The organism is Streptomyces sp. NPDC001292, from assembly GCF_042896465.1.
GTDB lineage: Bacteria > Actinomycetota > Actinomycetes > Streptomycetales > Streptomycetaceae > Streptomyces.
The window spans coordinates 1-55,583 of the sequence record NZ_JBIAXG010000050.1 but is presented as its reverse complement, the minus strand read 5'-3'; the positions used below and the strand labels follow the sequence as shown (position 1 = coordinate 55,583).

Sequence of the window (55,583 nt, the reverse complement as noted above, 5' to 3'; positions counted from 1 at the left end):
TCCGCCGGGTTCATGAAGATCGTGGGGAAGGAGTTCCTCGCGCGGTTCGGCGGGCGGTTCGTCAACACGCACCCCGCCCTGCTGCCCAGTTTCCCGGGGGCCCACGGCGTGCGGGACGCCCTCGCGTACGGCGCCAAGGTCACCGGCTGCACCGTCCACTTCGTCGACGACGGCGTCGACACCGGCCCGATCATCGCCCAGGGCGTGGTCCAGGTCCGCGACGAGGACGACGAGAGCGCGCTGCACGAGCGCATCAAGGAAGTCGAGCGAAGGTTGCTCGTCGAGGTCGTGGGGCGGCTCGCCCGCAACGGCTATCGCATTGAGGGACGAAAGGTAGTTATCCAGTGACCGCCGAGAGCAACAAGCGGCCCATCCGGCGCGCGCTCGTCAGCGTCTACGACAAGACCGGCCTGGAGGAGCTCGCGCGCGGGCTGCACGAAGCGGGCGTCGAACTCGTCTCCACCGGCTCCACCGCCGCCCGGATCGCCGCGGCCGGCGTGCCCGTCACCAAGGTCGAGGAGCTCACCGGCTTCCCCGAGTGCCTGGACGGCCGGGTCAAGACCCTGCACCCCAAGGTGCACGCCGGCATCCTCGCCGACCTGCGCCTGGAGGACCACCGGCGGCAGCTGGGCGAGCTGGGTGTCGAGCCCTTCGACCTCGTCGTGGTCAACCTCTACCCGTTCCGCGAGACCGTCGCCTCCGGCGCCTCGCCCGACGAGTGCGTCGAGCAGATCGACATCGGCGGCCCCTCGATGGTCCGCGCCGCCGCCAAGAACCACCCGTCCGTGGCCGTCGTCACCAGCCCGGAGCGCTACGCCGACGTCCTCGCCGCGACGCAGGACGGCGGCTTCGACCTCGCCACCCGCAAGCGCCTGGCCGCCGAGGCCTTCCAGCACACGGCCGCCTACGACGTGGCCGTCGCCTCCTGGTTCGCCTCCTCCTACGCGCCCGTCGACGACTCCGCCTTCCCCGACTTCCTCGGCGCCACCTACGCGCGCAAGAACACCCTGCGCTACGGCGAGAACCCGCACCAGCCCGCCGCCCTCTACACCGGCGGCCCGGTCGGCGGACTCGCCGAGGCCGAGCAGCTGCACGGCAAGGAGATGTCGTACAACAACTACACGGACACGGACGCCGCCCGCCGTGCCGCGTACGACCACGACGAGCCGTGCGTGGCGATCATCAAGCACGCCAACCCGTGCGGCATCGCGGTCGGCGCGGACGTCGCCGAGGCGCACCGCAAGGCGCACGCCTGCGACCCGCTGTCCGCGTTCGGCGGGGTGATCGCGGTCAACCGCCCGGTCAGCAAGGAGATGGCCGAGCAGGTCGCGGAGATCTTCACCGAGGTCATCGTCGCGCCGGGCTACGAGGACGGCGCGCTGGAGGCCCTCACCAAGAAGAAGAACATCCGGGTGCTGAAGGCCCCGAACGGTCCGTGCAGCCGGGTGGAGGCCAAGCACATCGACGGCGGCGTGCTGCTCCAGGCCACCGACCGGCTCCAGGCCGACGGCGACGACCCGGCCCACTGGACCCTCGCCAGCGGCGAGGCGCTGCCGGCCGACGAGCTGGCCGAGCTCGCCTTCGCGTGGCGGGCCTGCCGGGCGGTGAAGTCCAACGCGATCCTGCTGGCCAAGGACGGCGCCTCGGTCGGCGTCGGCATGGGCCAGGTCAACCGCGTCGACTCCTGCAAGCTGGCGGTCGAGCGGGCCGGCGCGGAGCGGGCCCGCGGCTCCTACGCGGCCTCGGACGCGTTCTTCCCGTTCCCCGACGGCCCCGAGATCCTCATCGCCGCCGGCGTCCGCGCGATCGTCCAGCCGGGCGGCTCGATCCGCGACGAGCAGGTCGTCGAGGCCGCGCAGAAGGCGGGCGTGACGATGTACTTCACCGGGACCCGCCACTTCTTCCACTGACCGGCGAACACCCCTGACGGCCGCGGCCTCCGGCCCTCTCGACGAGAGGGCCGGAGGCCGCGCTCACACGGACCTCAGCACGAGGGCAGCGGGTTGGTCTCCGAGGTGATGTCGTTGTCGCTCATCCAGCCCCAGACCCCGTTGTCCGCCTGGGTGTAGACCCAGCGGGTGGGGTGCGGGCCGCCGTGGTTCTGTCCGCCGTCGAACTTGCAGACGAACCAGGACGGGTTGGAGTGCATACGGCCCACGACGGTCCCCGTGTTGGTGCTCTTGTAGACCTTGGCGCCGGTGGCGTTGTTGCAGTACCAGGCGGAGCCGCTCTTCCAGCACGGCGACGCGGCCTGGGCGCTGCCTGCCATACCGAGGGCGAGGGCGGCGCCTGCGGTGACGGTCGCGGCGCCCGCGGCGAGCGCCTTGCGGATGATGGTCATGACTGGGTTCCCCCTTGTTCTTGCCAGAGTTGAGGTCCTGCCACCCCGTCGGGTGGACGGCTCCACCGTGCCCCGCGCACGGCGGCCGCGGTACCTCGGACGTCCCAGGGTCACTTCCCGCCCGGCGGCGTGTACTCCTTGAGGTAGTGCGCGACACGGGCGCCGTAGTCGCGGTACTTCGGGGGAACTCCGCCCGCCGCGTTCACCTTCCGGTACGACGTCCGGTAGGCGGCGGCGATCAGCACCCGCCGGTCGCCGGACAGCCCGGCCTCCAGCCGCGGTTCGATGAAGCACAGATAGCGGCCCATGGCCGGGACGGACACGGCGGGGGAGAAGGGAGGCCGGGGGACCGAGGGCGCCGGCCGTCCGTCGGGCCGTATCCACCAGCGCAGCACCTCGGGGGTCCAACGGGCGATGCCGTACTCGTCCTTGGCCGGGTCCGACAGGCCCGGGTCGAAGTCGCTCTCCACCTTCAGCATGGCTGCGATCAGCGCGGGCGTGACATCCGGCCGCGCGCAGCCGCGGGCGGAGTCGACGATCAGCCGCCGGTAGACGGCGGGGACGCCCCGGTCGGTACGGAGTTCGGCGGCGCCGTAACGGGACGCGGCGGCCGTCGCCGCCGGTGCGGCTGCCTTGGCGTCGGGCGGGCGGTCCGCGCGGGTGCCGACGCCGTGGGCGAGTGCGGCGACGGTGGCCGCGGCGAGCGCCGCGCCCAGGACGACCGTGCGGCGCCGGCGGCGGGCCCCGGGAATCCGGGGGGCCCTCCGGAACCGGGGTGGGGCCGTCCCGGCCGCGGCCGCGACCCGGCGCAGCAGGGCCTGGGTGCCGATGCGGTCCTCGTGCGTACGGGCCAGGCAGCCGCCGACGATCTCCCGCCAGACGTCCGGGAGTTCGGGGGACAGGCGCAGTTCCTGCGAACCGCCGGCGTAGGCGGCGGCCGCGTCCCGGCGGAGTGTCGGGATGGCGCCGGGCAGCGGGAAGGCGCCGGTGAGGACCAGATGGGCGAGGACCCCGAAGGCCCATACGTCGGCGGATGGCCGGATGCGGCGCCCGCGTTCGCCGATCTCGGACCACAGCAGTTCGGGCGGGGTGTAGTCGGGGGTGCAGAAGGCCGGGGTGTAGGCGTGGGTGCCCTCCAGCTCGGCGGCCATGTTGAAGTCGGCCAGGCGCACCGAACCGTCCGGCATCAGCAGTACGTTGGCCGGTTTCAGGTCCCCGTGCACCCAGCCCGCCCCGTGCAACTGGGCGAGCCCCTCGCAGATCTGCGCGAGCAGTACGGGCCCCTCGGCGGGCCGGGGCCCGGCGTCGAGCAGGGCGGCCAGTGAGCCCTGGGCCTTCTCCAGGACGAGCACGGTGGCGCCGTCCAGGTCGGGGCGGGCGGGGTCGTCGACGGTGAGGGTCTCGTACATCCGGATCAGCCGCGGGCGGCGCAGCCTGCGGTGCAACGCGACCTCGCGCTCGACGAGTTCGCGCAGATGGGTCAGCTGGCGCGGGGTGCCGGTGCCGGTGGGCAGGAACTTCAGGGCGGCCGTGCGCGGCAGCGTCCCGTCGCCGCCGGTGCGGTGCCCCTCGTACACGCTGCCGAAGGCGCCCGTGGCGATGGGCCTGCGCACCTCCCAGACGCCGACCCGGTAACCGCGGGGCACCTCCACGGCGTACGGCTCGTTCACCGGGACGCCCGGCTCGGCCGGCCCGCGAGGACGGACAGGTCGTCCTCCCGCACCAGGTCGAAGCGCAGGGCCAGGGAGACCAGCGACTCCTTCTTCCCGTTGAGGCGGGGGCCGGTCTCGGCGGTGTCCGGGCCGGGCTTCAGCCGCAGCTTCACGGCCAGGTAGTCGATGTTCCACTGCACCGAGGTGCGCGACGCGGCCGGCCAGGCCGGGCGCAACCGCTCGACCACCTGGTCGACGGTCGGCGGCGCGGCGTGCGGATCACCGCGCAGCCGGGGCTCGCACAGGGCGGCGAGCACCGCGAAGTAGCGCTTGCTGCGGTCCACGGAGAAGGCGGGCGCGGTGGGTTCGCCGTCGGTTCCGCCCGTGCCGCTCAGATAGTCGTGCCGTGGCGCCCACACCTCGATGGGCAGCAGGTCCCCGGCCGCGGGCAGCACGATCCGGGAGAACTCGAAGGGAACCGGCGCGTCCAGCCGCCCCGGTGCGACCTTGATGTGCTCGCCCGCGCCCTCCGGGTTCTCCACGACGTACGTGTGGCGGCCGGAGAGGTTGCTCAGTATCCAGAACGCCCCGTGCGCGATGATCTCACCGGCGCGGCGGGACACCCCGTCGTGCGCGATCACCAGGTCGTTGTCCGGGGCGGAGCGCCCGAAGGCGAGGCGCTCGCAGGGCGCGAGCCGGAACTGGGTGCTGCGTCGCTCGTCCCCCGTGGTCGGCGGAGGTACCACGATGATGCTGTACAAGGTGCGTCTCCCCGTGCCTGACGGCTACGGAACCCAGACTAGGGCGACGCACCAGGGCCGTGTCCCACTTTGTGTGGTTCCGACACGACCCTCGGAGCAAATGGCGCGAACTGTTCAGTAGCTGGGGCGGTTGAACCAGGCGCCGCCGGCCTTGTTGGCGCAGAAGACGATGATCAGAATGCCCATGGCGAGGCTGAGCAGCGCCAGGACGTTGGCGCCCACCAGGCTCAGCAGGCTGAACAGGATGACGAACGAGCTGTACACGATCGCGGAGACGCGCACGCCGCCGCGCCCGGTGGGGACCTTCACGGCGGTGAAGATCGCCCAGAACGCGAACGCCAGCACGAGGACGCCCAGGACGATCATGACGCCCGCCCCGACGCTCGCCGCCTTGTCCGCGTCCGCCGCGGAGATGCTGCTGTCGGCCGAGACCGCTTCCTCGATCTTGTCGGCGAACCACTTGCTCGCCACCATCATCAGCACGCCGCCCAGCGCCTGGAGACCACCGAGCACGAACAGCATCACGCGGGCCGCCTTCACCGTGCCCGGCATCGTCTGCGGCACCGGCGCGCCGTACGGCTGCTGCACGGGCGGGGCCTGCGGATAGCCGTAGCCGGGAGCCTGGCCCTGCGGGTAGCCGAAGCCGGGCTGCTGGGGCGGCTGCTGCGGCGCGCCGTAGGGGTTGTTCGAGTCGCCGTAACTCATGGCGGTTGCTTCCTCCGTCGATCAGGTGCGGGGACGCGCGGCACCGTACGGAGGAGAGTTCACAGAAGTGCGGTCCGTCCCCCCCGAAGAGCTGCCCGCGGCACTGTGCTCATCATGGTTCTTTACCGGCGACTTACTTGTCCAGCCGCATTCCGCATGTGTTGTGCAAGTGCAACATCACCGGTCAAGACGGTCATGGGCGCCGGGCGCGGGGGAAGCGGGCGGGACCTCCCGGATTGGAACCGTGAGGCGGTCATCCGCGAGGATAAGGACATGACCGCCCAGATTCTCGATGGCAAGGCCACCGCAGCCGAGATCAAATCCGATCTGACCGCCCGCGTGGCGGCGCTGAAGGAGAGGGGCGTCACGCCCGGCCTCGGCACGATCCTGGTCGGGGACGACCCCGGCAGCCGCAAGTACGTCGCCGGCAAGCACCGCGACTGTGCCCAGGTCGGCATCGCCTCCATCCAGCGGGAACTGCCGGCCACGGCGACCCAGGACGAGATCGAGGCGGTCGTCCGGGAGCTGAACGAGGACCCCTCCTGCACCGGCTACATCGTCCAGCTGCCCCTGCCCGAGGGCATCGACGAGAACCGGGTCCTGGAGCTGATGGACCCCGACAAGGACGCGGACGGCCTGCACCCGATGAACCTCGGCCGGCTCGTCCTCAACGAGCCCGCCCCGCTGCCCTGCACCCCCAACGGCGTGCTGACGCTGCTGCGCCGCCACGGCGTGGAGATCAAGGGCTCGGAGGTCGTGGTCGTCGGCCGCGGTGTGACCATCGGCCGGCCGATGCCGCTGCTGCTGACCCGGCGCAGCGAGAACGCCACGGTGACCCAGTGCCACACCGGCACCCGCGACCTGTCCGCGCACCTGCGCCGCGCGGACATCATCGTCGCCGCGGCCGGCTCCCCGCACCTGATCCGCGCCGAGGACGTCAAGCCCGGTGCGGCCGTCCTCGACGTGGGTGTCTCCCGCAACGCGGAGGGCAAGATCGTCGGCGACGTCCACCCCGACGTGGCCCAGGTGGCCGGCTGGCTGTCCCCGAACCCCGGCGGAGTCGGCCCGATGACCCGGGCCCAGCTGCTGGTGAACGTGGTCGAGGCGGCGGAGCGCAGTGTCGGCTGAGGCGGAGGGCACCGGGCGGGAGCCGTCTCCCGAGGAGCCCGGGACAGAGGTACGGGACCCGATCGGCGTGCTGGACGCCGAGGGCGGGCCGCGCCGGGGCACACGCCGCTTTCCGATGTTCACGCGGGACACCGCGCGGCCCGAGGGCGGCGGCCGGGCCGCGCCCGGCGACGCCCCGGCGCCCGCCCGGCAGTGGCCGCTGCTGGCCGTGCTGGGCACGGTGGGGCTCGGGCTGCTGGTGACCGCCTTCGACGCCTTCCGGGTCGGTCTGCTGCTGATCGGCCTCGCGCTGCTCGGCGGAGCCGGGCTGCGCTGGTTCCTGCCCCGGGTCGGCATGCTCGCGGTCCGCTCCCGCTTCACGGACATCGTCACCTACGGCCTGATGGGCTGCGCCATCGTCCTGCTGGCGCTGATGGTCCAGCCGAAGCCGTGGCTGGAGATTCCGTTCCTGGACGACGCGCTGCACTTCACGGTCCGCAACGGCTAGCCGTACGGCGCCGCGCCCGCGGTGGCGGCCCATCCTCTCCCCCGAGTCAGGACGGGCCGCCGCCGGGACCAACCCTCCTGCACCGTGAACGGGCTGTTCAACGCCTGTCCGTGCGCTGTGGCACGGAAGTGACCGTTCCGCTACGGTGTCCGCGCTCTGCCACAGGACTCCGGACCCGGCCGCGCCGGCGGCGGTGCCGTCACCTCCGGGTGGGCCGGGGACCTCTGCGGCGCACGAGGTCACGCCGGGATCCGGGATGTGCCGATGTGTCGACAGGGCCCGCCGCGCGGGTGAGGCTTTCCGCCGGCCGGGCTAGCGTGGGCAGTCGGCGCACCGGCGCGCGCTTCGGTTCGAATGCTCCCGTGCGCCCCTGAAGCGGGACCTGAGATCCTGACGGGGCGCACTCCTGTGGGTAGCGAGAACAGGGACTCCGCACAGGGCGTCACGCGCGGGGGAACAACCAGCACGTACCGGGGGGAAGGGGAAGCGATGCCTCGTTGGAAGGCCTTGCCCGATGAACTCGATCCGCAGATCAGGGAGTTCGCGAGCCAGTTGCGGCGGCTCGTGGACCGCGGCGGCCTGAGCATCGCCGCGCTCGCCGATCGCACGGGCTACAGCAAGACGTCCTGGGAGCGTTATCTCAACGGACGGCTCCTGGCGCCCAAGGGCGCGGTCGTGGCACTCGCCGAGGTCACCGGCACCAATCCGGTCCACCTCACCACCATGTGGGAGCTGGCCGAACGGGCCTGGAGCCGTGCGGAGATGCGTCACGACCGGACCATGGAGGCCATCCGGATAGCCCAGGCGCGCGCCGCGCTCGGGGAGTTCGGCGCGGTGGCGCCCGGCGCCGAGGCGGGCGGAGGCAGGACGGCCCGCAAGAACGGCACCGCCACGGCGGCCCCGGGGAGCGCGGGCCCGGCGGGCGGGTCCCCCGCGGTGCCGGTGCAGCCGACGGCGTCCGACGCCGACGCCCGTGAGGGCACGGCGAGCAAGGCGTCGCCGGCCTCGGAGGGCGCCGCGGCGACGACTCCCCTCCCGGCCGCCGCACCCGGTGCCGGTCCGGACCTCGACTCCGCCTCCGGCGCCCGCGCCGACTCCGCCACCGGAGCCACCGGATCCGGTTCCGGTTCCGAGACGTCGACCGGCGGCAACTCCTGGGGGCTGGCCGGTTACCGGGGACCGTCCCGGGCGGGCGGACGCGCCCCCGGCGCCCAGGCGTCCGCGGTCGGCGGCGCCGGGCCGACTCCCGCCCCCCCGAGCCCGCACTCCGCGGCTTCCCCCGGGCCGTACGCCCAGGACACGCCCGACCGCCCGTACACCGCGGGCTCCCCGAGCCCGCACGGCGAGCCTTTGCGGTCTCCCCGCCCCGCCTCCGGCGGCGGCGCGCGCAAGCGGCAGGTGATGATGTTCCTCGCGGGTGCGGCCAGCGCCCTGGCCGTGATCGGCGCCGCCTTCGTGCTCACCGGCGACGGGGACGACAAGAAGGCCGCGGATGCGACCAAGCCGCCTTCTCCCCCCGCGGACGTCAGCCTGCCGCCCGGTGTCAAGTGCGTCGCGGACGGCTGCACCGGCAAGGACGCCGAGGCCATGGGGTGCAGCGGCAACCTGGTGAGCACGGCCGAGAGCGTCACCGTCGGCACGACCCTGGTCGAGGTCCGCTACAGCAAGACCTGCGGTGCCGCCTGGGCCCGTATCACCCAGGCCGTCCAGGGCGACGAGGTCCGGGTCACGGTCGGCGCGCGCACGGAGAGCGGCACCCTCACGTCGGCCGGCGAGACGATCGCGTACACGCCCATGGTCGCGGTGCGGGACGCGCCGCAGGCGAAGGCGTGTGCGACGCTGGCGTCGGGCCGGACGGGGTGCACCGGTTAGGGATACGGGGTGCGCCTCGGGGAGAGCGGGCACCGGTGAGGGGCCGTCCGGATGACAAGTGGCGCGGGACAGGTGTGGCGGCCGCCGAACCGGGCACGCGGACAGTACCCCCACGGGAGTCCGGTCTTCCGGCAACCCCCATACGGCGGCCGTCCTCGTCCCACCTCTCCCGGACGGGCGGCCGCCTCTCCCACGTCACCGGGCCGTTCTGTGGGCCGGGCCACAGGGGCCCGGCCCACCGGGATCCCGGAGAGGCGATAGCCTGACGGCTGGATCTCTCTTGACGCCAAGAGATCGATCATCCGTTGCGTGATCGGTCATCGCGGCGCCGCCGGTCAGTCGGCCGGCGGCGGGATCCCGCACCCCGGGGCAGGGACGCCCCACCGCCAGCTGTCATACGGAGAACGCCATGACCCGCACTCCCGTGAACGTCACCGTCACCGGCGCGGCCGGCCAGATCGGTTACGCCCTGCTCTTCCGCATCGCCTCCGGCCAGCTGCTCGGCGCGGACGTGCCGGTCAAACTGCGCCTCCTGGAGATCACGCCGGCGCTGAAGGCCGCCGAGGGCACGGCCATGGAGCTCGACGACTGCGCGTTCCCGCTCCTTCAGGGCATCGACATTAGCGACGACCCGAACGTCGCCTTCGACGGTGCCAACGTCGCCCTCCTCGTCGGCGCCCGCCCGCGCACCAAGGGCATGGAGCGCGGTGACCTCCTCGAGGCCAACGGCGGCATCTTCAAGCCGCAGGGCAAGGCCATCAACGACCACGCCGCGGACGACGTCAAGGTCCTGGTCGTCGGCAACCCCGCGAACACCAACGCGCTGATCGCCCAGGCCGCCGCGCCGGACGTGCCCGCCGAGCGCTTCACCGCGATGACCCGTCTGGACCACAACCGCGCGCTGACCCAGCTCGCCAAGAAGACGGGCTCGACGGTCGCCGACATCAAGCGCCTGACCATCTGGGGCAACCACTCCGCGACCCAGTACCCGGACATCTTCCACGCCACGGTCGCCGGCAAGAACGCCGCCGAGGTCGTGAACGACGAGAAGTGGCTGGCCGAGGACTTCATCCCGACCGTCGCCAAGCGCGGCGCGGCCATCATCGAGGCTCGCGGCGCCTCGTCGGCCGCCTCCGCCGCCAACGCCGCCATCGGCCACGTCCACACCTGGGTCAACGGCACGGCCGACGGCGACTGGGTCTCCATGGGCATCCCGTCGGACGGCTCCTACGGCGTCCCCGAGGGCCTGATCTCCTCCTTCCCGGTCACCTGCAAGGACGGCTCGTACGAGATCGTCCAGGGCCTGGAGATCAACGAGTTCTCCCGCGCCCGTATCGACGCCTCCGTCAAGGAGCTCGAGGAGGAGCGCGAGGCGGTCCGCTCCCTCGGCCTCATCTGAGCCACCGCGCCTGTCCGCAAGGCCCCGTTCCGGTTCCGGCCGGAGCGGGGCCTTGCGTTTGCGCCCACACGTACCGGCGCCGCCGATGATCGGTACCGAAGGAGGCGGTCGCCGGATGTGGCTCGTGTCACCGTGGTGTCCTCTGGCCGTCTACCTGCTGCCCGGCCTGCTGCTGGTGACGGGCGTGGCCGTCCGCGGCGACGACCCGCGCGAGCCGGCGGGATGGACATCGTCAACTACCGTGATTCCACGGGCCGTCACCGGCTCCAGGTGTACGAGGTGCGGGAGTCCTCCCCGGACGAGTCGTTCGACCTGCACCTGTCCGCGGACGTGCCCAAGCCCCCGGGCTTCCGGACGCTGTCCCTGGTGAACCTGGACAGCGGCGACTTCACCGGCTCCCGGCTGGAGTACCTGGCCGACTCCCTCAGGGGCGAACCGGACATCGGCACCTGGCACGTCGTGGACGAGCGCTTCCAGGCCTCCGGCGGCAGGCTGTACGCGCTCGCCTCCTACGGCCCCGAATCCCTCAGCACGGCGCTGAGCTGGTTCTGCCCGTCCTCCGCCACCTGCGGAGACTGATCCGCCGCCGCTCCCACCGCCCCGATACCGTCCCTTTCATTCGGCAATGTCCGCAAGTTCCGTGACTCGGAACACTTTCGGTCACCGGTCGGGCATGGACGTCACGGAAGGGGGCAGGTGCCCGCTCACTCTCCCTGGGGAGGACACGAAGTGACACAGGGCTACTGAGCGGCAGCGGAAGGCAGTACCGATCATGGCGGACAGTACGGGACACGGTGCGCGCGGCACCATCCACGCGGGCGGGGAGTGGCGCGAGGCGATCGGCGGCGCCACACGCGAGATCCTCGACCCCGCGGACGCGGCGCCGTTCGCCGTGGTCGCGGAGGGCGACGAGAAGGACGCGGACGTGGCCGTCGAGGCCGCCCGCCGCGCCTTCGACGGCGGCGAGGGCGCCTGGCCGCGCACACCGGTCGCCGAGCGCGCCGCCCTGCTGCGCCGGGTGGCCGACCTCCTGGTGCGCGACCGGGAGGAACTCGGCCTGCTGGAGAGCCGGGACACCGGCAAGACCGTGGAGGAGGGCCGCGTCGACGTCGACTGCGTCGCCGACGCCTTCCGCTACTTCGCCGACCTCGTCGCCGCGGAAGCCCCCGGCCGGGTCGTGGACGCGGGCTCGCCCGACGTGCACAGCGTCGTCGTGCACGAGCCGGTCGGCGTCTGCGCGCTGATCACGCCCTGGAACTACCCGCTGCTCCAGGCCAGCTGGAAGATCGCCCCGGCGCTCGCCGCCGGAAACACCTTCGTGATCAAGCCGAGCGAGATCACCCCGCTGACCACCGTCGCGCTGATCGAACTGCTCGTCGAGGCGGGTCTGCCCGCGGGCGTGGCCAACATCGTCACCGGCCCCGGCCGCACCGTCGGCGCCCGGCTCGCCGAACACCCCGACGTCGGCCTCGTCTCCTTCACCGGCGGCCTGGTCAGCGGCGCCAAGGTGGCCCGGGCCGCCGCCGACACGGTCAAGAAGGTCGCCCTCGAACTCGGCGGCAAGAACCCCAACATCGTCTTCGCCGACGCCTGCGCGACCGACGAGGGCTTCGACATCGCCGTCGACCAGGCCCTCAACGCGGCCTTCCTGCACAGCGGCCAGGTCTGCTCCGCGGGCGCCCGGCTCATCGTCGAGGAATCCGTCCGGGACCGCTTCGTCACCGAACTGGCCCGTCGCGCCCAGAAGATCCGCCTGGGCCGCGGCACCGCGCCCGGCGTCGAGTGCGGTCCGCTCGTCTCCGAGCAGCAGCGCGCCAGGATCGAGGCGTACGTCGCCTCCGCGCTCGCCGAGGGCGCGGTACCGCGCTGCGGCGGCAAGCGGCCCGAGCCCGCCGAAACCCGGCCCGCCACCGGCTACTTCTACGAGCCGACCGTCCTCGACCACTGCACCCGCCAGATGAAGGCCGTCCGGGAGGAAGTCTTCGGTCCCGTCCTCACCGTCGAGACCTTCCGCACCGAGCAGGAGGCGGTCGCGCTCGCCAACGACACCGAGTACGGCCTGGCGGGCGCCGTGTGGACCACCGACGCGGGCCGCGCCCGGCGCGTGGCCGGCCGGCTGCGCCACGGCACCGTCTGGATCAACGACTTCCACCCCTACCTCCCGCAGGCGGAGTGGGGCGGCTTCGGCAAGAGCGGTGTCGGCCGCGAACTCGGCCCCGCGGGGCTCGCCGAGTACCGCGAGACCAAGCACGTCTACCAGAACCTCGCCCCCAGGCCGGTGCGCTGGTTCGCGGGCTGAGCCCGCGGGCCGCGAGCGCGCGCCCCGCCGCGGCCGTACCCGGCACCACCGCAGACCCCGAAGTCCCCGGACCTCCTGACCCCCCACTGGAGCACTCCCGATGCCCGACAACACCCATGAGTTCGACTACGTCGTCATAGGCGGCGGCACGGCCGGTTCCGTCGTCGCCTCCCGCCTCACCGAGAATCCGGACGTCACCGTCGCCGTCATCGAGGGCGGCCCCAGCGACGTCGGCCGCGAGGACGTGCTGACCCTGCGCCGCTGGATGGGCCTGCTCGGCGGCGAACTGGACTACGACTACCCGACCACCGAGCAGCCGCGCGGCAACTCCCACATCCGGCACAGCCGCGCCCGCGTCCTCGGAGGCTGCTCCTCGCACAACACGCTCATCGCGTTCAAGCCGCTGCCCTCCGACTGGGACGAGTGGGAGGCGGCCGGCGCCAAGGGCTGGGGCGCGGTCCCGATGGAGGCCTACTACGCGCGCCTCAAGAACAACATCGTGGCCGTCGACGAGAAGGACCGCAACGCCATCGCCCGCGACTTCGTCGACGCCGCGCAGGCCGCGCTCGCGGTGCCGCGCGTCGAGGGCTTCAACAAGAAGCCGTTCCACGAGGGCGTCGGCTTCTTCGACCTCGCCTACCACCCGGAGGACAACAAGCGCTCCAGCGCGTCCGTGGCGTATCTGCACCCGGTGATGGACGAGCGCGCCAACCTGACGATCCTGCTGGAGACCTGGGCGTACGAACTCCAGCTGAACGGCACCCGCGCCGAGGGCGTCCACGTGCGCACCAAGGACGGCGCCGAACTGCTCGTACGGGCCCGCCGCGAGGTCGTGCTCTGCGCGGGCGCCGTCGACTCGCCCCGGCTGCTGCTGCACTCCGGCATCGGCCCGAAGGCGGACCTGGAGAAGCTCGGCATCCCCGTCGTGCACGACCTGCCGGGGGTCGGCGAGAACCTGCTCGACCACCCCGAGTCGGTGATCGTGTGGGAGACGAACGGCCCCATCCCGGAGAACTCCGCGATGGACTCCGACGCCGGCCTGTTCGTGCGCCGCGACCCCGAGAACGCGGGCCCCGACCTGATGTTCCACTTCTACCAGATCCCGTTCACGGACAACCCGGAGCGCCTGGGCTACGAACGTCCGCCGTACGGCGTGTCGATGACCCCGAACATCCCCAAGCCGAGGAGCAGGGGCCGGCTGTACCTCACCAGCGCCGACCCGTCCGTCAAGCCGGCCCTGGACTTCCGCTACTTCACCGACGAGGACGACTACGACGCCCGCACCCTCGTCGACGGCATCCGCATCGCCCGCCGGATCGCGCAGACCGAACCGCTGGTCGGCTGGCTGAAGCGGGAGGTGTGCCCCGGCCCGGAGATCCTCGGCGACGCGGAGCTGAGCGAGTACGCGCGCAAGGTCGCGCACACCGTCTACCACCCGGCCGGCACCTGCCGGGTGGGCGCCGCCGATGACGAACTCGCGGTCGTCGACCCCGAGTTGCGCATCCGCGGGCTGGACGGAATCCGCATCGCGGACGCCTCCGTCTTCCCGGCCATGCCCGCCGTGAACCCCATGATCGGTGTGCTCATGGTCGGGGAGAAGGCCGTCGACCTGCTCGGAGGTGAGCGCTGATGGCTCTCGCCGTCCCCACCCGCAAACCTCCCACCGGCTGCTCCGAGGCCACCCCCGTCTTCTCGGTGGACGGCCTGTGGAAGGTCTTCGGCCCCCGCGCCGACCGGGTCCCCGCGGACCGGGAGCTCGGCGCGCTCGGCCCCGCCGAACTGCGCGAGCGCACCGGCTGCACGGCCGCGGTCCGCGACGTCTCCTTCGACGTGCGCAAGGGCGAGGTCTTCGTCGTCATGGGCCTGTCCGGTTCCGGCAAGTCCACGCTGGTGCGCTGCCTGACCCGGCTGATCGAGCCCACCGCGGGCACCATCGCCATCGACGGTGAGGACGTGCGCGCCATGGACGGGGCCAGGCTGCGAGCACTGCGCAGGCACCGCGCCGCGATGGTTTTCCAGCACTTCGGCCTGCTGCCGCACCGCACGGTCCTCGACAACGTGGCCTACGGCCTCCAGATCCAGGGAGTCGCCAGGTCCGAGCGGCGCGAGCGCGCCGCCGAGATGGTCGCCAAGGTCGGCCTGAACGGCCTGGAGGAGCGCCGCCCGGCCCAGCTGTCCGGCGGTCAGCGCCAGCGGGTCGGCCTGGCCCGCGCCCTCGCGGTGGACCCCGAAGTGCTGCTGTTCGACGAGCCGTTCAGCGCGCTCGACCCGCTCATCCGGCGGGACATGCAGGAGGAGGTCGTCCGCCTGCACCGGGAGGAGGGCCGGACGATGGTCTTCATCACCCACGACCTCCAGGAGGCACTCCGGCTCGGCGACCGCATCGCCCTGATGCGCGGCGGCCGCATCGTCCAGCTGGGCACCCCCGAGGAGATCGTGGGCTCCCCGGCCGACGACTACGTCCGCGAGTTCGTCCGGGACGTCCCGCGCGAGCAGGTCCTGACGGTCCGCGGGGCCATGCGCCCGGCCTCCGCCGACGAGGCCGGCAGCGGCCCGGCGGTCCCCCCGGAGGCGACGGTCGCGCAGGCCATCGAGGCGGTGGCCCGGGCGGGAGCACCGGCACGCGTGGTCGACGAAGGCCGCTGCGTCGGCGTCGTCGACTCGGACGCGCTGCTGTCCGTGGTGGCCGGGACCGACGCCACGAGGGCACCGGGCGGGCGAGGGGAAGCGGTCCCGCGGGACGCCGGCGCCAGCCCGGAGGCCGTCTGATGGCCACGATCGGCGCACCGGCCCTCCGCGCCGGCCTGCCCGGCGTGCTCAAACGCCCCGCCGGCCACAAGCTCCTGGTCCTCGCGGTCCTGGCGGCCGTCCTCGTCCCGCTGGCCCACAGCCGCTGGGCGAGCGGAACCTGGCCGCACGCGCTGACGGTGGACCTGTCCGGGCCGCTCGGCAGCGCCAGCGACTGGATCATCGACAACCGCGACAGCCACCCGCTGTTCCTCTACTTCCTCGGCCACGTCAGCAACGCGGTCGTGATCTCCGTGCGCGCCGTCTACCTCGCGCTCCTCGCCGCCGGCTGGGCGGGCGTCACGGCCGCCGCCGCCCTCGTGGCATGGCGCGTGGCCGGTGTCCGGCTCGCCCTCGGCACGGCCGCCGCCTTCCTCGCCTGCGGCCTGCTCGGCATGTGGGTGCCGACCATGCAGACGCTCGCCCTGATGGTGGTCGCGGTCCTCGCCTCCGTCCTCGTGGGCACCCTGCTCGGTCTGGCCGCGGGCCTGTCCGGCCGCATGGACCGCGTCCTGCGCCCGGTCCTGGACACCATGCAGGTGCTCCCGGCGTTCGCGTACCTGCTCCCCGTCGTCCTGGTCTTCGGCATCGGCGTACCCGCCGCCGTCCTCGCCACGGTCGTCTACGCCGCCCCGCCCATGGCCCGGCTGACTGCGCTCGGCCTGCGCGGCGCGGACCCGGAGGTGCTGGAGGCGGTCGACTCCCTCGGCGCCACCGCACGCCAGCGCCTGCTGACCGCCCGGATCCCGCTGGCCCGCAAGGAACTCCTCCTCGGCGTCAACCAGACGATCATGATGGCGCTGTCCATGGCGGTCATCGCCTCCGTGATCGGCGCCGGCGGCCTCGGTGACCGCGTCTACCAGGCGCTCGCCTCGGTCGACGTGGGCGCCGCGCTCGCGGCCGGCATCCCCATCGTGCTGCTGGCCGTCGTACTGGACCGGGTGACCGGGGCCGCCGGGGAGCGCCTCGGGCACGAGCGGCACGGCGTCCGCCCCTGGGCCTACGCCGCCGTCGCCGCCGTGGCCGTTGCCCTGACCGCGCGCCTGGCGGGCCGCCCGGACTGGCCCACGGACTGGACCGTCGGCATCGCCGAGCCCGTCAACCGGACCGTCGGCTGGATGACCGCCCACCTGTACTCCGGCGTCCCGTACATCGGTGGCACCGCCGACTGGGCGGGCCGCTTCACCACCTGGATCCTGGACCCGGTCCGCTCAGGCCTCCAGTGGCTGCCGTGGTGGTCGGTGCTGCTGATCGTCGCCGCCCTCGCCTGGCTGATCGGCACCTGGCGCACCGCGCTGACCGCCGTCCTCGCCATGGCCGCCATCGGCGTGCTCGGTGTGTGGAAGCCGTCCCTGGACACGCTGTCCCAGGTGCTGGCGGCCGTCGCCGTCACCCTCGTCCTCGGCTTCGCGACCGGCGTCGCCGCCGCCCGCAGCGACCGCTTCGAGAAGCTGCTGCGCCCGGTCCTGGACGTCTTCCAGACGATGCCGCAGTTCGTGTACCTGATCCCGGTGGTCGCGCTGTTCGGCGTGGGCCGCGCCCCGGCCGTCGCCGCGGCCGTCGTCTACGCCCTCCCCGCGGTCGTCCGGATCACCGCGCAGGGCCTGCGCCAGGTCGACCCGGCGGCCCTGGAGTCCGCCCGCTCGCTCGGCGCGACCAGCGGCCAGCAGCTCCGCCAGGTCCAACTGCCGCTCGCCCGCCGGGCGCTGCTGCTCGCCGTCAACCAGGGCGTGGTGCTCGTCCTCGCCGTCGTCATCATCGGCGGCCTGGTCGGCGGCGGCGCGCTCGGCTACGACGTGGTCTTCGGCCTCGCCCAGGGCGACCTGGCCACCGGCCTGGTCGCCGGCGCGGCGATCGTCTGCCTCGGCCTGATGCTCGACCGGGTGACACAGCCGACCGGCCGCCGCACCAGGAAGGGAGCGTGACATGGGGCGTCGTACGACTCTCCCCGCCGCCGTGGCGGTGCTGGCGCTGACCTGCGGCTGCGGTGCCGCCGACATGACCCGGCAGGCCTCGCCGTTCGCGGGCGCGCGGGGCTCGAAGACCGTGACCCTGTCCGTGCAGTCCTGGGTCGGCGCCCAGGCCAACGTGTCCGTCGCCCAGTACCTCCTCGAACACGAGCTGGGCTACCGCGTCGACACCGTCCAGGTCGACGAGGTCCCGGCCTGGGACGCACTCAGCCAGGGCCGCGTCGACGCCATCCTGGAGGACTGGGGCCACCCCGACCAGGAGAAGCGCTACGTCGACGAGAAGAAGACCATCGTGCGGGGCGGCGACCTCGGGGTGACCGGGCACATCGGCTGGTTCGTCCCGACGTACCTCGCCGAGCGGTACCCGGACATCACCGACTGGAGGAACCTCGACAAGTACGCCGCCCTCTTCCGCACCGCGGAGAGCGGCGGCAAGGGCCAGCTGATGGACGGCTCCCCGTCCTACGTCACCAACGACAAGGCGCTGGTGAAGAACCTGAAGCTGGACTACCAGGTGGTCTTCGCCGGTTCCGAGGCGGCGCAGATCACCCAGATCAAGCAGTTCGCCAAGGAGAAGAAGGCCTTCCTCACGTACTGGTACGCGCCGCAGTGGCTGTTCGAGAAGGTCCCCATGACGGAGGTGCGGCTGCCGCCGTACAAGGAGGGCTGCGACGCGGACGCGGCCAAGGTCGCCTGCGCCTACCCGCACACGCCGCTGCGGAAGTACCTCAACGCCGACTTCGCCCGGTCCGGCGGCGCGGCGGCCGCCTTCCTGAAGAAGTTCAAGTGGACCACCGAGGACCAGAACGAGGTCTCCTTGATGATCGCCGACCAGAAGCTCACCCCGGCCGAGGCGGCGAAGAAGTGGGTGGACGGCCACGAGTCCAGGTGGAAGGCGTGGCTGCCCTGAGGGCGGACGGGGCCCGCCGGGCGTCCCGGTCCAGGGGCCCGGCCCGCCCCTGGACCGGGGCCGTCACTTGTACTGCCCGGGCGTGTAGTGGCCCGGGACGGCGCGGGTCGTCACACCGAACCGGTTCCAGGCGTTGATCACCGTGATCGAAGCGATCAAATGGGCCAGCTCGGCCTCGTCGAAGTGCGCGGTGACCCTCTCGTACACCGCGTCCGGCACGAAGCCGTCGGTGAGGACGGTGACGGCCTCGGTCAGCTCGATCGCCGCGAGCTCCTTCTCCGTGTAGAAGTGCCGCGACTCCTCCCAGGCGCTGAGCTGCACGATCCGCTCCACGCTCTCGCCGGCCGCCAGCGCGTCCTTGGTGTGCATGTCCAGGCAGAACGCGCAGTGGTTGAGCTGCGAGGCGCGGATCTTGACCAGCTCGCGCAGCCGCGGGTCGAGGCCCTGGCCCGCGGCCGCGTCCAGCCGGACCATCGCCTTGTAGACCTCGGGGGCGTGCTTGGCCCACTGCGTGCGGGGCTCGTGCTCGGGCGCGTACGCGGGGGCGCCTTCGGCGGTGCCCGTGTGTTCGCCGGTGTTCGTCGTCGTAGCCATACGGCCGACCCTATGAGCGAAGCAGCCCAGGAGTATGGTCCATTTCCATGGCGGAATCATGGGCCACTCTGGGCCTGGACCTGCATCTGGAACCGGCCGGTCCCGGCCTGCGCCGCGGCCTCACCGACGCCCTGCGCGAGGCGGTCCGCACCGGCCGCCTGGCCCCCGGAACCCGGCTGCCCTCCTCCCGGACCCTCGCCGCGGACCTGGGCATCGCCCGCAACACGGTCGCCGACGCCTACGCCGACCTGGTCGCCGAGGGCTGGCTCACCGCCCGCCAGGGCTCCGGCACGCGCGTGGCCACGGGGACACCCGCCTCGCCGTTCGGGCCGTCGCCGAGCGCGGACGTCCGGCGGACCGGCGCGGCCCGGCACCCCCGCGAACGCCCCCGCCCCGTCCACGACCTCGTCCCCGGCACCCCCGACCTCGCCTCCTTCCCCCGCACGCAGTGGCTCAAGGCCGCCCGCCGCGCCCTGGCCACCGCTCCCCACCACGCCCTCGGCTACGGCGACCCGCGCGGCCGGCCCGAACTGCGCGCCGCCCTGGCCGGCCATCTCGCCCGGGTCCGGGGCGTCCGCACCGACCCCGACCACCTGCTGGTGTGCGCGGGCTTCGCGCACGGACTGCGGATCCTCGGCACGGTGCTGCGGGCCCGCGGCGTCACCACGGTCGCCGTCGAGTCGTACGGCCTCGACGTGCACTGGGACCTCCTGGCCCGGGCGGGCCTGCGCACCCGCCCCCTGCCCTTCGACGAACTCGGCACGGTCACCGGCGAACTGACCGGCCCCGGAGCGGTCCTGCTCACCCCCGCCCACCAGTTCCCGATGGGCGTGCCCCTGCACCCCGACCGGCGCGCGGCCGTGACCGACTGGGCCCGGCGCACCGGCGGCCTGATCCTGGAGGACGACTACGACGGCGAGTTCCGCTACGACCGCCAGCCCGTCGGCGCGCTCCAGGGACTGGATCCGGACCGCGTGGTCTACCTGGGCACGGCGAGCAAGTCCCTGGCCCCCGGCCTGCGCCTGGCCTGGATGGCCCTGCCCCCCTCCCTCATGGCGGAGGCCACGGCCGCCAAGGGGCCCTCCGACACCTGCGGGGTGCTGGACCAGCTGACGCTCGCGGAGTTCATCGCCTCCGGCGCCTACGACCGCCATGTGCGCTCCGCCCGCCTGCGCTACCGCCGGCGCCGCGACGCCCTGGTCGAAGCCCTCGCCACCCGCGCGCCCGACGTCCGCCCCACCGGCATCGCCGCCGGCCTGCACGCCGTGCTGCGCCTGCCGCCCGGCACCGAACCCGCGGTGGTCCAGGCGGCCGCCTGGCAGGGCCTCGCCCTCCACGGACTGTCCCGCTTCCGCCACGAGCAGGCCGCCGTGGCACCGCTGGACGCCCTGGTCGTCGGCTACGGCACCCCACCGGACCACGCGTGGGCGGCGGCCCTGGACGCCCTGTGCCGGGTGCTGCCCTGACGGCCCGTCGGGCGGCCCGTCGGGCGGTGGTCACCCCTCCTCGGCCGGCGCCTCCTCGACCGGCGCCTCCCCGAACCGCGCCAGCGCCAGGGCGCCCGCCACCGCCACCGCGAAGCCGAGCACCGCGAGCCAGGCCAGGCCCTCACGGGTGCGGTCGCCCAGCCACACCACGCCGACCGCCGCGGGGCCGATCGTCTCGCCGACGACCATGCCCGCGGTGGCCGTGGTCACCGAACCGCGCTGGAGGGCCGAGGTCAGCAGCAGGAAGGCGGCTCCACCGCCGAGGAGCAGGGCGTAGGCCGCCGGGTTGGTGAACAGCGCAGACGGGGCGAGCGAGTCGATCAGCCGCACCGCCACCTCGACCACGCCGAAGCCGAAGCCCGCGCCCAGGCCGAGAAGCAGGGCACGGACGCGTTCGGGCAGGCGGCCGGCGACCGCTCCGAGCAGAAGCACGGCCAGCGCCGCCCCGAGCATCGCCCACTTCAGCGCCGTCGAGCCGTCCTCGCGGCCCTCCGTGCCCGAGGCCAGCCCCAGCATCGCCAGACCGGCGCAGACGACGCCCACCGCCGACCACTCCACCGCGCTCAGCCGCACCCGCAGCAGCCGGGACGCGGTCACCGCCGTCACCGCGAGGCTGGCGGCGAGGGCCGCGCCGACCACGTAGATCGGCAGCGAGCGCAGGGCCGCGATCTGGAGCAGGAACCCGAGGCCGTCCAGGCCCAGGCCCGCCAGATACCGCCACTGCCGTACCGCCCGCAGCAGCAGTGCCGCGTCCCCGCCCCCGCCGCTGTCCGTCGCGGCGCGTGCGGCGATGGCCTGGAGCACCGTCGCCGTGCCGAAACACACCGCCGCACCGAGCGCGCACACCATTCCCAAGAGCACGAGGCGACTTTAGGGGAGCGGTGGATCCGCGCGTCGCCCGATCCGGACGCCCGCCCGCACACGCTCCTGCCCGGCTCCTCCCGCGGTACTCGGGGAAGCCCCGGTGCTCGTTGGAGTCCTGGTGCTCTCCGCCCCCCGGACAGGCGCCGCGTCATCCCGCTACGCGCCGAGCACCGCCCGCAGTTGGGTCAGACCCCAGTCCAGATCCTCCTTGCCGATCACCAGCGGCGGGGCGATCCGGATCGTCGAGGCGTGGGTGTTCTTCACCAGGACGCCCCGGTCCATCAGCCTCCGGGCGATCTCCCGCCCGGTCCCCAGTGCCCGGTCCACGTCCATGCCCGCCCACAGCCCGCGTCCGCGCACCGTCCGCACCCGGCCCGTGCCGGCCAGCTGCCCCAGCTCGCGGTGCAGATGCTCGCCCAGCTCCGCGGCCCGCGCCTGGAACTCGCCCGAGCGCAGCATGGCGATCACCTCCAGCGCCACCGCGCACGCCAGCGGGTTCCCGCCGAACGTCGACCCGTGCTCGCCCGGCCGGAACACGCCGAGCACCTCCCGCGAGGACACCACCGCCGACACCGGCACGATCCCGCCGCCCAGCGCCTTCCCGAGCACGTACACATCCGGCACCACCCCCTCGTGCTCGCACGCGAAGGTACGGCCCGTGCGCCCGAGCCCCGACTGGACCTCGTCGGCGATGAACAGCACGTTCCGCTGCCGTGTCAGCTCCCGCACCGCCGGCAGATAACCGGCCGGCGGCACCAGGACCCCCGCCTCGCCCTGGATCGGCTCGAGCAGCACGGCGACCGTGTTCTCCGTCATCGCCGACCGCATCGCCGTCAGGTCCCCGTACGGCACGATCGCGAAGCCCGGCGTGTACGGTCCGAAGTCCGCCCTGGCCTCCGGGTCGGTGGAGAAGCTGATGATCGTCGTCGTACGGCCGTGGAAGTTGTTGCCCGCGACCACGATCTTCGCCATCTCCGCGGGCACGCCCTTGATTCGGTAGCCCCACTTCCGGGCCGTTTTCACGGCCGTCTCCACCGCCTCCGCGCCCGTGTTCATCGGCAGCACCGACTCCATGCCGCACAGCTCCGCCAGCTGTTCGCAGAACGCCGCGAACCGGTCGTGGTGGAAGGCCCGCGAAGTCAGTGTCACGCGCTCCATCTGCGCCTTGGCCGCCTCGATCAGCCGCCGGTTGCGGTGCCCGAAGTTCAGCGCCGAGTAACCGGCCAGCAGATCGAGGTACCGGCGGCCCTCCACGTCCGTCATCCACGCGCCCTCCGCCGTGGCGATCACCACGGGCAGCGGGTGGTAGGTGTGTGCGCTGTGGGCGTCGGCTGCGGCGATGAGGTCTTCCGTGGCGGTCACGGCGGCTCCCGAGGACGAAGGTCGCCTCCCGGGGAGGGGAGGTTTTCCTCCTTCCTATCCTCGCTCGCATGGTGGACGCGGGAACTGCGCCGTAGGGTGCGCCCGGTAGGCTGACGGAGGGCCGTGACTGGCGCGCTGGGATGGGACCGACCATCGGGGAGCGGCCCGAGCGGTAAGTGTGCCGTGCGCCTGGGCCGTAACGTGAACGCCGATGCCACGTCCGGAGGTCCCGATGCCTGAGAACACCGCGCCCCTGTCCAACGAGTCCACCGCCTTCCGTGCCGCCCTCGACGTGATCCGCGCCGTCGAGCCGCGCGTGGCCGACGCCATCGGCCAGGAGGTCGCCGACCAGCGCGAGATGCTCAAGCTGATCGCCTCCGAGAACTACGCCTCCCCGGCCACCCTGCTGGCCATGGGCAACTGGTTCAGCGACAAGTACGCCGAGGGCACCGTCGGCCGCCGCTTCTACGCCGGCTGCCGCAACGTCGACACCGTCGAGTCGCTGGCCGCCGAGCACGCCAAGGAACTCTTCGGCGCCCGCCACGCCTACGTCCAGCCGCACTCCGGCATCGACGCCAACCTGGTCGCCTTCTGGGCCGTCCTCGCCCAGCGCGTGGAGGCCCCCGCCCTGGAGAAGGCCGGGGTCCGCCAGGTCAACGACCTCTCCGAGGCGGACTGGGCCCAACTGCGCCAGGCCTTCGGCAACCAGCGCATGCTCGGCATGTCCCTGGACGCCGGCGGGCACCTCACCCACGGCTTCCGCCCGAACATCTCCGGCAAGATGTTCGACCAGCGCTCCTACGGCACCGACTCGGCCACCGGCCTCCTCGACTACGAGGCCCTGCGTGCTTCCGCCCGCGAGTTCAAGCCGCTGATCATCGTCGCCGGCTACTCCGCCTACCCGCGCCTGGTGAACTTCCGGATCATGCGCGAGATCGCCGACGAGGTCGGCGCCACGCTCATGGTCGACATGGCCCACTTCGCGGGCCTGGTCGCCGGCAAGGTCCTCACAGGCGACTTCGACCCGGTCCCGCACGCCCAGATCGTCACCACCACCACCCACAAGTCTCTGCGCGGCCCGCGCGGCGGCATGGTCCTGTGCGACGACTCCCTCAAGGACCAGGTCGACCGGGGCTGCCCGATGGTCCTCGGCGGCCCCCTCCCGCACGTCATGGCCGCCAAGGCGGTCGCCCTGGCCGAGGCCCGGCAGCCCTCCTTCCAGGACTACGCCCAGCGCATCGTCGACAACTCCCGCGCTCTCGCCGAGGGCCTGATGCGCCGCGGCGCCACCCTCGTCACCGGCGGTACCGACAACCACCTCAACCTGATCGACGTCGCCTCCTCCTACGGCCTCACCGGCCGCCAGGCCGAGGCCGCCCTGCTCGAGTCCGGCATCGTCACCAACCGCAACGCGATTCCGGCCGACCCCAACGGCGCCTGGTACACATCCGGCGTCCGCATCGGCACCCCCGCGCTGACCACCCGCGGTCTGGGCACCGCCGAGATGGACGAGGTCGCCGGCCTGATCGACCGCGTCCTGACGGCCACCGAGCCCGGCACCACCGGCAAGGGCACCCCCTCCAAGGCCCAGCACGTCCTCGACCCGAAGATCGCGGACGAGATCTCCCACCGGGCCACGGACCTCGTGGCGGGCTTCCCCCTCTACCCGGAGATCGACCTCGGCTGACCCGTCCCCGCGCGGGACTCACAGGTCACTGGACTCACAGGTCGATCAGCTCCTGTCGTCGTTCCTCCCGCGGCGGTCCGGTACCGCGCCGGGCCGCCGCGCGGCATATCAGCAGCGTGCCGCCGGCCCCGGCGGCCAGTCCGCCGGCCGCCCACCACAGGTGATCACCTGCGGCGCCCGGAGTCCTGCCGGACGGCGCACTCTCCACGTCACCCAGCAGCCCCGTGCGGGCCAGCCGCTCGTACAGGTCTCGCGGCGCCCGGTGCCAGCGGATGTCGTCGTCCTCCACATCCGGGGCCAGGTCCGAGCGGACCCACGGTGTGCCGTCCTCGGCCACGATCAACTGGTCCTGCCGCTCCACGGCCACATCACCTCCCGGCGGCCTGCTCGTCACCGGCCATCCTCCGACCCCGGTCAGTCCCCACACCACGGTCACCCGCACCGCCGGATGCCGCCCCCGCGCCCAGGCTTCCGGCACCGGCTCCGTCCCCGTGTACGCCGGGCGCAGCAGTTCCCGGAGCCGGGTGAAGTCGCGATCACCCAGGTGCAACGCTCTGGTACGCCCCGAGCCGCCCGCGACGACCAGGGCCACATCGGGCGCGCGCGGCGCTCCGCCTCCGTCCGAGGTCACCGCGACCGCCGGCACCCCGCACAGCAGCACCCCCACCCCGACCGCCACCACCGGCAGTACCCAGATCAGCCATGGCGCCGTACGCCCACCGCGCAGTGCCACCCGACCGCCCCCTCCGTCCTCCCGCGCACGTCTCTCGTCGCCCGCACGCGTCCTACACGTCCCGCAGTTCCTGCCGGGGCTCCGGGGCCCGCTCCCGCCGCAGGCGGTCGAGCGGATGCCTCGGCACGAAGGACCGCAGCACCAGCGCGAGCACCGCCCCGGCCGCCGCCCCCGGTATCGCCCACCACCAGTCGGTGCCGGCGCCACCCCCGGCCGGCTCACTCACCCGCACCGTCTGCGTCCCCGTGTCCGCATCGGGTGCGGTGGACTCCGGTGCCGTGGTGTCCGGTGTGGCCGTCTCCTCCTGCCACGGCGCCGGGAAGACACCGGTGTATCCCTGGTCCGAGGCCGAGGTCTTGCCCATCACGCCCAGCTTCGCGAGCAGGGCACGCAGCCGGGCGGGCTGCTCGGCGCGGTGCCAGTAGCCGTTCATGGACTCTGGAACGTTCGCCGCCGTGTGGATCCATACGGCGTTCCCGCCGGTCACCGGGAAGACCCGGTCGAGTCGCCACGGCGATATGTCGTGTGCCAGCCAGGTCACGTTGATCTGCCGGGCATGGACCAGATCGGCCTCGGGCGGCTTGTCGAGGCTGCCCGAGCCCGCCGGGCCCAGGAGCTTCTCCAACTGCCCGTACTCCTTCTCGGAGTAGTACCGTGCGCCGGCCTCTCCGCTCTGCGGCGAGGTCACCAGCACACTGGTCGGCCCGCCGGCCGCCGCGGAGGACGCACCCCACACCATCACGGCGAGCATCATCGTCAACGCGCCTAGGAACGCGGTCAGTTCACGAGCCCTCCGCCTGCCCATCCGAACCCCCACCGGCCGAATCCGGCGCGGCCCGCCCCGGGCCGCGCATCACTTCTGGTACACCGCTCGGCCCGTCCCGGTTCCCACCTCGCCGGCACTATGTCGAGGGCCGCCCGGCAGTCCCGGCCTCCAGCACGCCCGACCGGGCGATCCGCGTCGCGCGCGCCTTCGACGCCACTCCCTCCAGCCGGAGCGTCACCGCGTCGTCGCCGGTTCCGTGCATCCACAGCAGCGTCGGACCGGCGGTCCGCTTGCCCCGGGTGAGGCGGTGGCCGTCGGCGTCCACCAGCCAGAAGCTCAGCAGATGCGGCCTCGGAAACCACAGGGCGGAGTCCGGAACTCCGTCGGGCGAGGTCGTGCCCAGCTGGATCCACTCCGGTGGTTCCCGCAGTCTCTTGACGAAGCTGACGTCCAGCCGCTGCGGATACTCGTCGAGCCGTATCGTCCGCCCCTGTTCGTGCCAGCACAGGGTCACCAGGAACCGCCCCCGCGGCTCGTCGGTCACCGTCACCGCGTCCGGCACGCCGAGCGCGTCCGGCACCAGGGGCTCGAAACCGGCCTGCCGCCGGGCCTGCGCCAGGGACAGCGACCTGCCGCAGCCGGGGACCTCGGCGCCGGGTGAGGGCACCGCCGACGGGTCGTACCGCACCTCGACGCCGGCGAAGTCGAACCAGTCGAGAACCGCCGCCCGCACCGGGGGCGTGAGCGCGAGGACCGCCAGCAGGCCGCACAGGGCCGCCGTCAGCGAACGCCACCGCGTCCGCGTCCAGTGCCGCACCGCCCGCAGCCGCTCACCGGCACCCGCCGGCTCGGCCACCGGGACCGGCACCTGATCGGCCAGTATCTGCTGAAGCACCCGCTCCACCATCGACTCGGATCCCGCCGACAGACCCGACGGACCCGACGGACCCGACGGACGCGACGGACCCCCCGCCCCCGGCGCGTCCAGCGACCGCCCCAGCTCCCGCAGCTCCTCCGGCAGCCCGTGGGTCCCCTCCGGCTCACGCATGGTCCTCACCTCCTCCCCGGGGCTGGACATCCGGCAGCAGACGGCCCAGCTTGCGCAGGGCGCGATTGAGACGGGACTTCACCGTGCCGCGGGGCCAGCCCAGGGCCTGGGCGGTCTCCGACTCGTCCATCTCCAGCAGATAGCGGTAGGTGACGACCAGACGGTGCTCCTCGCTCAGCTGTTCCAGCGCGGCCAGCAGGGCGGCGCGGCGCTCCGTCCGCAGCGTCGCCACCGCGGGGTCCGCCGACTCCGGTATCAGCGGCTCGGCCTCCACGAACGCCGCCTCCCGGCCGGCGAGTGTGCGCTGCCGGGCCGCCGCGCGCACTGTGTTCCTCGTCTCATTGGCGACGATCGACAGCAGCCACGGCCTGAAGGCAGAGCCGTCCCTGAACCGGCCCAGGGCGCAGTACGCCTTGACGAAGGCCTGCTGCACCACGTCCTCCGCGTCCGCCCCCGCCCCGAGCGCGGTGGCCGCCCTGAGCGCGATGCCCGTATGGGCCCGCACCAGCTCCGCGTACGCCTCCGGCTCTCCGGTGCGTACGCGTGCGATCACCGCGGCCTCATCGACGATGCGGCCCCCCTCCCGCGTTCTCACACCCTTGTTACACCGCGCGGGACGATTCGGTTCCCACCTGTTTCCGGCCGGTTCCGGATCGGGCTCCCTTACCTGAGAGAATGGTGAACATGGCGACTGACCGACCCCGCGTGCTCTCAGGAATCCAGCCCACCGCCGGATCGTTCCACCTCGGCAACTACCTCGGCGCCGTCCGCCAGTGGGTGGCCCTTCAGGAGAGCCACGACGCGTTCTACATGCTCGCCGACCTGCACGCGATCACGGTCACGCAGGATCCGGCCGAGCTGCGCGCCAACACCCGGGTGGCGGCCGCCCAGCTGCTGGCCGCCGGGCTGGACCCGGACCGCTGCACGCTGTTCGTCCAGAGCCACGTCTCCGAGCACGCGCAGCTCGCCTGGGTCATGAACTGCCTCACCGGCTTCGGCGAGGCCGGCCGCATGACCCAGTTCAAGGACAAGTCCGCCAAGCAGGGCACCGACCGGACCTCCGTCGGCCTGTTCACGTACCCGATCCTCCAGGTCGCCGACATCCTGCTCTACCAGGCCAACGAGGTCCCGGTCGGCGAGGACCAGCGCCAGCACATCGAGCTCACCCGTGACCTCGCCGAGCGCTTCAACGGCCGCTTCGGCCAGACCTTCACCGTCCCGGACGCGTACATCCTCAAGGAGACGGCGAAGATCTACGACCTCCAGGAGCCGACGATCAAGATGAGCAAGTCGGCGTCCACGCCGAAGGGCCTGGTCAACCTGCTGGACGACCCGAAGGCCACCGCCAAGAAGGTCAAGAGCGCGGTCACGGACACCGACACCGTCGTCCGCTACGACCCGGAGACCAAGGCGGGCGTCAGCAACCTCCTGACGATCTATTCGACGCTGACCGGGGCGGGTATCGGCGAACTGGAGGAGAAGTACGCCGGCAAGGGCTACGGTGCGCTCAAGACGGACCTCGCCGAGGTCATGGTCGAGTTCGTGACGCCGTACCGGGAGCGGACCCAGCAGTACCTGGACGACCCGGAGACCCTGGACTCGATCCTGGCCAAGGGCGCGGAGAAGGCTCGCACGGTCGCCGCGGAGACCCTCTCCCAGGCGTACGACCGGGTGGGTTTCCTGCCCGCCAAGCACTGAGGCGCACCACCGCACACCCGCGCCGCTGGGCAGAGCGCTGCACATCACTGTGGCTGCGCCTGCCCACAACGGTGCCGTGGTCGTACAGTCATAGCCGGACGGCGGTGACGAAACGGCTGAGAACCAAACAGAAGACCCATCCGGCACGACGAAGGAGACGACGTGGGGACCGTAACGATCGGCGTGTCGATCGCGGTCCCGGAGCCCCACGGCAGCCTGCTCCAGCAGCGGCGCGCGGGCTTCGGCGACGCCGCGGCTCACGGCATCCCCACGCACGTCACCCTGCTGCCGCCGACGGAGGTCGACGCCGCAGAGCTGCCGGCCGTGGAGGCCCATCTGACGGAGGTGGCCGCGGCCGGGCGCCCCTTCACCATGCGGTTGTCCGGCACGGACACCTTCCGGCCGCTGTCCCCGGTGGTCTACGTACGGGTCGTCGAGGGCGCCGAGTCGTGCACATGGCTGCAGAAGCAGGTCCGTGACGCCTCCGGGCCGGTGGCGCGTGAACTCCAGTTCCCCTACCACCCGCATGTGACGGTGGCGCACGGCATCGACGACGTGTCGATGGACCGAGCCTTCGAGGAGCTCGCCGAGTACGAGGCGGAATGGCCGTGCACCGGGTTCGCCCTGCACGAACAGGGCCCCGACGGGGTGTGGCGCAAGCTGCGGGAGTTCGGCTTCGGCGGTAGCACGGTGGTGCCCCCGCAGGCGGGCCCCGTGGACCGCGGCACGCTGCCCGCCCGGTAGGGACGGCGCGAACAGGCGGCTACAGCGGCAGCCGCCGGAAGGCGGCGCGTGGCAGATGCCGCAGTACGGTCGTCACCACCCGGAGCACACCGGGCACCCACACCGTCTCCGAGCGCCTGCGCAGCCCGAGTTCGACGGCGGTGGCGACCTGCTCGGGGGTGACGGTGAAGGGTTCGGCCTCGCGGCCGGCGGTCGCCCTGGAGCGCACGAACCCGGGGCGTACGACCATGACGTGCACCCCGGTGCCGTACAGCGCGTCGCCCAGGCCCTGGGCGAAGGTGTCCAGACCCGCCTTGCTGGAGCCGTAGATGAAGTCCGCGCGGCGGGCGCGTTCCCCGGCGGCCGAGGAGAGCACCACGAGCGAGCCGTGCCCCTGGTTCTGCAGCGACTGCCCGGCCACCAGTCCCGCGGACACCGCCCCGGTGTAGTTGATCTGCGCGACCCGGACCGCGTTCAGTGGCGCCCGTTCGTCGTACGCCTGGTCGCCGAGGACGCCGAAGGCCAGCAGCACCATGTCGATACGGCCCTCGGCGAAGACCTTGCCGAGGACGGTCTCGTGGGACGCGCAGTCCAGCGCGTCGAACGGGACGGTGCGCACCTCCACGCCCAGGGTGCGCAGGTGCGCGGCTGCCTCCTCCAGGCCCGGTGACGGGCGGCCCGCCAGCCACACGGTGCGGGTGCGGCGCGCGATCAGGCGGCGCGTGGTGGCCTGGGCGATCTCGGATGTGCCGCCGAGGACGAGCAGGGACCGGGGGAGACGCGAGAGACCGGAGGCATCCTTCACGGCAGACGACTGTATCGTCCGGTTATGCGTGTTTTGGCGCAGAAACGCGGTGTTCACGTCGCCGCCGAGCGGGCACAGTCCGATCATGGACTGGCTGAAGAAGCTTCCCGTCGTCGGGCCGTGGGTGGCCCGCCTGATGACCACGCACGCGTGGCGGTCGTACGAGCGTCTGGACCGGGTCAAGTGGACGAGGCTGGCCGCCGCCATGACGTTCATCAGCTTCGTCGCGCTGTTCCCGCTGCTGACGGTGGCCGCCGCGATCGGCGCCGCCACCCTCAGTCCGCAGCGGCAGCACACGCTCCAGAACAAGATCGTCCAGCAGTTCCCGGGCCTGGGCCAGCAGTTGGACATCAGCGCCCTGGTGCAGAACGCCGGGACGGTGGGCCTCATCGCCGGTGCCGCCCTGCTGCTGACCGGCGTCAACTGGGTCGCCCAGACGCGGGACTGCCTGCGCGCGGTGTGGGAACTGCCCGACCCGGAGGAGAACCCGCTGCTGAACAAGGTGAAGGACGCGGGCGTCCTGATCGGCCTCGGTGGCGCGATGCTGGTCACGCTCGCCGTGTCCACCGTCGCCTCGGCCGCCATCGGCTACATCTCCCGGGAGATCGGGCTGGCCGAACACGGCTGGGGCACCGTCCTGTTGCGGATCATCGCGTTCGCGGTCGCCGTACTGGCCGACTTCCTGGTGCTCCTGTACGTCCTCACCCTGCTGCCCGGCGTCGAGCCGCCACGCCACCGGCTGCTGGTCGCCGCGCTGCTCGGCGCGGTCGGCTTCGAGCTGCTGAAGCTGCTGCTGAGCGGCTACATCCAGGGAGTGGCGGCGAAGAGCATGTACGGCGCCTTCGGGGTCCCGGTCGCCCTGCTGCTGTGGATCAACTTCACTTCCAAGCTGGTCCTGTACTGCGCCGCCTGGACGGCGACGCAGTGCGGTGCGGGCGACGGGGGCGGTGCGGCCGGCGAGGACGGGGGCGGTGACGGCGGCCGGGCCGTCGGTCTCAGGGGCGGGTCCGGCGGCGCATCAGGTCCGGCAGCGGCCACCGGCGGTTGACCAGGAACGCGCCGGCCGCGAGCAGCACCAGCGCGCCACCGGCGACCCCCAGGGCGATTCCCACTCCGCCGGAGCCGTTCTTGACGGACGCGCTCGCCACGGCCGAAGGGGACGAGCCGCCGTCGGTCCGGCCCGCGGAGGGCTCGGCGCCCGGCTGTCCCTTCGCCTCGGCGGCGCTCCTGGGCGGCACCAGCTCGCCCACCGGGCGCGCCTTGTCCAGAGCGGCGAAGCCCCAGTCGAAGAGCTTGGCGGTCTCCTTGTAGACCTCGTTGTGGTCCTTCTTCTCCGGGTTCATCACCGTCACGAGCAGCACCCGGCCATCGCGCTCGGCGACTCCGGTGAAGGTGGCGCCCGCGTGGGTGGTGTTGCCGTTCTTCACGCCCGCGATGCCCTGGTAGACCGAGACGTCGTAGTCGCCGCTCAGCAGCCGGTTGGTGTTCTGGATCTCGAAGGAGCCGCGGGAGGTCTTGCCCTTCTTGTTCTTCTTCGTCTCGCCCGGGAACGACGCCCTGACGGTCGAGCAGTATTCGCGGAAGTCCTTCTTCTGCAACCCCGAGCGGGCGAACAGCGTGAGGTCGTACGCCGACGAGACCTGGCCCTTGGCGTCGTAGCCGTCCGGGCTCACCACGTGCGTGTCCAGCGCCTGGAGTTCCTGCGCGTGGGCGTTCATGTCCTCCACGGTCGGCTCTATTCCGCCGTTCATCGCGGACAGCACGTGCACGGCGTCGTTGCCGGAGCGCAAAAACACGCCCAGCCACAGGTCGTGGACCGTGTAGGTCTCCTTCTCCTTGATGCCGACCAGGCTGGAACCGGCGCCCACGTCGGCGAGATCGGCCGGGGCGACCTTGTACGTCTGCGTCCGGGGGAACTTCGGCAGCACGGTGTCGGCGAACAGCATCTTCAGCGTGCTGGCCGGAGGCAGCCGCCAGTGCGCGTTGTGCGCGGCGAGCACCGCGCCGGACTCGGCGTCGGCCACGATCCAGGAGCGCGCGGTGAGGTCCTTGGGCAGCACGGGCGCGCCGTCGCCCAGGTCGACCTGTGTGCCGGGCAGGCCCAGGCGGGCGCCGCCCACGGTGGACATCCGGGCCGGGGGAGTGGCCGACGGGACCGGCGCGGCGAAAGCGGCGGGCGCGGTCAGCGAAGCGGACAACGTGAACAACAGAGTGGCGGAAGCGACCATCAGCGATCGCCTGATGATCTTATTGGGTGCGGGCACGGTCGGAAACGTACCCGGTGCGGGCAGTGACGTCCCGCCCGCCCTTCCACCCCGGACGCGGAGCCGGGCCCCGGACAGTGATACTGAACGTATGAAGCTCAGCCGCCCCGTCTCCTGGTTCCTACTCGCCTTCGGGGTGTGGAGCTGGGTCATCTGGGTCACTTTCGTCAAGAATCTCGTCAAGGACGCCAGCGGTCTCGCGTTCGACCACGGGCATCCGACGGCGTACTTCTGGGTGCACCTGGCGCTCGCCGTCGTCTCCTTCGTATTGGGGACGGTCATCGGGGTCATCGGGTTGCGCGGACTGCGCGCACTGCGCCGGACGTCATAGCGTTCCGGACAGCTCCACGGGGGCAGGGGCAGAGGCCGGCACAGGCAACAGGCGGAAGGAACGGGCGGCATGGTGGTCGTCTTCGTGCTCGTGGCGCTGCTCGTGCTCAGCGGGGTGGTGGCGGCCAACTGGTACCTGTGGCGGCGCCTGTTCCGCGACACCACCCGCGGCCCCGGCCCGGCACGCCGCGCGGGCGCGGCCCTGATCACGGGCGGCTGGCTCCTGGCCGTCGCGGCCCTCGTCACCGAACGCGCCGGAGCCCCCTTCTGGCTCCAGCGCACCCTGGCCTGGCCCGGCTTCCTCTGGCTCGCCCTGTCGCTGTACCTGCTCCTGGCCACCCTGGCGACCGAGCCACTCCGCCCGGTCCTGCGCCGTCTCCTGCCCACCCGCCCGCGGGTACCCTCCCGGGATCCGGGCGGCCCGCTCCCCGCCGCACAGACACCCGCCGAGCCACAGTCCGCCCACGAGCCGCACACCGCCGCGGAGTCGTCGTCGGCCGCGGAGTCGTCGTCCGCCGCCGAGCCGGTGCTCGGCCGCGCGCCGCTGCCCGCCGTCGAGGCGCAAACGGGTTCCGGTCGTTTGGCGGTGGGCGGGGTGAAGACGGCGGCCGCCGGTCCTGCCGCGGCCGAGGCCCCACCGGCCACCGGCCGTCCGGGCCCGCCCGCGGAGCTCGCGTCGCCGTCCCCGCGCGACCTTCCCAGCCGGCGGCTGTTCGTGTCGCGGGTGGTCGCCGGAGGCGCCGCCGCGGTCGCCCTGGGGACCGTCGGTCACGGGACCTACGGGGTGCTGCGCGGGCCGCGGGTGAAGCGGGTCACCGTGCCGCTGGCGAAACTGCCGCGGGCGGCGCACGGGTTCCGGATCGCCGTCGTCAGTGACGTCCACCTCGGACCGGTCCTCGGGCGCGGCTTCGCGCAGAAGGTCGTCGACACGGTCAACGCGACCCAGCCGGACCTCATCGCCGTCGTGGGGGACCTGGTGGACGGCAGCGTGAAGGATCTCGGGCCCGCGGCGGCACCACTGTCCGGGCTCCGGGCGCGGCACGGGGCGTACTTCGTCACGGGCAACCACGAGTACTTCTCAGGTGCCGAGCAGTGGGTGGAGGAGGTGCGGCGGCTCGGCCTGCGCCCCCTGGAGAACGCGCGCACCGAACTGCCCGCCTTCGACCTGGCCGGCGTCAACGACGTACGGGGCGAGAGCGAGGGGCAGGGCCCCGACTTCGAGCGGGCGCTCGGCGACCGGGACACGGCACGCGCGTGTGTGCTGCTCGCGCACCAGCCGGTGCAGATCCACGAGGCCGTCCGGCACGGTGTGGACCTCCAGCTCTCCGGCCACACCCACGGCGGCCAGCTCTGGCCCGGCAGCCTCCTCGCGGCCGCCGCCAACCCGACCGTCGCCGGCCTGGAGCGCTACGGCGACACCCAGTTGTACGTCAGCCGCGGCGCGGGCGCGTGGGGCCCGCCCACACGGGTCGGCGCGCCCTCCGACATCACCGTCGTCCAGCTCGCCTCGAGGCAGGCCTAGGGTCCCCGGAACCCGCCCCGAAGCACTCGAACAACAAGTCTTCGTAACTTCTTCGCATTCTCCCCAGACCCGGCTTCCCCTTGGCGAAAAGCGTGTGATTAGGTATCGGCGCCACTCAGGTGTGTGGCATATGCAGAAGGGCCCGTGAAGGGTCTGGGGAGGGTACGGGTGCGATCGGTTCGCATGCGGATCCTCACGACGCTGCTCGTACTGGCGGTCGTGGGGGTGGGCGGCTGGCAGTTGCTGCCGTCGAAGGACGACAAGACCAAGGCGATCGTCGTGGGCACGACGGACGCCGTCACGTCGCTGGATCCGGCAGGAGCGTACGACGCGGGCTCCTGGGCACTGTTCAGCAACGTGTTCCAGTCCCTGCTGGCCTTCGAGCCGGGTGGGGTCCAGCCCGTGCCGGACGCGGCCAAGAGCTGCGGCTTCGTCGGCGGCGGGCTGCGCACCTACCGCTGCGAACTGCGTGAGGGCATCGAGTTCCCCAGCGGACGCACGATGACCGCCGAGGACGTGAAGTTCTCCTTCGACCGCATCAAGAAGGTCAACTCCGACGTCGGCCCGGCCTCGCTGCTGTCGACCCTCGGCTCGGTGGAGGCCGGCGGCATGACCGTCACCTTCCACCTGTCGACCCCGGACGCCACCTTCCCGCTGAAGGCGGCCACGGGCGCCGGCGCCATCGTCGACCGCACCCGCTACCCGGCCAACGGGCTGCGCACCGGCACCGCGGTCGACGGCACCGGGCCGTACGCACTCAAGGGCTACGCCAAGGACAAGAGCGCGGTACTGGCGCCGAACGGCTCCTACAAGGGCGCCATCAGCAGCACCGGGCGACCGGTCGAGCTGCGCTACTTCGACAGCCCGGCCGAGCTCGAGAGGGCCTGGGAAGGCAAGCGGGTCGACGTCGCCACGCGCAACCTGCCCCCGAAGCTTCTCGCCGGACTCAACCCGAGCGACCCCAAGCTGCGCGTGTCGGTGTCCGACAGCGCAGAGACCCGCAACCTGTACCTCAACACCCGTGCCTCCTCGCCGCTGCACGACGTCCGCGTCCGGCAGGCCGTTGCCTGGCTGGTCAACCGCGAGCAGCTGGCCAGCTCCGTGTACGACGGGACCGTGGACGCGCTGTACTCGCTGATCCCGGCCGGTATCACGGGCCACAACACGGCGTTCTTCGACGCCTACCCGGCGCAGGACGCCGAGAAGGCCCGCGAGCTGCTGACCGAGGCAGGCGTGTCGATCCCGGTGCGTTTCACCTACGGCTACGGCAAGGGGCGCGGCGCCGCCGGCGAGGAGGCCGTCGAGCTCAAGCGGCAGCTGGAGGCGAGCGGCCTGTTCAAGGTCGACACCAAGGGCTACGAGTGGTCCGACTTCCAGAAGCTCTGGGCGGGCGGCAAGCTCGACGCGTACGCCGTCGGCTGGGTCGCCGACTACCCGGACCCCGACACCTTCGGCTCCGCCCTCGTCGGCACCGACAGCACCATGAACACCGGGTACAGCAGCAAGGCCGTCGACAGCCTCATCCGGGACACCCAGCAGTTCGCCGACCGGGGCCGGATCGCCGCGGACTTCCGCAGCCTCCAGTCGAACGTCGCCACCGACGTGCCGCTGATCCCGCTGTGGCAGCGCAAGGAGTACGTGGTCAGCAGCGAGGACGTCGGCGGCGGCCAGTACCTGTCGGACGGCACGGGCAGCTTCCGGCTCTGGAAGCTCGACTGGATCTGACCGCTACGACCGGACCTGCGCGGGCAGCGTGACCGTCACCGCGAACCCCTCCCCGGGGGTCGTGCGGACGGCCACCTGCCCGCCGTGCGCTTCGGCCACCCCCTGGACGATGGCCATGCCGAGGCCGCTGCCCGCGCCGCCGCCCGCGCGGAAGAAGCGGTCGAAGACGCGCGCCGCGTCCTCCTCGGCCAGCCCTGGTCCCTTGTCCCGCACACAGAGCCGTACGACACCGTCGGCGCGCTCCGCCGTGAGCCGCACGGGAACGTCGGCGGGCGTGTGGACGCGCACGTTGGTCACCAGGTTGCCGAGCACCTGCCGCAGCCCCGACTCGTCGGCGTGCACGAGGAGGACGCCCTCGGCGCCGACCGTCACGGGCCGCTCCGGCTGCTGTGCGCGCAGGTCCTCGGCGGCGTCCCGCACCAGCCGGACGACGTCGACGCTCCGCAGCCGCAGCTGCGGCCGCTGGTCCAGGCGGGCCAGGGTGAGCAGTTCGTCGACGAGCCGCCCCATGCGGTCCACCTCGGCGTTCATCCGGTCCCAGGCGCGTCTGCGCTCGTCCGGCTCGGTCAGCATCCCCCTGTCGTACAGCTGGAGGTAGCCGCGTATCGCCGACAGCGGGGTGCGCAGCTCGTGCGAGGCGTCGGCGACGAAGCGGCGCAGCTGGGCGGCGCTGCGCTCGCGCGTGCGGTACGCCGACTCCACCTGGTGCAGCATGGAGTTCAGCGCGACGCGCAGCTGTTCCACCTCCTGCGTGGGATGGTGGCTGGAGGGCACACGCCGGGTCAGGTCGCCCTCGGCGATGGCCGAGGAGGTCTCCACCATGTCCTCCAGCGGCCGCATCCGGCGCCGCACGTTGAACATCGTCAGGCAGGCGAGCAGCGCCAGCAGCAGCGTGCCGACGCCCAGGTCCAGCCTGAGGGCCTTGGCGATGCCCTGGTGCAGGGCGTCGGTGGAGGTGGCGAACACGAGGTAGTTGCCGTCGGCCAGACGGGCGGAGGTCGTCCGGTAGGTGGCGCCGTGCAGTGTCACCTCGTGCGGTACGGGGTCGGCGGCGAGCGCGCCCGGGTCGCCGATCGCGGCGGCCAGGGCCCGCTGGGCGTCGGTGGGCGCGAAACCGGCGATGGGCACGGCCTCGCCCCGGCTGCCGACGGCGGTGAAGACGGAGTCCGGCCGGGACCTGTTGACGGTGGGCTGCACGAAGTGGTCCCGGATGAGGGCCAGCGCGGCCAGCGAGTCGATCTGCCGCATGGTCAGCCGGGAGTCCACGACGGACTCACGGGACTTGATCAGCTGGGTGTCGATCTGGCCGAGCAGGTAGTGCCGCATGCCCATCAGGCTCGCGGCCGTCGCCACCACGACACCCACGGCGAGCAGCCCGACGTTCGCCAGGGTCAGCTTGCCGCGCAGGGAGTGGATCCCGTGCCGGCGGCGCCGCGGACGCGGTCTGCCGGGCCTCATGCCAGCCCGTATCCCACACCCCGCCGGGTGGTGATCAACGGCGGTCCGAGCGCGTCCAGTTTGCGGCGCAGATAGCTGATGTAGGTCTCGACGACGGTCGACTCGGGCGGTGTGTGCTCGTACTGCCAGACGTGCCTGAGGAGTTGCTCCTTGGGCACGATCCGGCCGCCGTTGCGCACCAGGAAGCGCAGCAGCGCGTACTCGGTGGGGGTGAGCTCGACCGCACGGCCCGCGCGGTGCGCCGAGTACGTCGTCTCGTCCAGCTCCAGGTCGCCGTAGCGCAGCGGCGGGCGCTGGGGGAGGACGTCGGCGGGGCGGGTGCGGCGCAGCACGGCCCGTACGCGGGCGACGACCTCGTCGATGTTGAACGGCTTGGTGATGTAGTCGTCGCCGAAGCCGAGTGCGCCGACGATCTCCGCGGGCGCGTCCCGCGCGGTGACGAAGACCAGCGCCAGGTCCGGGCAGCGGGTGCGCAGCTCGCGGCCCAGCGCCCGGCCGTCCCCGTCCGGCAGCATCACGTCCAGCAGGGCCACGTCGGGCCGGGTGCGCTCGGCGAGCGCGCACGCCTCGCGGACCGTGCCCGCGGTCATCACCTGGAAGCGGTGGTAGCGCAGGGCGATGGCGAGGACGTCCGCGATGGACTCCTCGTCCTCGACGACGAGGACCGTCGCCCCTTCGTGCGCTGCCTCGTTGACGGTCATGTCCCCAGTATCCGCGGCGGGACCGGCGGCGGGGCCGCGGGTGCTTTGGAGTTCCTTGAGAGTCGGGGCGGCACGTGCCCGTCCGCGCCCGCCGCTGCGGATGCTGGTGTGCCAGGACCCGGGGGACCCGGATGAAGGAGCGTAGAGCGTGACGACATTGGCGCGGTGGTGCTACCGGCACCGGCTGCTGGTCCTGTTGCTGTGGGTGGTTTCGCTGCTCGGGGCGGGCGTGGGGGCGTCCGCCGGGGGCACGGCCTACGCGAACGTCTTCTCCCTGCCGGACACGGACTCCAAGACCGCGTACGACCTGATGGAGCAGGCGTTCCCGAAGGCCGCGGGCGACACCGACACGGTGGTGTGGAAGGTCGACGAGGGGTCGGTCCGGGACACGTCGGTGCGCTCCCGGATCGAGCCCGCCCTGGCGGAGATCGGCCGGATGCCGGGGGTCGGCGCGGTCAGCAGCCCGTACGCGGGCGCCCGGGGCGCGGCGCAGATCAGCCGGGACGGGACGATCGCGTACGCGCAGCTCACCTTCACCGAACGGGCGAACGCGGTGCCCAAGCAACTCGTGCAGGATGTGGTCGACACCGCGCGGACGGCCGAACGCGGTGGCCTGCGGGTGGAGTTGGGCGGTCAGGCGATCACCCGGATCCAGCAGCCGCCCGCGGGTCTGTCCGAACTGGTCGGCCTGGCGGCGGCGGCGCTCGTGCTGTTCCTCGCCTTCGGCTCGCTCTTCGCGATGCTCCTGCCGATCGCCGTGGCGGTCTTCGGCGTCGGTATCGGGCTGTTCTCGACCCAGGTGATCAGTCATGTCACGGACGTGCCCGACATCGCCCCGCTGCTCGCCTCACTGATCGGCCTCGGGGTGGGCATCGACTACGCGCTGTTCATCGTCACCCGGCACCGGCGCGGCCTGCTGCGCGGTCTGGAACCGGAGGAGTCGGCGGTGACCGCCCTCAACACCTCGGGCCGGGCGGTGCTGTTCGCGGGCGGCACGGTGTGCATCGCGCTCGCCGGGATGCTGGTGACGAACCTGCGCTTCCTGGACGGCGTGGTCATCGGCACCTCGCTCACCGTGGTGCTGAGCGTGCTCGCGGCCGTCACCCTGCTGCCGGCGCTGCTCGGGTTCCTCGGGCCGCGGGTGCTCAGCCGGCGCCAGCGGCGGCGGCTCGCGGCCCGGGGCCCCTCCGGGGAGGAGCGGGCGAGCACACTGGCGGCACGCTGGTCCGGCACGGTGCAGAAGCGTCCCGGCTGGATCGCGGGCCTCGCGCTGGTCGTCATGGTCCTTCTCGCGCTGCCGGTGCTGTCGCTGCGGCTGGGCGCCACCGACCAGGGCAACGACGACGCCTCGACGACGACCCGCAGGGCGTACGACCTGCTGGCCGAGGGCTTCGGACCCGGCTTCAACGGGCCGCTCCAGGTGGTATCGGCCGACGGTGACACCACCGCGCTGGTCAAGGGCATCGAGGAGACCCGCGGGGTGGCCCGGGTGGCCGCGCTGCCGTCCGCGCACGGCGTCACCGTCATCCAGGTGGTCCCGACCACCTCGCCGCAGTCCGAGCAGACGGACCGGCTCATCGACACCCTGCGCGACGAGGTGATCCCCGAGGCGGGGGTGCGGGCGCACGTCGGCGGTGTCACGGCGGTCTCGAAGGACTTCGCCTCCGTCACGGGCGACCGTCTGCCGTACTTCGTCGCGACCATCGTCGGCCTCGGCTTCCTGCTCCTGCTGGTCGCGTTCCGCTCGCTGCTGGTGCCGCTGACGGCGGCCGTGATGAACCTGGTCGCCGCCGCCGCTTCCTTCGGCGTCCTGGTGGCGATCTACCAGTGGGGCTGGGGCCTGGACCTGCTGGGCCTCGGCAAGGAGGGACCGATCCAGGCGTTCCTGCCGGTCATCATGCTGTCCCTGCTGTTCGGCCTGTCGATGGACTACCAGGTCTTCCTGGTGAGCCGGATGCACGAGGAGTGGGTGCACACCCGGGACAACACCCGTGCGGTCCGGGTCGGCCTCGCGGAGACCAGCCGGGTCATCAACTCCGCGGCCCTGATCATGGTCTGCGTCTTCCTCGCCTTCGTCCTGAGCGGTAACCAGGGCGCGGCGATGGCGGGCGTCGGCCTGGCGGCGGCGGTCGCGCTGGACGCGTTCGTGCTGCGGACGGCACTGGTGCCGGCGGCGATGCATCTGTTCGGCAGGGCCAACTGGTGGCTGCCGGCCCGGCTGGAGCGCCGTCTGCCGCATCTGGCGGTGGAAGCGAGGGAGGAGCCCGAGGGGGCACCGGTCCCGCGGCAGCCGGGTCCCGCTTCGGTGATCCACGGCTTCGTCCGCACCGGGGAGGGCGAGCCCGTCCACGGCGCGGCCGTGACCCTCCTGTCCAAGGGCGGACGGCAACTGGACCGGGTGACGTCCCTGGCCGACGGCTCGTACATCGTCGCGGTACCGGGCCCGGGCACCTACCTGCTCGCGGCCACGGCCTCCCCCCACGGCTCCCGCGCCCACCACGTCGTCGTGACCGACGGCCCCCTGGTCCACGACGTGGAACTGACGGAGGACGAGATGGACGAGGAGGACGAGGTGGACGAGGTGGACGAGGTGGACGAGGTGGACGAGGTCAGCCAGTCCGCACTTGGCCGGCCTTGAGGATCTCATCGACGCTCAGGGTGACCTCGGCGCCGATGGCTGCGGGCAGGGTGACGACTTCGCCGGGGGAGTACGGGCGGTGATTCTCGTAATCGTCGCCGGCGGGGTCGGTCAGGACGTGGACGCGCTGGTGTTTGCGGTCGACGGTCACATAGACCGGGATCTTGGCGCCCGCGTAGGCCTCGACCTTGTTCCGCAGGTCGGTCTTCCAGTCACTGGAGGTGACTTCGAGGACCAGGCGGCAGCAGACGGGGTCGTAGCTGGTGTCGAGAGCATCATCGTAGGCAGGCCGGGCGTCGGGTGTCCCGTTCGCGCCCGTGCACCCGAAGGTGATCACTCGGCCGCAAGGTTCCGCCCCCTGCCCGCCGGGTCCGGCATCATCCTCGTCATCCCCGGGAGGAAGTCCGTGAACAGGTCGTGCACGTCGTGCACCAGGGGGCGCAGGACCCGGAAGCGGGCCAGGGACACCCCGCGGGCGGTGAGCCGGGCGCCCCGCTCGGCCAGCCGGTAGCTGCGTTCGCGGCCCTCCGTGCGGTCGAAGATCCAGTACAGGACGAGCCCCATCTGGGAGAGCCACATCAGCTCGGGCAGCACCTCGCGCAGGTCCGCCGGGACCTTGGTCCGCGCGCCGTACAGCACCTCCTTGTGGATGCCGATGACCTCCGCGCGCGCGTGTTCCGACTCGGCGGAGAAGGGGCTGAGCGGACTGTCGGGGTCGGCGGCGTTCTTGAAGAACTGCACCGCGAACTCGTGGTACGGCGTGGCGATGTCCAGCCACGCGGTCAGCACGCCCGCGAGCCGTGCCTCCAGGTCGGTCTCCCTGGCCAGGACCTCACGGACCGCCTCCCGGTGCTCGGCGGCGATCCGGTCGTAGAAGCCCTGGATCAGGTGTTCCTTGCCCTCGAAGTAGTAGTACGCGTTGCCGACGGAGACCCCGGCCTCCTTGGCGATGGCCCGCATGGTCGTCCTGTCGTAGCCGCGCTCCTGGAACAGCCGCATGGCCGTCTCCAGGATGAGCGCGCGGGTCTGCTCGGACTTGCTGGCGGGCACGCCCCCACCGGGGCCGTCGTCGTTCTTCGCGGGCACGGACAGAGCCTAACCAGTGGCGCAGGTGCCGCCGTCACAGCCGGGTGGGTCGTAGGTCCAGCCATGGCGCGGGTCGTAGGACCACCCGTCCCCGCGCTGGTACGCACCCCCGCCCCACCGCCCCTGGCCCCGCTGTCCGCCGCGCCACCTGGCGGCGGCCAGCACCGCGCCCCTGGCGAGCCGCGTGCCCGCCGGGGTGCTGAGCCGGTGGGCGAGCTGCCGGTGCTCGCGCAGCGCCCACAGGACGGCGATCCAGGCGGCGGCGCCCCGGTAGACCTGGCCCGAGTCGCCGACGACTGTGACCTCGTCCAGGGTGGCGCCGTGGTCGAGGCCCGGGAACCGCCGCCTGGCCCGCTCGGAGCCGGCCGGGACGAGTTCCAGGGGCACCAGCTGCGGCTGTCTGACGAGCCAGTCGCGCACGAACGCGCACAGCGCGCACTCGGCGTCGTACAGGACGGTCAGCCCGCGGACCGGAACGCGCACGGAGGCGTCCCGGTCCCGGCCGGCGGCGGCCGGCATCGCGCTCACGCCCCGGCCGAGGGCGCGGCCCAGTCCTGTGGCGCGACCGGCGGCACCTGCTCGCTCTCCAGCACCCCGCGGCGGCGGATCCGGTTCAGCACGTACACGTTGCCCAGATGCATCACGCCGAGCACCAGCAGCACCACGCCGAGCTTCGTCGACAGGGCCTCGAAGATGCCGCGCGTGTCGTCGATGCTCCGGTCGCCGCTCAGGTACAGCGCGACGAAGCCGAGGTTCACGAGGTAGAAGCCGACCACCAGCAGGTGGTTGACGGCGTCGGCGAGCTTGTCGTCGCCGTGCAGCACGTCGGCGAGGAAGATCCGCCCGTTCCTGCTGAGCGTGCGGGCCACCCAGACGGTCAGGGCGATGCTGACGAGCAGATAGATGACGTAGGCGATGACCGTGCGGTCCATGCCCCCCACCCTTCATTTGAACGCGTTCAAAACGCTGGCGTGAGAGACTCTAGACCTGTTTTTGAACGCGTTCAACACCGCTGGCGCAGGAGTGGGGGGTCCGGCTCAGGGCCTGCGCCCGAGTTCCGGCCGCTTGCCGTAGTCGGTGAAGCCCAGGACGTTGCCCCACGGGTCGGCGATCTCGACGGTCCAGCCGGTCGCCACGGCGAAGGGCTCGTCGAGCAGTTCGATCCCGGCCTTCACGAGTTCGCGCGCCGCCGCCCGCGCGTCCGGCACCTCCAGCCACACCCGCGGCGAGGGCCACGGCGGCGGACGGCGTCCGAACTCCTCCTGGCGCAGCAGGATTCCCGGTGTCTCGCCGCCGACCTTCAGCAGTGCGATGCCGGCCTCGTCCAGATGGAACGCCACCGTGAACCCGGCCCGCTCGTAGAACCCCACGGCCTCGCCCAGATTCCCGACGGGCAGCAGTACGTTGTCGAACCCGAGCAGCTCGTACGACTCGTCATCTGACATGCCATCAGATTAGGTGCGGGATCCGCCCGGTCCGGTAGGCCGAGCGCGGATCGGGCGCCGGGTCACTCGTTCGGCGCGGGGAGCCGGTCCCCGAGCGAGACCCCGATGTTTCGCTTCGGCCGCTCTTCCTGCAATATGACCGTCAGTTCGTCGGCAGTCGAAGAGTGGAGCCACCGTGTCCGAGCAGCCGCAGCAGCCCAACCAGGCCCCGGGATACGGGTATCCCAACCAGCAGCCCGGCAGCTACCCGCCGCCTCCCGGTGGCTACCCGCCCCCCGGCGCGTACCCGCCGCCTCCCGGTGGCTACCCGCCTCCCGGTGGTTACCCGCCGCCCCCGGGGATGCAGTACGACCCCAACGCCCCCTACGGCTACGACCCCTACGGCCGTCCCTACTCCGACAAGTCGAAGATCGTCGCCGGGGTCCTCCAGCTCAGCCTGGGCACCCTCGGCATCGGCCGCTTCTACATGGGCCACGTCGGGATCGGCATCGCCCAGCTCCTCACCTGCGGAGGCTTCGGCATCTGGGCGCTGATCGACGGCATCATGCTGCTGACCGGCAACGACAACACCGACGCGCAGGGCCGGATCCTGCGTGGCTGACGCGGTGTACGGGGCGCTGCGTGGCCGGCTGCTGCGGCATCCGGCCGCGGCTCCGCTCGCGGTGCTGTGCGCCGGGGTGGCGGGCGCCGGGTACCTCTACGTCACCGACCCGCACGAGCCCGGCCACATCCTGCCCCAGTGCCCCTTCCGGTACGTCACCGGGCTGCTCTGCCCGGCCTGCGGCGGCACGCGCATGGTGTACGACCTGATGCACGGCCGCCTCGACCAGGCCTGGCTGGACAACAGGATGCTGCTGCTCGCCTCGCCGTTCGCGCTGGCGCTGCTCGGCAAGTGGGCCCTTGAGGGGCTGCGTGGGCGCCGCTGGCACCCGCGGCTCAGCCCCCGGGCGCAGGCGGGGGTGCTGCTGGTGGCCGTGGCGTGGACCGTGGTCCGCAACATCGTCTAGAGCCGGTCGTGCGGCGAGGGCGTACGGTGCCGGGAAGGGCGGGCGGGCCGGAAGGCCGGGCGCGGTGCCAAAAAATGCCGCCAATGTGGCCGAATTTGATCACAGAACGGGAACATTCCTTCGAACCCCCTCCCGCGCCGCCCTTCTGGATCTTTATGCTCCCAACGCGCAGGGGGGACGGCCGCATCCGGTCGACGCGCGTCGACGCGTATGGAATCGCGCACGGATGCCGTGTGACCGGGCAGTCGGGCTCCCTGGCCCCGGAGATTCCCACTCCGGGCGTTCCCAACACTCCCCAGGAGCACCAGCCATGACTGTCCCCACCCCTGACGCCCCCTACGGCTACGACCCGCAGGGCCGCCCGTACTCCGACAAGTCGAAGATCGTCGCGGGCGTCCTCCAGCTCTTCCTCGGAAGCCTGGGCATCGGCCGCTTCTACGTCGGCTCCGTGGGTGTGGGCATCGCCCAGCTGCTGACCTGCGGCGGTCTCGGCATCTGGGCCCTGGTCGACGCCATCCTCTTCCTCACGAGCAACGACCGCACCGACAAGCAGGGTCGCGTCCTGCGCGGCTGACCCTTCCAGGCGCCCGGCGACGGCCGGGCGCAGCACGCAGAGGGCCCCGTTCCGGACGGAACGGGGCCCTCTGCGTCGCGTGCGAAGGAAGGTCAGAAGCGGCGCGTGATCAGCGCCCGCTTCACCTCCGCGATCGCCTTCGTCACCTCGATGCCGCGCGGGCAGGCGTCGGTGCAGTTGAAGGTGGTGCGGCAGCGCCAGACGCCGTCCTTGTCGTTGAGGATCTCCAGGCGCTGCTCACCGGCCTCGTCACGGCTGTCGAAGATGAACCGGTGGGCGTTGACGATGGCCGCCGGGCCGAAGTACTGGCCGTCGTTCCAGAAGACCGGGCAGGACGAGGTGCAGGCCGCGCACAGGATGCACTTCGTCGTGTCGTCGAAGCGGGAGCGGTCCTCCGGGGACTGCAGACGCTCCCGCGTCGGCTCGTTGGTCTCCTTGGTGACCAGGAACGGCATGACGTCCCGGTACGCCTGGAAGAACGGCTCCATGTCCACGACCAGGTCCTTCAGGACCGTCAGGCCCTTGATGGGCTCGATCGTGATCGGCTTCTCGGGGTTGATGTCCTTGATCAGCGTCTTGCAGGCCAGACGGTTCTTGCCGTTGATCCGCATGGCGTCCGAGCCGCAGATGCCGTGCGCGCAGGAGCGACGGAAGGTCAGGGTGCCGTCGAGGTCCCACTTGATCTTGTGCAGACCGTCGAGGACGCGCTCCTTGGGGTCGATCTCCAGCTGGAAGTCTTCCCAGGTCGCCTCGGCCGAGACCTCCGGGTTGAACCGGCGGACGCGGAAGGTGACGGTGATGTAGGGGGAGGCGGCGGACTCCGCCTCCACCTTGTCCAGAACGGGGGTTGCCATCAGTACTTACGCTCCATCGGCTGGTAGCGGGTCTGGACGACCGGCTTGTAGTCGAGACGGACGGTTTCGGACCCGTCGGCGCCGACCTCGCGGTACGCCATGGTGTGGCGCATGAAGTTGACGTCGTCGCGGTTGGGGTAGTCCTCGCGGTAGTGACCGCCGCGGGACTCCTTGCGGGCCAGGGCGGAGACCGCCATGACCTCGGCCAGGTCCAGCAGGTTGCCCAGCTCGATGGCCTCCAGGAGGTCCGTGTTGAACCGCTTGCCCTTGTCCTGGATCGCCACGTTCTTGTAGCGCTCCCGGAGCTCGGCGATCTTCTCGACCGCCGTCTTGATCGTCTGCTCGGTGCGGAACACCATGACGTTGGCGTCCATGGTCTCCTGCAGCTCGCGGCGCAGGGTCGCCACCCGCTCGGTGCCGGTGGAGGTCCGCAGCCGCTCGATCTGCTCGACCACGAGGGACTCGGGGTCCTCCGGCAGCTTCACGAAGTCGGCCTTCTCGGCGTACTCCGCGGCGGCGATGCCGGCCCGCTTGCCGAACACGTTGATGTCCAGCAGCGAGTTGGTGCCCAGGCGGTTGGCGCCGTGGACGGACACGCAGGCGACCTCGCCGGCCGCGTACAGGCCCGGAACGACCGTGGTGTTGTCCGTGAGCACCTCGCCCCGGACGTTGGTCGGGATGCCGCCCATGGCGTAGTGCGCGGTCGGCTGGATCGGGATCGGGTCGGTGTACGGCTCGATGCCCAGGTAGGTCCGCGCGAACTCGGTGATGTCCGGCAGCTTGGCGTCCAGCTGCTCCGGCGGCAGGTGGGTCAGGTCCAGGTAGACGTGGTCGCCCTCGGGACCGCAGCCGCGGCCCTCGCGGATCTCCGTGTAGATGGAGCGGGAGACGACGTCGCGGGAGGCGAGGTCCTTCATGACCGGCGCGTACTTCTCCATGAAGCGCTCGCCGTCCTTGTTGCGCAGGATGCCGCCCTCACCGCGGGCACCCTCGGTGAGCAGGATGCCCATGCGCCAGATGCCGGTCGGGTGGAACTGGAAGAACTCCATGTCCTCCAGCGGCAGCCCGCGCCGGTACACGGCGGCCTGGCCGTCACCGGTCAGCGTGTGCGCGTTGGACGTCACGCGGAAGAACTTGCCGCAGCCGCCGGAGGCGTAGATCACGGCCTTCGCCTGGAAGACGTGGATCTCACCGGTCGCCAGCTCGTAGGCCACCACGCCGGCCGACTTCTTGACGCCGTCGACCTCGGTGATCAGCTGGTCCAGGACGTAGAACTCGTTGAAGAACTCCACGCCCTCCTTGACGCAGTTCTGGTACAGCGTCTGGAGGATCATGTGGCCGGTGCGGTCGGCCGCGTAGCAGGAGCGGCGGACCGGGGCCTCGCCGTGGTTGCGGGAGTGCCCGCCGAAGCGCCGCTGGTCGATCGTCCCGTTCGGCGTCCGGTTGAACGGCAGGCCCATCTTCTCCAGGTCGAGGACGGAGTCGATGGCCTCCTTCGCCAGGATCTCGGCGGCGTCCTGGTCGACCAGGTAGTCACCGCCCTTGACCGTGTCGAAGGTGTGCCACTCCCAGTTGTCCTCCTCCACGTTGGCCAGCGCGGCGGCCATGCCGCCCTGCGCGGCGCCCGTGTGGGAGCGGGTGGGGTAGAGCTTGGTCAGGACCGCGGTGCGGCTGCGCTTGGTGGCCTCGATGGCGGCCCGCATACCGGCGCCACCGGCGCCGACGATGACGGTGTCGTACTTGTGGATCTTCATCAGGAAAATACCTCGGTCCCGGGGCCTAGCGGATGTTCGGGTCGAAGGTGAAGATCACCAGCGTGCCCAGCAGGATGGTCCACACCGTGGCGGTGTACAGCAGTGCCTTCAGCCACAGCCGGGTGTTGGCCCGCTCCGCGTAGTCGTTGATGACGGTGCGCAGGCCGTTGCAGCCGTGCAGCATCGCCAGCCAGAGCATGGCGAGGTCCCAGACCTGCCACCAGGGGGAGGCCCAGCGGCCCGCCACGAAGGCGAAGCCGATCTTGGAGACGCCGCCGTCCAGGACGAGCTGGATCAGCAGGTGGCCGATGACGAGGACGACCAGGACGATGCCGGACAGCCGCATGAACAGCCAGCCGTACATCTCGAAGTTGCCCCGGGTCGACTTCGGGGTCTTCTTGGTGCGCTGGCGCGGGGCCTCGATGAGGGGGGCGGGGTTGTCCACGCCGTAGACGGAGCCGCCCTCGACCGGGCCGATGCCGGAAGCGGTGGTTTCAGTGGTGGACATGTGCGTCAGCTCCCGAATACCGCGCGAGCGGCGTGGCCGAGGACGGGGTAGATCGCCCCGATCATGAGCAGGACCCAGACGCCGACCACGGTCCACAGCATCTGCTTCTGGTACCGGGCGCCCTTGGCCCAGAAGTCGACGGCGATGACGCGCAGGCCGTTGAGCGCGTGGAAGAGGATGGCGGCGACGAGGCCGTACTCGAGCACGGCGACGATCGGCGTCTTGTACGTGGCCACGACATTGTCGTAGGCCTCAGGAGACACACGCACGAGTGCGGTGTCCAGCACATGCACGAACAGGAAGAAGAAGATGAGGACGCCGGTGACTCGGTGAGCCACCCAGGACCACATTCCTTCCCGGCCGCGGTACAGCGTTCCAGCCGGCACGGAAGAACCCTCCGGGAGCGGGGACTAGGGCCGCGCCGGCTTCACTGTCGGTCGGGCCCGGCCGGGTACGGTCCACCGGCCCCCAGTATCGTACCGAGGTGCTGGCCGGGGCCTTACGTGGGGGTCCGCCCGTGTGATCGAGCTCGCCCTCAAAGGTGCACGGACGGCTGAGCGGCCGCGCCCAGGAGGCCCCGCAGCCGCCCGTTCGCCAGCCTCCGCAGCTCTTCCCGGGCGACGGCCCGCTCGTCCTCCGGATCGTTGGTCAGACGTGACCGGATCGCCGGCAGGACCCGGTCCAGGCTCTCGTCCGGGGCGGTGCCGTCCAGGCAGATGACGAAGGTGTGGCCGAATCTGGCCTCGTAGGCGGCGTAGGCGGCGCTCAGGGCCGTGGAGGCGGCCGCGTACGTGCCGGCGGGCAGCGACGGCAGGGGTTCTTCCGCCAGGGCCCCGGCCAGTTCCTCGGGGCTCAGGTCGTACGTCGCCTCGTCCGCCGCCGCCAGGAGGGACGGCAGGTCCGGATAGGGGCGGTGGGCGGCGACGCGGTGGGCCCAGCGGGGGCTGTGCAGGCAGGTCAGGAGGGTCCTGTGGGCCTCGGGGGCGGGCGCGGTGTTGAAGCGCTCCAGGTTCTGCGCAGGCAGCGTGGGTCCTAGGTCGGCAGGGATGTCGGCAGGGGAATCCGTGAGAGATGTGCCGCTACGTTATCGGGTGTGCTCATGACGTGTTCGACGGGTGGTTGAATTTCACTCGGACGGGAGAGTTTGAGAACGTGCGGTGGACACGTTCGGCGGCCATGGGCCGTTAGGTTGACCGCGTGAGCAAGCACAGGCGCCGGGCTCCGGCGCGCAAGCCGCGGCGCACGCGGGCTGTCGTCGGCGGCGCGTTCGCCGCCACGGTCGCACTGGGCATCGGGCTGGCCCTGTGGTCCTTCGGGGGCGACGGCTCCCCGGCCGGCGCGGCGTCGGGCGGCTCGGACGCGTCCTCCGGCTCGGTGAGTCCCGGCCCCACCCGCACCTACCCGCTGTCGCAGGCGCCGCGGACCATCCCCGCCGTGCGCTCCCACACCGCCGCCCGCGGTCCCGGCTGGCGCCCGGAGCCCGGCGCCCGGGTCGTGGTGAGCGACGCCTCCCTCGCCGACGAGGGAAAGCTGATAGCGAGCGAACTCGGTCTGGCCTACTCCGGCCGGCGCGGCGACGTGCGCCCGGGGGACGTACGGCTGGCGCTGGCCGAGGGCGGCGAGGGCCGGAACCCCGAGTCGTACACCCTGACCGTGCGCGACGGCCGGGTGACCATCAGCGGGCCGGCCGACGCGGGGGTCTTCTACGGCACCCGCACCCTGAAGCAGGAGGTGCACGGCGGCGGCACGGCCCCCGAGGGGGTCGTGGAGGACGCGCCGGCCAAGTCGCGGCGCGGTTTCATGCTGGACATCGCCCGCAAGCCGTTCACGGCCGACTGGCTGGAGGACCGCATACGGGAACTCGGCGACCTGAAGTTCAACGAGCTCGGCCTGCACTTCTCCGACGACCAGGGCTTCCGCATCGAGTCCGACACCCACCCGGAGGTCGTCTCCCCGGACCATCTGACCAAGGCCGAGGTCAAGCGGATGGTCGACCTGGCCGCGAGCCGGCACATCACCGTCGTCCCCGAGATCGACTCGCCCGGCCACCTCGGCGCGGTGATCGCCGCCCACCCCGAGGTGCAGCTGCGCGACGCGCAGGGCGTGGCGACCCGCGGCGCCATCGACATCTCCGAACCCCGGTCGGCCGCGATCGTCGACGACCTGCTCGACGAGTACGCGGGCCTCTTCCCCGGCGGCCTCTGGCACCTCGGCGGCGACGAGTACCAGGCGCTGACCGTGCGCGACCCCGAGGCGTCCTACCCGCAGCTGGCCGCCGCCGCGAGGAAGGCCCACGGCTCCGGCGGCAACGTGGCCGACCTGACGACGGACTGGCTGAACGACCGCGCCGCCACCGTCCGTGAACACGCCCGCGCCCCGCGCGCCTGGAACGACGGCTTCTTCCGGAGCTCGTCCGTGCCGCCCGCCCAGGACATCGAGGTCGCCTACTGGACGGGCAAGGAGTACGGCGCCCGGCAGCCGCTCGAGTACCTCGGGGCCGGCCGCAAGGTGCTCAACTACAACGACGAGTTCCTCTACTACGTCCTCGGCGAGCCGCAGACCTTCGTCTACCCGACCGGCCGGCGGATCTACGAGCAGTGGACCCCGCGCGTGCTGCGCGGCACCGAGGCGGTGCCCGCCCGGTACGACGCGCAGATACTCGGCGGCTCGTTCGCCGTGTGGTGCGACCTGGCGAACTCCCAGACCCAGGACCAGGTGGCGGCCGGCATCCGGATGCCGCTGCGGGCGACCGTCCAGAAGCTGTGGGACCCGGACGATCCGGCGATGTCCTGGGCGGAGTTCAAGGAGCTTGCCGCCAAGCTGGGTTGACGCCGAATCGAGTGGACGTGCGAAGGGCGGGCGCCGTAGGTTCCGGGTGCCGCGCCGGCTGGTGGCCGACCGCCTCGCGTCCACCGGCTACAACCGGGCCGTCACGGCCGAGGAACTGCACCGGGCCGCCCGGCAGATGATGTTCAGCGACGTCCTCGACATCGTCGCCGCCGTGCTCGCCGTGCTCGCCGTGCTCCGGCTGACCCGTATGCAGCACGAGAAGGCGCTGCGGGGACCGGCGCCGAGCGCGGCCTGACCCGCTTCCCGAGCCGACCGCCGACCTCGGTCATTGGCCGAAACCTTTTCTTATGCCAACTTGCTCGACTCCGCGTGCGACCCGTGTGACACTACCGGCCGATCGCACGCAGTAAGGGCAAGTGCGGGCTCCGTAGAGGTCGGCGCCCTTTGAGGAGGCGTGGATGAGTCTGGTGGAACTGATCGCGCAGGCCGACGAGCGCGGACTGGCCGCCAGCGGGCTGGCTTGTTTGGATCGGTGTGTACCCCTGCTCGGCGGCGACGACGAGGTCCTGCGGCCGCTGTGGGGGAGCCTCGCAGAGGACTCGGCCCACTCCTCGGACGGCGACTGGGCCGAGCGGCTGGAGCAGGCGCGTGGCGCGCTGGACGCGATGGACGAGGAGGACGCCGAGGACGAGGCCGCGCTGCTGGTCCGCCGGATGCTGGCCGCCGCGCCGGCCGCCCGGTCCGCGGCCGAGGTGCGGCAGTGGGCGGACGCCTGCTCGGTCGCCTCGCTCCAGATCCACCGGCTCCTCGACCAGGCCGAGGACGGTGCCCCCGCCGACTGCCTCCCCGAGGCGCTCGACTCCGTCCGCGCCGGGGCAACCCCCGTCCCGGCTCCCGGCGAGGGCATGTCGCCGCTGGTCGCCGGCGAGCTGCGCCGCCAGATCACCGTCCTGGAGCTGCTCGCCGGGCACGGTCGTGCCGGACTCCGCCAGGCCCTGGAGGTCTCCACGGAGGGGCGCCGCGTCCTGCGGGCGGTGGTGTCCCGCCGGACTCGCGGCCGGGTGTGAGCCCAGAGCCCCGGACGGGCCGATGGCGCGGCGGGAACCTGTGAGCGTCCTGCGGGCCCGGTGCGGTGGTCCTGCGCCGGTCGTGCGCCGGTTGTGGGGGAGGTCGCGATCGCGGGTGACGAACCGCGGGCGGATGCGCTCTTCCCTATGTGACAGTCCAGCATGTGACGACTCAGCAGCAGAGTCGGCCCCAGGCCGCCACCAAACCGGTGCGGTGGGCGGCGGACACCGTGACGGCGATGCGCGAGGGCGCTCGGCTGCGCCTGGACTACTCGGCGCAGAGCCTGTGGCGCGTCGACCGGACGATCGAGGAGATACGGCGCGAGGGCACGCCGTACGCGGCCGTGCGGAGCGTGCTGCGCGGCTTCGGCGCGTATGCCGGCGAGGTGATCGTCCGTCACGGCGGCGGGGCCGAGTGGTGGGCGAGCGGCGGCGAGCACTGGGTGCGCACCACGGACGGACGGCTGTGGGACCCCATCGAGGAGGCCGGGCGGTGCTTCACGGGCCAGGGGTCGCTGCGGCTGCTGTGCCGGGACGCCATGGGGACCGAGCGGACCTGAGCCGTGGCCGTGGGGCCGCTGACGAGCTGTGACACTTCTGTGGGAGCCGACGCTGATGACCTTGGGGGCGTGGACACGGCCGGTCGGTGGTGCGCACGTCTGGGGACTCGCTACGGACGAGGACGGTTCTTGGGCCAGGGAGGGGAACCCCGCCACGCGCAGGCGTACGACGGGGAGTTGGGTGCGGCCGTCGCGCGGGCCCAGGAAGGCGACGAGGAGGCCTTCGCCGTCGCGTACCGGTTCGTGCAACCCGGACTGCTCGGGTATCTGCGCGGTCTCGTCGACGACGACGCCGAGGACGTGGCGTCCGACGCCTGGCTGGAGATCGCGCGCGACCTCGGCCGGTTCCGGGGCGACGGGGCGGGGTTTCGCGGCTGGACGGCGACCATCGCCCGGCACCGGGCGCTCGACCATCTGCGCCGGAAACGGGTGCGGCCCCGGGCCACCGCGCTCGAACAGGACGTCCTCGATCTGCCCGGCCCGCACAGCACCCATGACCAGGCCCTGGAGTCCATGACCACCGAGCGCGCTCTCGACCTCGTCCGCCGGCTGCCCCGCGACCAGGCCGAGGCGGTACTGCTGCGGGTCGTCGTCGGACTTGACGGTCCCGCCGCCGCGCGCGTCCTCGGCAAACGACCGGGCGCGGTGCGCACCGCCGCCCACCGGGGGCTGAAACGGCTGGCGCGGCATCTCGAGGAGGAGGTCCGGGGCGGGGCGCGGGAGCGATGAGTACCGAGGCAACGGCCGGGGCCGCCACCCCCCACAGGAGAGGCCCCGGCCGTCGCGCGGCACGGGCCGCGCGGCCCGTACTCCTTACAGCGCCGAGGGTGCGGTTTCTGTCACACCTCACCCCGCTCCGGTTGGTTGCACGTTGTACGGTCATGGACGGAAGGCGGTTTCAGGCCGTAACGTGCCTTTCGCGCCGAGGCGCGGCGGGCATGGCCACCGCAACGATCTGCCGCCTCGAACACCGCAACCATCAACTCAGGAACCATGACGGCCAGAGGCCGGTCCGCGCCAGCGGTGCCGGTTCAGTCGCGAGGAAGGGCACCACGGGTGCTGGGGGACGACGCGGAGCTGACCGCCGCGGTGCTCGCGGCGCAGGACGGGGACGAGACCGCTTTCCGGACTGTGTACCGTGCCGTGCACCCGCGACTGCTCGGATACATACGCACACTGGTCGGCGACCCGGACGCCGAGGACGTGGCGTCCGAGGCCTGGCTCCAGATCGCCCGCGACATGGAGCGGTTCAGCGGGGACGCCGACCGGTTCCGCGGCTGGGCCGCCCGGATCGCCCGCAACCGCGCCCTGGACCACATACGCATGCGCGGCCGCCGCCCCGCGATCGGCGGCGACGAGACGGAACTGGCCGGCCGCGCCGCGGAGTCCGACACCGCGGGCGAGGCCATGGAGGCCCTGGCCACCGGCAGCACCCTCTCGCTCATCGCCCAACTCCCGCAGGACCAGGCCGAAGCCGTGGTGCTGCGCGTGGTCGTGGGGCTCGACGCGAAGACCGCGGCCGAGACGCTCGGCAAGCGCCCCGGTGCCGTGCGCACCGCCGCGCACCGCGGTCTGAAACGGCTCGCGGAGCTCCTCGGCGACGATCCGGAATCCCCCCACGAGCTCGGCGCGCTGTCGCCTCCGCGAGAACCGCGGGGCCGTGCGGTGACATCCGCCGGTGTGACGCATATGCGTGCCCGGACGCAGAAGGACATGTGATGGCCGAGGAGCAGCACAGGTGGCTGGACCGCGACACGGCGGAGCGTTTGCTGCGCGGGGAGCCACTGGACACCGTCGACATCACCGTCCGTCACCCGGCCGAACGGCTCGCCAAGGCGCTCGGCGCCCTGTCCGCCGAGTCGTACCCGCCCCCTCCGGCCGCCCGGGCCTTCCCGGACTCGTCCGCCTCTCCCGCATCCTCGCCCACCTCGGCGTACCCGGCCGACTCGGCCGACGCCGCGCTGCCCGGTGAGGCCGCCGCGCTGGCCGCCTTCCGCAAAGCGCGCGCCCAGCGGGCCGACGAGCGGGCCGCGGAGGGCACGGACGCGCACCTCGAGACCCACTCCCGTCCGCGTTCCGTGGTCTCCGACGACGTCGGGCTCGTCCGTATCGGCACGCGAGCGCGTGGCGGTACGGGACGGCGTCCGCGGCGTGCCGGGTCGCGGCGCCGGGGCCGGCCGGTACGCCTCGCCCTGTCGGCCGCGCTGGCCGCCGGCGCGGTCGGCGGGGTAGCGGCGGCGGCCACGACCGGTGTGCTGCCGACGCCGTTCGGCGGCGACGAGCCCGCCCCCGGCACCTCCGTCTCCGTCCCGGCGACCCCGGGACACCCGCTGGTATCGCCCTCGCCCGGCGGCACCACGGGCAGCGGTCCGGGCACGCGGACGCCCGGCGGCGCCACGACCGCCGCCCCCGACGGCGACGCCGGAAGCACCGCGCGCGAGGGCAGCGCCGCCCCCGGCCGCGACGCCGCCACCGGCTCCGGCGACGAACAGGGCGCCCTCGGCGATCGCTGGAACCGGCTGGTGGCGTCCTGCCGCGATCTGCGCGACGGCAAGAGCCTGGACTCCGACCGCCGGCGCACCCTGGAGGGAGCGGCCGGCGGCTCCGCGCGCGTCTGGTCGTACTGCCAGGGGGTCCTGAAGACGGTCGACGGCCGCTCCGGCGACACGGGCGGCGGCGACCAGGGCGAGAACGAGGGCGGCGGCCAGAACGGCGAGGGCGGCGGGAAGAGCCAGGGCGACCAGGGTGCCCAGGGCGGGCAGGGCGACGACCAGGGCGGCGACCCAGGCGGCCTCGGCGGCGACGACCGCGGCCTCGGCAAGGGCCTCGCACCGACGCTGCTCACCCCGCAGCTCCCCGACGTCGCCCCGTTGGTCCCGAAGCAGTCGGCCCCGACCTCGGCGCCGTCGCCGGGTCCCACCTACAGCGCTCTGTGATCCTCCGCCTGCCGCCGCTCCGACCTGCGGGTTCGTGCCGCGGTAAAAATCGTCTCGGCGGCGGTGTGACGTTTTCCGCGGCGGTGGCGCAGTAGTGAGTGAGCCGACTGGTCATCGGCCGCCGCACAGAGCCGGGGTTCCCCCCGTACCCACGGCTCGTGCCTTCGGCGCGGGGGGGGGGGCGGGGCGCCCGCCGCCCCCCCCCCCCCCCCCCCCCCCCCCCCCCCCCCACCCCCCCCCCCCCCCCCCCCCCCCCCCCCCCCCCCCCCCCCCCCCCCCCCCCCCC

The 55,583-nt window shown here is 72.4% G+C and carries 55 protein-coding genes, 1 pseudogene and 1 riboswitch (1 of these 57 running past the window's edge); of the genes and pseudogenes, 31 read left to right on the top strand and 25 right to left on the bottom strand.

What is annotated here, in order from left to right; translation table 11 throughout:
- Together purN and purH are read left to right on the top strand one after the other, a co-directional pair.
- A protein-coding gene (gene purN / locus ACFY4A_RS35675) for a phosphoribosylglycinamide formyltransferase (RefSeq protein ID WP_390833459.1) crosses the window boundary here: on the top strand, nt 1–348 show its 3' portion. It extends 282 nt beyond the left edge of the window; only the last 348 of its 630 coding nucleotides appear in the window; its start codon lies off the left edge, out of view; the stop codon is at nt 346–348.
- Nucleotides 345–1,910, top strand: a complete 1,566-nt coding sequence (gene purH, locus ACFY4A_RS35670) for a bifunctional phosphoribosylaminoimidazolecarboxamide formyltransferase/IMP cyclohydrolase (protein ID WP_390833458.1) — start codon at nt 345–347, stop codon at nt 1,908–1,910. The genes purN and purH overlap by 4 nt, the downstream gene beginning before the upstream one ends.
- A gap of 74 nt (nt 1,911–1,984) precedes the next feature.
- On the opposite strand, the gene ACFY4A_RS35665 is transcribed toward purH, so the two are convergent.
- The 4 genes from ACFY4A_RS35665 to ACFY4A_RS35650 all read right to left on the bottom strand — a co-directional run bounded on the left by ACFY4A_RS35665 (nt 1,985) and on the right by ACFY4A_RS35650 (nt 5,459).
- Entirely contained in the window at nt 1,985–2,341 is a 357-nt protein-coding gene (locus ACFY4A_RS35665; RefSeq protein WP_390833457.1) for a hypothetical protein, read from the bottom strand.
- Between the two features lie 110 nt (nt 2,342–2,451).
- Nucleotides 2,452–4,011, bottom strand: a complete 1,560-nt coding sequence (locus ACFY4A_RS35660; RefSeq protein ID WP_390833456.1) for a protein kinase — start codon at nt 4,009–4,011, stop codon at nt 2,452–2,454.
- Nucleotides 4,008–4,754, bottom strand: a complete 747-nt coding sequence (locus ACFY4A_RS35655) for an FHA domain-containing protein (RefSeq protein ID WP_390833455.1) — start codon at nt 4,752–4,754, stop codon at nt 4,008–4,010. Before ACFY4A_RS35655 ends, ACFY4A_RS35660 begins: the two co-directional genes overlap by 4 nt.
- 114 nt (nt 4,755–4,868) lie before the next feature.
- A complete protein-coding gene (locus ACFY4A_RS35650) occupies nt 4,869–5,459 on the bottom strand; it encodes a hypothetical protein (protein ID WP_390833454.1) in 591 nt (196 codons plus the stop codon).
- A 273-nt stretch (nt 5,460–5,732) separates the two neighbouring features.
- On the opposite strand from ACFY4A_RS35650, the gene ACFY4A_RS35645 reads away from it, so the two are divergent.
- From ACFY4A_RS35645 to ACFY4A_RS35600, 10 genes are all read left to right on the top strand, one after another.
- Complete coding sequence (locus ACFY4A_RS35645) at nt 5,733–6,587, top strand: bifunctional methylenetetrahydrofolate dehydrogenase/methenyltetrahydrofolate cyclohydrolase (RefSeq protein ID WP_390833453.1); 855 nt, start codon at nt 5,733–5,735, stop codon at nt 6,585–6,587.
- The gene (locus ACFY4A_RS35640) at nt 6,577–7,074 is read left to right on the top strand and encodes a DUF3017 domain-containing protein (RefSeq protein WP_390833452.1); all 498 of its coding nucleotides are present in this window, start codon (nt 6,577–6,579) and stop codon (nt 7,072–7,074) included. Before ACFY4A_RS35645 ends, ACFY4A_RS35640 begins: the two co-directional genes overlap by 11 nt.
- 489 nt (nt 7,075–7,563) lie before the next feature.
- A complete protein-coding gene (locus ACFY4A_RS35635) occupies nt 7,564–8,946 on the top strand; it encodes a helix-turn-helix domain-containing protein (protein WP_390833451.1) in 1,383 nt (460 codons plus the stop codon).
- Nucleotides 8,947–9,355: 409 nt separating this feature from the next.
- Nucleotides 9,356–10,345: a malate dehydrogenase gene (locus ACFY4A_RS35630; protein ID WP_390833450.1), complete on the top strand. Its 990-nt coding sequence runs from the start codon at nt 9,356–9,358 to the stop codon at nt 10,343–10,345.
- 222 nt (nt 10,346–10,567) lie between these two features.
- Nucleotides 10,568–10,924 (top strand): hypothetical protein, encoded by a 357-nt coding sequence (locus ACFY4A_RS35625; protein WP_390833449.1) that lies wholly within the window; start codon nt 10,568–10,570, stop codon nt 10,922–10,924.
- A 193-nt stretch (nt 10,925–11,117) separates the two neighbouring features.
- A complete protein-coding gene (locus ACFY4A_RS35620; protein ID WP_390833448.1) occupies nt 11,118–12,644 on the top strand; it encodes an aldehyde dehydrogenase family protein in 1,527 nt (508 codons plus the stop codon).
- 100 nt (nt 12,645–12,744) lie between these two features.
- Complete coding sequence (locus tag ACFY4A_RS35615; protein ID WP_390833447.1) at nt 12,745–14,274, top strand: GMC family oxidoreductase; 1,530 nt, start codon at nt 12,745–12,747, stop codon at nt 14,272–14,274.
- The gene (locus ACFY4A_RS35610; RefSeq protein WP_390833446.1) at nt 14,274–15,413 is read left to right on the top strand and encodes a glycine betaine/L-proline ABC transporter ATP-binding protein; all 1,140 of its coding nucleotides are present in this window, start codon (nt 14,274–14,276) and stop codon (nt 15,411–15,413) included. Before ACFY4A_RS35615 ends, ACFY4A_RS35610 begins: the two co-directional genes overlap by 1 nt.
- Nucleotides 15,413–17,356, top strand: a complete 1,944-nt coding sequence (locus ACFY4A_RS35605) for an ABC transporter permease (protein WP_390833445.1) — start codon at nt 15,413–15,415, stop codon at nt 17,354–17,356. The genes ACFY4A_RS35610 and ACFY4A_RS35605 overlap by 1 nt, the downstream gene beginning before the upstream one ends.
- A gap of 1 nt (nt 17,357) precedes the next feature.
- Complete coding sequence (locus ACFY4A_RS35600; RefSeq protein WP_390833444.1) at nt 17,358–18,311, top strand: ABC transporter substrate-binding protein; 954 nt, start codon at nt 17,358–17,360, stop codon at nt 18,309–18,311.
- Between the two features lie 63 nt (nt 18,312–18,374).
- On the opposite strand, the gene ACFY4A_RS35595 is transcribed toward ACFY4A_RS35600, so the two are convergent.
- Nucleotides 18,375–18,905 (bottom strand): carboxymuconolactone decarboxylase family protein, encoded by a 531-nt coding sequence (locus ACFY4A_RS35595; protein ID WP_390833443.1) that lies wholly within the window; start codon nt 18,903–18,905, stop codon nt 18,375–18,377.
- Between the two features lie 47 nt (nt 18,906–18,952).
- On the opposite strand from ACFY4A_RS35595, the gene ACFY4A_RS35590 reads away from it, so the two are divergent.
- Complete coding sequence (locus ACFY4A_RS35590; RefSeq protein WP_390833442.1) at nt 18,953–20,371, top strand: PLP-dependent aminotransferase family protein; 1,419 nt, start codon at nt 18,953–18,955, stop codon at nt 20,369–20,371.
- Between the two features lie 30 nt (nt 20,372–20,401).
- Here ACFY4A_RS35590 and ACFY4A_RS35585 read toward each other — a convergent pair whose 3' ends face one another.
- Nucleotides 20,402–21,241 (bottom strand): DMT family transporter, encoded by an 840-nt coding sequence (locus tag ACFY4A_RS35585; RefSeq protein ID WP_390833466.1) that lies wholly within the window; start codon nt 21,239–21,241, stop codon nt 20,402–20,404.
- 171 nt (nt 21,242–21,412) lie between these two features.
- Entirely contained in the window at nt 21,413–22,618 is a 1,206-nt protein-coding gene (rocD, locus tag ACFY4A_RS35580; protein WP_390833441.1) for an ornithine--oxo-acid transaminase, read from the bottom strand.
- 113 nt (nt 22,619–22,731) lie between these two features.
- Nucleotides 22,732–22,820: riboswitch (ZMP/ZTP riboswitch) on the top strand.
- Nucleotides 22,821–22,850: 30 nt separating this feature from the next.
- Here rocD and ACFY4A_RS35575 point away from each other — a divergent pair.
- Nucleotides 22,851–24,305, top strand: coding sequence for a glycine hydroxymethyltransferase (locus ACFY4A_RS35575; RefSeq protein ID WP_390833440.1), 1,455 nt, complete (start codon nt 22,851–22,853; stop codon nt 24,303–24,305).
- A gap of 34 nt (nt 24,306–24,339) precedes the next feature.
- Here the strand turns inward: ACFY4A_RS35575 and ACFY4A_RS35570 are convergent, their stop codons facing one another.
- From ACFY4A_RS35570 to ACFY4A_RS35555, 4 genes are all read right to left on the bottom strand, one after another.
- The gene (locus tag ACFY4A_RS35570; RefSeq protein WP_390833439.1) at nt 24,340–25,038 is read right to left on the bottom strand and encodes a hypothetical protein; all 699 of its coding nucleotides are present in this window, start codon (nt 25,036–25,038) and stop codon (nt 24,340–24,342) included.
- Between the two features lie 52 nt (nt 25,039–25,090).
- Nucleotides 25,091–25,843: a hypothetical protein gene (locus tag ACFY4A_RS35565; RefSeq protein WP_390833438.1), complete on the bottom strand. Its 753-nt coding sequence runs from the start codon at nt 25,841–25,843 to the stop codon at nt 25,091–25,093.
- A 97-nt stretch (nt 25,844–25,940) separates the two neighbouring features.
- Nucleotides 25,941–26,852 (bottom strand): hypothetical protein, encoded by a 912-nt coding sequence (locus ACFY4A_RS35560; RefSeq protein WP_390833437.1) that lies wholly within the window; start codon nt 26,850–26,852, stop codon nt 25,941–25,943.
- Nucleotides 26,845–27,447 (bottom strand): RNA polymerase sigma factor, encoded by a 603-nt coding sequence (locus tag ACFY4A_RS35555; RefSeq protein ID WP_390833436.1) that lies wholly within the window; start codon nt 27,445–27,447, stop codon nt 26,845–26,847. Before ACFY4A_RS35555 ends, ACFY4A_RS35560 begins: the two co-directional genes overlap by 8 nt.
- 89 nt (nt 27,448–27,536) lie before the next feature.
- Here ACFY4A_RS35555 and trpS point away from each other — a divergent pair, with 89 nt between their 5' ends.
- Nucleotides 27,537–28,550: a tryptophan--tRNA ligase gene (gene trpS / locus ACFY4A_RS35550; RefSeq protein ID WP_390833435.1), complete on the top strand. Its 1,014-nt coding sequence runs from the start codon at nt 27,537–27,539 to the stop codon at nt 28,548–28,550.
- A 162-nt stretch (nt 28,551–28,712) separates the two neighbouring features.
- Nucleotides 28,713–29,294: a 2'-5' RNA ligase family protein gene (locus ACFY4A_RS35545; protein WP_390833434.1), complete on the top strand. Its 582-nt coding sequence runs from the start codon at nt 28,713–28,715 to the stop codon at nt 29,292–29,294.
- Between the two features lie 19 nt (nt 29,295–29,313).
- Here ACFY4A_RS35545 and ACFY4A_RS35540 read toward each other — a convergent pair whose 3' ends face one another.
- The gene (locus ACFY4A_RS35540) at nt 29,314–30,078 is read right to left on the bottom strand and encodes a decaprenylphospho-beta-D-erythro-pentofuranosid-2-ulose 2-reductase (protein ID WP_390833433.1); all 765 of its coding nucleotides are present in this window, start codon (nt 30,076–30,078) and stop codon (nt 29,314–29,316) included.
- Nucleotides 30,079–30,163: 85 nt separating this feature from the next.
- Between ACFY4A_RS35540 and ACFY4A_RS35535 the strand changes: the two genes are divergently transcribed.
- Entirely contained in the window at nt 30,164–31,126 is a 963-nt protein-coding gene (locus ACFY4A_RS35535; protein ID WP_390833432.1) for a YihY/virulence factor BrkB family protein, read from the top strand.
- On the opposite strand, the gene ACFY4A_RS35530 is transcribed toward ACFY4A_RS35535, so the two are convergent.
- Nucleotides 31,074–32,342, bottom strand: a complete 1,269-nt coding sequence (locus ACFY4A_RS35530) for a D-alanyl-D-alanine carboxypeptidase family protein (protein WP_390833431.1) — start codon at nt 32,340–32,342, stop codon at nt 31,074–31,076. The genes ACFY4A_RS35535 and ACFY4A_RS35530 overlap by 53 nt on opposite strands.
- A 91-nt stretch (nt 32,343–32,433) precedes the next feature.
- Between ACFY4A_RS35530 and ACFY4A_RS35525 the strand changes: the two genes are divergently transcribed.
- The 3 genes from ACFY4A_RS35525 to ACFY4A_RS35515 all read left to right on the top strand — a co-directional run bounded on the left by ACFY4A_RS35525 (nt 32,434) and on the right by ACFY4A_RS35515 (nt 35,919).
- Nucleotides 32,434–32,673 carry an SCO4848 family membrane protein gene (locus tag ACFY4A_RS35525; protein ID WP_390833430.1) on the top strand — a complete coding sequence of 80 codons (240 nt, stop codon included), beginning with the start codon at nt 32,434–32,436 and terminating at the stop codon, nt 32,671–32,673.
- Between the two features lie 69 nt (nt 32,674–32,742).
- On the top strand, nt 32,743–34,194 hold the full coding sequence (locus ACFY4A_RS35520) for a metallophosphoesterase (RefSeq protein ID WP_390833429.1): 1,452 nt from the start codon (nt 32,743–32,745) through the stop codon (nt 34,192–34,194).
- A gap of 183 nt (nt 34,195–34,377) precedes the next feature.
- The gene (locus tag ACFY4A_RS35515; protein WP_390833428.1) at nt 34,378–35,919 is read left to right on the top strand and encodes an ABC transporter substrate-binding protein; all 1,542 of its coding nucleotides are present in this window, start codon (nt 34,378–34,380) and stop codon (nt 35,917–35,919) included.
- A gap of 3 nt (nt 35,920–35,922) precedes the next feature.
- On the opposite strand, the gene ACFY4A_RS35510 is transcribed toward ACFY4A_RS35515, so the two are convergent.
- Both ACFY4A_RS35510 and ACFY4A_RS35505 read right to left on the bottom strand, forming a co-directional pair.
- Nucleotides 35,923–37,377 (bottom strand): ATP-binding protein, encoded by a 1,455-nt coding sequence (locus ACFY4A_RS35510; RefSeq protein WP_390833427.1) that lies wholly within the window; start codon nt 37,375–37,377, stop codon nt 35,923–35,925.
- Nucleotides 37,374–38,078: a response regulator transcription factor gene (locus tag ACFY4A_RS35505; RefSeq protein ID WP_390833426.1), complete on the bottom strand. Its 705-nt coding sequence runs from the start codon at nt 38,076–38,078 to the stop codon at nt 37,374–37,376. The genes ACFY4A_RS35510 and ACFY4A_RS35505 overlap by 4 nt, the downstream gene beginning before the upstream one ends.
- Before the next feature lie 157 nt (nt 38,079–38,235).
- Between ACFY4A_RS35505 and ACFY4A_RS35500 the strand changes: the two genes are divergently transcribed.
- A complete protein-coding gene (locus ACFY4A_RS35500) occupies nt 38,236–40,716 on the top strand; it encodes an MMPL family transporter (protein WP_390833465.1) in 2,481 nt (826 codons plus the stop codon).
- Here the strand turns inward: ACFY4A_RS35500 and ACFY4A_RS35495 are convergent.
- The 5 genes and pseudogenes from ACFY4A_RS35495 to ACFY4A_RS35475 form a co-directional block, all read right to left on the bottom strand.
- Nucleotides 40,688–40,984 (bottom strand): annotated as a pseudogene (locus ACFY4A_RS35495) (Uma2 family endonuclease); the annotation flags it as partial. The gene ACFY4A_RS35500 and the pseudogene ACFY4A_RS35495 overlap by 29 nt on opposite strands.
- Before the next feature lie 65 nt (nt 40,985–41,049).
- Nucleotides 41,050–41,802 carry a TetR family transcriptional regulator gene (locus tag ACFY4A_RS35490; protein ID WP_390833425.1) on the bottom strand — a complete coding sequence of 251 codons (753 nt, stop codon included), beginning with the start codon at nt 41,800–41,802 and terminating at the stop codon, nt 41,050–41,052.
- Nucleotides 41,803–41,811: 9 nt separating this feature from the next.
- Nucleotides 41,812–42,321 carry a thiol-disulfide oxidoreductase DCC family protein gene (locus ACFY4A_RS35485; RefSeq protein WP_390833464.1) on the bottom strand — a complete coding sequence of 170 codons (510 nt, stop codon included), beginning with the start codon at nt 42,319–42,321 and terminating at the stop codon, nt 41,812–41,814.
- A 5-nt stretch (nt 42,322–42,326) separates the two neighbouring features.
- Nucleotides 42,327–42,734, bottom strand: a complete 408-nt coding sequence (locus tag ACFY4A_RS35480; protein WP_390833424.1) for a hypothetical protein — start codon at nt 42,732–42,734, stop codon at nt 42,327–42,329.
- A 105-nt stretch (nt 42,735–42,839) separates the two neighbouring features.
- The gene (locus ACFY4A_RS35475; protein WP_390833423.1) at nt 42,840–43,247 is read right to left on the bottom strand and encodes a VOC family protein; all 408 of its coding nucleotides are present in this window, start codon (nt 43,245–43,247) and stop codon (nt 42,840–42,842) included.
- A 175-nt stretch (nt 43,248–43,422) separates the two neighbouring features.
- Here ACFY4A_RS35475 and ACFY4A_RS35470 point away from each other — a divergent pair, with 175 nt between their 5' ends.
- The 3 genes from ACFY4A_RS35470 to ACFY4A_RS35460 all read left to right on the top strand — a co-directional run bounded on the left by ACFY4A_RS35470 (nt 43,423) and on the right by ACFY4A_RS35460 (nt 44,828).
- Nucleotides 43,423–43,848, top strand: a complete 426-nt coding sequence (locus ACFY4A_RS35470; RefSeq protein WP_390833422.1) for a TM2 domain-containing protein — start codon at nt 43,423–43,425, stop codon at nt 43,846–43,848.
- Nucleotides 43,841–44,254, top strand: coding sequence for a DUF2752 domain-containing protein (locus ACFY4A_RS35465; RefSeq protein WP_390833421.1), 414 nt, complete (start codon nt 43,841–43,843; stop codon nt 44,252–44,254). The genes ACFY4A_RS35470 and ACFY4A_RS35465 overlap by 8 nt, the downstream gene beginning before the upstream one ends.
- Nucleotides 44,255–44,564: 310 nt before the next feature.
- Nucleotides 44,565–44,828 (top strand): TM2 domain-containing protein, encoded by a 264-nt coding sequence (locus ACFY4A_RS35460; RefSeq protein ID WP_390833420.1) that lies wholly within the window; start codon nt 44,565–44,567, stop codon nt 44,826–44,828.
- Nucleotides 44,829–44,920: 92 nt separating this feature from the next.
- Here ACFY4A_RS35460 and ACFY4A_RS35455 read toward each other — a convergent pair whose 3' ends face one another.
- The 5 genes from ACFY4A_RS35455 to ACFY4A_RS35435 form a co-directional block, all read right to left on the bottom strand.
- Nucleotides 44,921–45,682 (bottom strand): succinate dehydrogenase iron-sulfur subunit, encoded by a 762-nt coding sequence (locus tag ACFY4A_RS35455; protein ID WP_390833419.1) that lies wholly within the window; start codon nt 45,680–45,682, stop codon nt 44,921–44,923.
- Entirely contained in the window at nt 45,682–47,436 is a 1,755-nt protein-coding gene (gene sdhA, locus ACFY4A_RS35450) for a succinate dehydrogenase flavoprotein subunit (RefSeq protein ID WP_390833418.1), read from the bottom strand. Before sdhA ends, ACFY4A_RS35455 begins: the two co-directional genes overlap by 1 nt.
- A 25-nt stretch (nt 47,437–47,461) precedes the next feature.
- Entirely contained in the window at nt 47,462–47,944 is a 483-nt protein-coding gene (locus ACFY4A_RS35445) for a succinate dehydrogenase hydrophobic membrane anchor subunit (RefSeq protein ID WP_390833417.1), read from the bottom strand.
- Nucleotides 47,945–47,949: 5 nt separating this feature from the next.
- Nucleotides 47,950–48,330, bottom strand: coding sequence for a succinate dehydrogenase, cytochrome b556 subunit (gene sdhC / locus ACFY4A_RS35440; protein WP_390833416.1), 381 nt, complete (start codon nt 48,328–48,330; stop codon nt 47,950–47,952).
- Between the two features lie 149 nt (nt 48,331–48,479).
- Nucleotides 48,480–48,905 carry a 2-oxo-4-hydroxy-4-carboxy-5-ureidoimidazoline decarboxylase gene (locus ACFY4A_RS35435; protein ID WP_390833463.1) on the bottom strand — a complete coding sequence of 142 codons (426 nt, stop codon included), beginning with the start codon at nt 48,903–48,905 and terminating at the stop codon, nt 48,480–48,482.
- A 236-nt stretch (nt 48,906–49,141) separates the two neighbouring features.
- Between ACFY4A_RS35435 and ACFY4A_RS35430 the strand changes: the two genes are divergently transcribed.
- From ACFY4A_RS35430 to ACFY4A_RS35400, 7 genes are all read left to right on the top strand, one after another.
- Nucleotides 49,142–50,773: a glycoside hydrolase family 20 protein gene (locus tag ACFY4A_RS35430; RefSeq protein ID WP_390833415.1), complete on the top strand. Its 1,632-nt coding sequence runs from the start codon at nt 49,142–49,144 to the stop codon at nt 50,771–50,773.
- A gap of 61 nt (nt 50,774–50,834) precedes the next feature.
- Nucleotides 50,835–51,029 (top strand): hypothetical protein, encoded by a 195-nt coding sequence (locus tag ACFY4A_RS35425; RefSeq protein ID WP_390833414.1) that lies wholly within the window; start codon nt 50,835–50,837, stop codon nt 51,027–51,029.
- Nucleotides 51,030–51,192: 163 nt separating this feature from the next.
- Nucleotides 51,193–51,801, top strand: coding sequence for a hypothetical protein (locus ACFY4A_RS35420; RefSeq protein ID WP_390833413.1), 609 nt, complete (start codon nt 51,193–51,195; stop codon nt 51,799–51,801).
- 164 nt (nt 51,802–51,965) lie between these two features.
- Nucleotides 51,966–52,361 carry a hypothetical protein gene (locus ACFY4A_RS35415; RefSeq protein ID WP_390833412.1) on the top strand — a complete coding sequence of 132 codons (396 nt, stop codon included), beginning with the start codon at nt 51,966–51,968 and terminating at the stop codon, nt 52,359–52,361.
- 129 nt (nt 52,362–52,490) lie between these two features.
- Entirely contained in the window at nt 52,491–53,090 is a 600-nt protein-coding gene (locus ACFY4A_RS35410) for an RNA polymerase sigma factor (protein ID WP_390833411.1), read from the top strand.
- Between the two features lie 327 nt (nt 53,091–53,417).
- Nucleotides 53,418–54,080: an RNA polymerase sigma factor gene (locus ACFY4A_RS35405; protein WP_390833410.1), complete on the top strand. Its 663-nt coding sequence runs from the start codon at nt 53,418–53,420 to the stop codon at nt 54,078–54,080.
- The gene (locus ACFY4A_RS35400) at nt 54,080–55,297 is read left to right on the top strand and encodes an extensin (protein ID WP_390833409.1); all 1,218 of its coding nucleotides are present in this window, start codon (nt 54,080–54,082) and stop codon (nt 55,295–55,297) included. The genes ACFY4A_RS35405 and ACFY4A_RS35400 overlap by 1 nt, the downstream gene beginning before the upstream one ends.
- The last annotated feature ends 286 nt before the right edge of the window (nt 55,298–55,583 follow it).

Bases quoted from the DNA above. Each gene is read 5' to 3' on its own strand.
- ACFY4A_RS35665 (WP_390833457.1), bottom strand. From the start codon at position 2,341: ATGACCATCATCCGCAAGGCGCTCGCCGCGGGCGCCGCGACCGTCACC.
- ACFY4A_RS35650 (WP_390833454.1), bottom strand. From the start codon at position 5,459: ATGAGTTACGGCGACTCGAACAACCCCTACGGCGCGCCGCAGCAGCCG.
- ACFY4A_RS35645 (WP_390833453.1), top strand. From the start codon at position 5,733: ATGACCGCCCAGATTCTCGATGGCAAGGCCACCGCAGCCGAGATCAAA.
- ACFY4A_RS35635 (WP_390833451.1), top strand. From the start codon at position 7,564: ATGCCTCGTTGGAAGGCCTTGCCCGATGAACTCGATCCGCAGATCAGG.
- ACFY4A_RS35630 (WP_390833450.1), top strand. From the start codon at position 9,356: ATGACCCGCACTCCCGTGAACGTCACCGTCACCGGCGCGGCCGGCCAG.
- ACFY4A_RS35625 (WP_390833449.1), top strand. From the start codon at position 10,568: ATGGACATCGTCAACTACCGTGATTCCACGGGCCGTCACCGGCTCCAG.
- ACFY4A_RS35620 (WP_390833448.1), top strand. From the start codon at position 11,118: ATGGCGGACAGTACGGGACACGGTGCGCGCGGCACCATCCACGCGGGC.
- ACFY4A_RS35615 (WP_390833447.1), top strand. From the start codon at position 12,745: ATGCCCGACAACACCCATGAGTTCGACTACGTCGTCATAGGCGGCGGC.
- ACFY4A_RS35610 (WP_390833446.1), top strand. From the start codon at position 14,274: ATGGCTCTCGCCGTCCCCACCCGCAAACCTCCCACCGGCTGCTCCGAG.
- ACFY4A_RS35605 (WP_390833445.1), top strand. From the start codon at position 15,413: ATGGCCACGATCGGCGCACCGGCCCTCCGCGCCGGCCTGCCCGGCGTG.
- ACFY4A_RS35600 (WP_390833444.1), top strand. From the start codon at position 17,358: ATGGGGCGTCGTACGACTCTCCCCGCCGCCGTGGCGGTGCTGGCGCTG.
- ACFY4A_RS35595 (WP_390833443.1), bottom strand. From the start codon at position 18,905: ATGGCTACGACGACGAACACCGGCGAACACACGGGCACCGCCGAAGGC.
- ACFY4A_RS35590 (WP_390833442.1), top strand. From the start codon at position 18,953: ATGGCGGAATCATGGGCCACTCTGGGCCTGGACCTGCATCTGGAACCG.
- ACFY4A_RS35585 (WP_390833466.1), bottom strand. From the start codon at position 21,241: ATGGTGTGCGCGCTCGGTGCGGCGGTGTGTTTCGGCACGGCGACGGTG.
- ACFY4A_RS35575 (WP_390833440.1), top strand. From the start codon at position 22,851: ATGCCTGAGAACACCGCGCCCCTGTCCAACGAGTCCACCGCCTTCCGT.
- ACFY4A_RS35565 (WP_390833438.1), bottom strand. From the start codon at position 25,843: ATGGGCAGGCGGAGGGCTCGTGAACTGACCGCGTTCCTAGGCGCGTTG.
- ACFY4A_RS35560 (WP_390833437.1), bottom strand. From the start codon at position 26,852: ATGCGTGAGCCGGAGGGGACCCACGGGCTGCCGGAGGAGCTGCGGGAG.
- trpS (WP_390833435.1), top strand. From the start codon at position 27,537: ATGGCGACTGACCGACCCCGCGTGCTCTCAGGAATCCAGCCCACCGCC.
- ACFY4A_RS35535 (WP_390833432.1), top strand. From the start codon at position 30,164: ATGGACTGGCTGAAGAAGCTTCCCGTCGTCGGGCCGTGGGTGGCCCGC.
- ACFY4A_RS35525 (WP_390833430.1), top strand. From the start codon at position 32,434: ATGAAGCTCAGCCGCCCCGTCTCCTGGTTCCTACTCGCCTTCGGGGTG.
- ACFY4A_RS35520 (WP_390833429.1), top strand. From the start codon at position 32,743: ATGGTGGTCGTCTTCGTGCTCGTGGCGCTGCTCGTGCTCAGCGGGGTG.
- ACFY4A_RS35515 (WP_390833428.1), top strand. From the start codon at position 34,378: ATGCGGATCCTCACGACGCTGCTCGTACTGGCGGTCGTGGGGGTGGGC.
- ACFY4A_RS35510 (WP_390833427.1), bottom strand. From the start codon at position 37,377: ATGAGGCCCGGCAGACCGCGTCCGCGGCGCCGCCGGCACGGGATCCAC.
- ACFY4A_RS35505 (WP_390833426.1), bottom strand. From the start codon at position 38,078: ATGACCGTCAACGAGGCAGCGCACGAAGGGGCGACGGTCCTCGTCGTC.
- ACFY4A_RS35485 (WP_390833464.1), bottom strand. From the start codon at position 42,321: ATGCCGGCCGCCGCCGGCCGGGACCGGGACGCCTCCGTGCGCGTTCCG.
- ACFY4A_RS35480 (WP_390833424.1), bottom strand. From the start codon at position 42,734: ATGGACCGCACGGTCATCGCCTACGTCATCTATCTGCTCGTCAGCATC.
- ACFY4A_RS35475 (WP_390833423.1), bottom strand. From the start codon at position 43,247: ATGTCAGATGACGAGTCGTACGAGCTGCTCGGGTTCGACAACGTACTG.
- ACFY4A_RS35460 (WP_390833420.1), top strand. From the start codon at position 44,565: ATGACTGTCCCCACCCCTGACGCCCCCTACGGCTACGACCCGCAGGGC.
- ACFY4A_RS35455 (WP_390833419.1), bottom strand. From the start codon at position 45,682: ATGGCAACCCCCGTTCTGGACAAGGTGGAGGCGGAGTCCGCCGCCTCC.
- sdhA (WP_390833418.1), bottom strand. From the start codon at position 47,436: ATGAAGATCCACAAGTACGACACCGTCATCGTCGGCGCCGGTGGCGCC.
- ACFY4A_RS35445 (WP_390833417.1), bottom strand. From the start codon at position 47,944: ATGTCCACCACTGAAACCACCGCTTCCGGCATCGGCCCGGTCGAGGGC.
- ACFY4A_RS35420 (WP_390833413.1), top strand. From the start codon at position 51,193: ATGAGTCTGGTGGAACTGATCGCGCAGGCCGACGAGCGCGGACTGGCC.
- ACFY4A_RS35400 (WP_390833409.1), top strand. From the start codon at position 54,080: ATGGCCGAGGAGCAGCACAGGTGGCTGGACCGCGACACGGCGGAGCGT.